The sequence below is a fragment of the Cedecea sp. AS113 genome, from assembly GCF_037152415.1.
Classification (GTDB): Bacteria; Pseudomonadota; Gammaproteobacteria; order Enterobacterales; family Enterobacteriaceae; genus Cedecea.
The window spans coordinates 284653-339699 of sequence record NZ_JBBCMI010000002.1 but is presented as its reverse complement, the minus strand read 5'-3'; the positions used below and the strand labels follow the sequence as shown (position 1 = coordinate 339699).

The window sequence follows — 55047 nt, the reverse complement described above, 5'->3', positions numbered from 1 at the left end:
CAGACACGGCATCTTTGGTGCGCAGCAGGCCATAAACGACCCAGGGCTGGCGGCCAACCTCCGTCGTAATCCACCCGGCGAGAATGGCAATCAGCCCCGAGGGCCCCATCCACAGCGCAAAGTGCAGGAACGGGCGGCTCTCAAACAGCCGGTCGCGGTAGCGAAGCCACAGGCTGGCGACGCCGAGCAGGATCATCAGCATGCCTAAGCCCGCCATCACGCGGAACGACCAAAAGACAATCGGCGAGTTAGGGCGGTCCTCTTTCGGGAACTCTTTCAGGGCAGGCACCTGTTTTTCCAGACTGTGGGTGAGGATCAGGCTGCCGAGCGCCGGGATTTCCAGGCCAAAGCGGGTGCGCTCCTGGTCCATATCCGGCAGTCCGAACAGCAGCAGCGGCGTCGGCTCGCCGGGACGGTTTTCCCAGTGTCCCTCAATGGCGGCGATTTTAGCCGGTTGATGCTGGAGCGTATTCAGGCCGTGCATGTCGCCGATCATTGCCTGAAGGGGGGCGACAATCACCGCCATCCACAGGCCCATTGAAAACATGGTGCGAATGGCTGGCGTGTTATTGCCGCGCAGCAGGTGCCAGGCGGCGGAGGCCCCAACAAAGAAGGCGCTGCTGAGGAACGCCGCCACGGACATATGCAGCAGGCGATAAGGGAATGACGGGTTAAAGACCACCGCCAGCCAGTCCACCGGGACGACCTGTCCGTTGTGGATCTCAAAGCCCTGAGGGGTTTGCATCCAGCTGTTTGAGGCGAGGATCCAGAAAGTGGAAATTATTGTCCCGAGCGCCACCATGCAGGTGGCGAAGAAGTGCAGACCCGGGCCAACGCGGTTCCAGCCGAACAGCATCACGCCCAGAAAACCGGCTTCAAGGAAGAAAGCGGTCAGCACTTCGTAGGTCAGCAGCGGGCCGGTGATGCTGCCGGCAAACTGCGAGAACCCGCTCCAGTTGGTGCCGAACTGGTAGGCCATGACCAGCCCGGAGACCACGCCCATGCCAAAGTTAACGGCAAAAATCTTCGACCAGAAGTGGTACAGCGAGCGGTAAACCGGGTTTTTAGACTTAAGCCAGAGCCCCTCAAGTACCGCGAGGTAGCTGGCAAGCCCGATGGTGATGGCCGGGAAAATAATGTGGAAGGAGACAGTGAAAGCAAACTGGATCCTCGCCAGGTGAAAAGCATCTAAACCGAACATGCAGAACTCCGCATAGCAAATTATTCGGCTCGATTGTAGGCCGCGCCACGTCTGGGTTGTATGAACAGAGCGACTGCAAAAATGGATAACAGTTTTTAGCCCTCAATAACGCTTCCCCAAATTCCTCCAAAACTATTCCCCAAAACTGGATAAAAATCAGACTGCAATATACGTCCAGCCAAAGAGCGCTGCTCATGAAACGAAACTTAATGAAAGAGGTATCGCTAGTTTATTCCCTTTCTTGCCCTGCGTTATATGCAAATAACTATCCCAAATATCCTTGAGCTGGGTTGATAACCGCGATGCTGATGGAAAACACCGCGCTGCGGGGGAAGAACTGCTGAGGAGGATACGATCTAAAAATCAAAGCAATTAACTTATATAAAATCATTCAGTACAGAGTACTGTTGAAACTAAATCTTTGTCACAGGCTAGTTATGAATTGCGAGTAGGTTATGGTGGAAGAGAAATTTGCGTTAGGGAGAATGGTTCAGTAGTGTTATGGTGAATGTGCTAAGCATTTCTCAGGTCTACGGGAAACAGAAAGATAGAGGGATCTATGAGTACTTACATCGATGTTGCACGACGAATAGCTAAAATAATCATCTCACCAGATTCAGTCAGTGGCTTTTTTCACGGTGTCATGTCAATACCCCAAGACTTGGGGTATCTTGCATATGGTTTTCTTGATACCGATTCCCGTTATATCAGGGGAAATGAACGTATCCGTATGGCTAAAGCACTTCAACATGGCATCTTGCAAAACTCAAACTTCATAAAAACGGTTGAAAATGTTCTGGGTGTATTTAATAAATATATACCGCAAGAAAAACAAAACAGTTTATACAGTAAGACACTTTTTTCAGTCACGGGTAGAGCTGTAGGAAATACTGTTGTTTCGGGCAGAATAGCCCAAGTTATTGCTCAGCGGGCCAGCTTCACTGTGGGGGTTAGAGGAAGTGCTTTGGGCAATGTTCTGCTTTCAGGTGGTATGATAGAAAGAAGCATCTACACATCTTTCAGGCTGCAAACATATGCACCTGAGGTATATAATAGCCTGAGGAGGTATGATTATGATTTGCTCTATTTTTTTCTGGAGCCTGCATTGCAACCTTTTCTGGAAGCCATCCATATAAGACACACTTTCGGACAATCGGCATTTAATAAAATCATTGATGAACTAGATAATGAACTTCAAAAAAAACGAATCTGAAAATAGTGCTAAAAATAAGTTGATAAGAATCTTAATACATTACTCTGGTGCGCTTTGGGGTGGTGTTATATTCTGGCTTTCTATATATTTTTTCTTTCATTTCGAAACATGGCTGGAGAGAGGAGTGTCAATTGGGATGGTTTTAGTAGTGACTTATTTGATTTCAAAGATAATTCCTGAGAAATGGCGATAATTATCCTGAGATTGAAAGTCCTGAGTTAGATGTTCAAGGGGACTCGGAACTATGTCCCTAAAGCTTATCAGTCCTGCCTTTTGCAGTCAGGGCAACCTGCTTCCTCCTTATGTTCAGCGGCATAAGGAGTCTTCTTATGGCTGTTGCGGAGATCAATATCTACTGCGATTTTAAAAATATCTTGCGGCTCTTAATGCTGTTGGTGTAAGTACACCCGTTTTAGTTCCACGCCCGGGATGTAGAAACAGAGGGGCAAGAAAAAGGGATAACAGTTTGACTGAGAACTAATTCGAAACTGTCCAGTCTATATCGCGAATGCTCTTTTAGGGGAACAAGATGCTGTCATCGAAGTTTGGCGTATTTTTACTGACTGGACTCTGCCTGGCATCCCAGGCTTTTGCCCTGGATCTTTTGTCCCCCGCCAAAAGAGAGATCGCCATGCAGCTGGTGTCCAGCGCGGAAAACTCCTCGCGGGACTGGCGAAAACAGTATGCCTATATAGAAGATATCGACGACGATCGCGGCTATACCGCTGGTCTGATCGGTTTTACTTCCGCCAATGGTGATATGCTCGACGTTGTGGAGCGCTACACGTCAAAGCGGGCGGCCAACCCGCTTGCGAAGTATCTGCCAGCCTTAAAAAGGCTCGCGGAAGAAGAAAGCAGCGCCCATACCGGACTTGATCCTGATTTTGTTGATGCCTGGAAACGGGCGGCAAAAGATCCCGCATTTCGGGCGGCGCAGGATGAAATTCTGACGGAGCAGTATCTGGAGCCCGCCGTCGAGCAAGCGAAAGAAGACGGGCTGAGCACGCTCGGGCAGTTTATCTACTATGATGCGCTGGTGATGCATGGGCCGGGTAACCAGCGAGAGGCGTTTGGGGGCATACACGCGGCGGCAAGTAATGTTGCCCAAACACCCGCACAGGGTGGCAGCGAGCAGGCCTGGTTGAACGCGTTTTTAGATGCCCGGGTGACGATTATGCGGGAAGAAAAAGCCCATGAGGATACCTCGCGAGTTGAGCTTGAACAGCGCCGTTTTCTCAGGGAAGGGAATTATAGCCTGTCGCCACCGCTGCGCTGGGGGACCAATGACGAAAACTTTGTGATTGGCCGCCAAGGAGAAGAACATTGACTCACATTAAGAGGCTGAGTATCGAAATATTCAACCTGTAATTTTTTAAAAATGGTTAGCACAAGCAATGCCAGTATCTTTAGAAATGCCAGATACTCACCTTCTCGCTATTGATAAAGTATGTGGCATTTCTGTGATTTTTATCTCAATGCACGACGGGTGGGAAGTATCATATGCTCAGAAGTAAAATATAACATTTTGTGAATCCCATCGATCATAACGTTTTTTCTTTTAGGTTGGAAACATTTCATCTTATTTTCATACCCCCCAAAAGTTCCTGCCGGTGAGTACTGTGTAGTATACGCTCTCACTGGTTTTTCGAGATGTGAAGCTAATACATTCGCAACTGAAAATATCCCGCCAAAGCCACCTGCGCAACAATATAATCGGATTTCATTAATCATCATCCAGTTAATATCATGTTGAATCGCACTTTTCTCTATTGATTTTTTAATCTTATTGGCGAGAGTTAAACCTGACATATGATTAGCATTGAATATCATGCCATGCATAGTAATCTCCAATGCTCTATCAACCCTATTATAAGTGAGGTTTCCATCAGTTCCTAAGAAAGATGCTTCAATAATAACATCAGCAGTTAAATGCTTTTTCATTTATATCATCCTTTGTTGTTTCACTAAACTATAAAATCGCTTCTCATATATCAGTGCTATTATCCGAGTACCCCAGTTGAGATAAACTCCATTACCCGAAAATACAAGAAATGTACCCACGTCGGCAAAACTAAGAGGGGCGTAATCGGCATCGCTGATAACAAATTTTCCATGTAAAGCCAAAAATGATCCATGTCCATATTTTGGGAATGGATAGGGTATATGCTGTTTATCACGCTTTCTATTTTTTTTTGTTTTTTTTAAGTCAATAAAAAATGATTTGACGCAATTTTTGTTTTCATCGGATGGTTAATTATTGATGGGGTTTATAGATTGAGTGTAATAAATATTATTAAATAATAACTGTCGGTATCATTTGAAATAAAACAATCAGGTCGCCACCGGAATTAAAGTGGCGACTATTAAATCCTTAATTAATCGACGGCCCCTTCCAGCAGCGCCAATAACCTTTCCTGCACGCTGGTGCAGCCGGCCAGTACCAGATTACCTTGCAACAGGCCGCCGTTGGCGAGAAATGCAGTGCTGCTGCCGCCCGCCTCGGTGATCAGCAGCAGCCCGGCCAGCGCGTCCCAGCTGTTCATATGCTCCTCGTAGTAGGCGTGGACCTGGCCCGCGGCAACGTGCGCCAGCATCAGCGCGCCTGCGCCAAAACGCCGATACTCCATGCCGTCGTTCAGCACATCTTCTATAGTGCGCGCATAAAGTGGAACCGGCGCGCGGCTGGAACGGCCCAGGCCGATGACCACGCCATCCGGGGACGGATCGTGAAGCTTGAGCGGTTTACCGTTCAGGAATGCGCCCGCGCCGTGGCGGGCAAAAAAGAACTCATCGCGGTCGGGAGCATAGATAATTCCCAGCTCAATCACGTTCTGCCTGACGTAAGCGAGGGAGACGCACCAATAGTCCATGCCAAGAATAAAGTTAGTGGTGCCATCAACCGGATCGAGCACCCAGACGCCGCGTTCGCCTTCCTCCAGGCCACTTTCTTCCCCCAGAAAGCCGTCCTGCGGGCAATGCGTCCGCAGCCAGCTTTTAATCTCTTGCTCAACCAGAATGTCCGCCTGTGAGACGAAATCCTGGCGACCTTTTTTTTCCACGCTTAAGCCTGCATCGCGCAGCGCCTGGGCGCGGGCGCCGGCTTCGCGGATTAACGTGCATAACGCCTGTAGCTGTTGTTCGGTCATGTTTTGCTCTTAAGTAAGGGAGATTGACGTGTGTCGGTGAATCAGGTTGACCTTCACCCAACTGGTGCGTGAAGGCTGTGCAGGCGTTCGGGCGCGCTCCAGCAGGTGAGCCAGCGCCAGCCGGGAGATTTCCGCCACATCCTGGTTGAGGGTGGTGAGTCGGTAGCTGTACTGCGCCGTTTGTGGCGTGTTGTCGAAGCCGATCAGCTGAAAATCCTGTGGCGCATATTTGCCGCGCTGGCGCATCCCGTCGAGAAAGCCACATGCCAGCTGAGCGTTGGCGCAGAAAATACCGTCGGGGATCTGCGTTACAGCCGCTGCAGCCTGCCAGCCGCCTTCATAGCCTTCCTCTTCACAAAGCAGCGAAGCAAGGTTTTGCTCAACGTTTACACCACGTTCGATCAGCGCCTGGCGGAACGCTTCGCCGCGCATTCTGCCGGCCCAGGTAGAAGAGTGATTATTGAGCCAGCCAAAATGTTTGCACCCGCTGTTGACCAGCTGTTCGGCGGCCAGCACCGCCCCGGCGGCGTTATCCGAACAGACGTAATCCACGCCGGGAATGTCGGGCTGGCGGTTGATGCCAACCACCGGAATATGCTGCTGCACGCACTCGTTCACCAGCGCTTCGGGAGGCTTGCCGGAGGTGACGATGACGCCGGAGACGCGAAACTGAGTGAAGTGGCGCAGCGTTTCCGCCAGCTCCTGCTCAGAGCGGATCTCTGTCACCAGAGCCTGAAAGCCGTTGCGCTGAATTTCGCCTAGAAGGCCGTCAAGCAGGCTGCTGCGAAACGGATCGTTGATGCGCGACACGATGACGCCAATCAGATGGCTGCGGCGGCGGTTAAGGCCCTGGGCAAGAAAATTGACCTGATAACCAAGCTCTTCGGCTACCTGCAGCACGCGTTCCCGTGTGGCAGGGGAAATACTGCCGTTGTTGCTCAGCGCCCTGGAAACCACGGCGCGCGAAACGCCCGCCCGACGGGCCACATCTTCGGCGGTCACGCTTTGTTTATGCATCGACGAACTCAAGGCAAATAATCCTCAGTGTAAAACCGCTGCTGATGGAAGTCGTACTGCAGCCCGTCCTGGCTGACGAACAGCCCGGCGTGGGGGCGGCAGGCCAGCTTTAGCGCGGGCAAAATGGCATCGTTACAGTGGTACAACCCCAGCGACGGCAGCCCCAGAGAAGTAAAAAGCTTCAGGCAACCGGGGAAGTCGCCGTGGGAAGCGTCCTCCGCCAGTTCAGACAGCGAGGCGCACTCCTGAAACGCCAGGTCCACGCCGGCCATCAGCCCGATAGACGCTTCGGTGGGCCGCCCGTCGCCGCTATAGAACAAAGCATATTCCCGGATATCCACGCGCAGCGCCAGGTTGGCCATTTCATGGCGCGTTGGGGCGGTGCGAATCCGCCAGTGATGCCAGTGAAAATCAGCTTCGCTGTCGCGCCATTCGATGGGGAAGCAGAGCGAAGGTTCTGGCCAGTTGGCGAGCGAGGCCAGCTGCATCAACACTTCGCGCTGTGCCGGCTGGCTGTAGATCACCAGCGGCTTTTGGCGGGCAAAACTCTTCCAGTGATTGAGCAGCGCCGTTAACCCGGTGCAGTGGTCGGGATGCACGTGGGTGAAAAACAGCACGTCGATGTCGTTGATGCCGCCGCCGCGCTGCCACAGCGCACGAGGAATGGTGGGGCCGCAGTCGATAAGCCATTGCCGGTTTTCGTCATCAACAATCCGCAGCGCGGAAGTATTTTGCCAGCGGGAGAAAGCGCTGCCGCAGCCAAGCACGTCGATTTTCATTGCCCCTCGCTAAAAATTTATCGCGGTTAATTAAAGTGTCACAAAGACACGCCACAGTAGGCTCACATCATCTCTGAGCGGCGTTTCATTTTTTTTACAGCGAAATGAACACGTGTTCATTCAGAGCAAAAAAGACGTAAACAAACATGTCGGATACCGTTATGAGCTACCTGGAAATGGCGCACCTGCAAATTAGTTACGGCGAAAAAGTGGTGCTAAAAGAAATTAATCTTGCCGTGAAGAAAGGCGAGATGATTGCATTGCTGGGCCCGTCCGGCTGCGGGAAAACAACGTTATTGAACGCGTTGTGTGGGTTTATTCCTGTTAAGCAGGGCCACATTGTTGTGGCCGGGAATAATATTACCCAAAGCCCGCCTGAGCAGCGAAATATCACCATGGTATTTCAAAGCTATGCGCTGTGGCCGCATTTAACGGTGGAACAAAATATTGGTTATGGCCTGAAGCTACGCAAGTGGCGGCGGGACGCGATTCAGGCCAGAGTGCTTGAGCTATTACAGATGGTGAATCTGACCGGCCTTGCCGGGGCTAAAATCACCGAACTTTCCGGCGGGCAGCGGCAGCGCGTGGCCCTGGCGCGCGCGCTGGCCATTGAGCCAGACGTACTGGTGCTGGATGAGCCGCTGTCGAATCTGGATGCCAAAGTCCGGCTGAACGTGCGCCACGAAATCAAGCAACTGCAGAAAAAGCTGGGTTTCACTTCGGTGATCGTCACCCACGACCAGCAGGAAGCGCTGGTGATGGCCGACCGCATTGTGGTGCTGAATAATGGCCAAATCGAGCAAATCGGCACCCCGGAAGAGATTTATCAAAAGCCCGCCACGCCCTTTGTGGCTGATTTTATGGGAGCCGATAACCGTATTACGGCGGAAGAAATAAATACCCTGGGCCTGGCCTCGCTAAATAATAGCGGTGACCAGGAAATCTATTTCAGAAGTTCGGATGCCGCGCTTTCATCATTAAATAAATCTTTCCCGGAGGGTGGGTTAACGCTTGAAGGGGTGGTTGAGCAAAATGCTTTTATTGGCCACAACTATCGTTACGCCATTCGCTATCGGCAGCGTCTTTTCCATGCCGACTCCGTTGATAATTTGCCGTTGAATACAAAAGTCAGGCTGCATGTGCCTGAGTCAGCCCTGCATATTTTTAGTTCGTCCCACACAGCTTGAACCAGTCTATTTTTCTGAGGGGTAATTATGTTTACTAAAACCAGACTTGCCGCCGTCACGGCGCTGTTTTTAAGTTATGGCGTACAGGCGGAAACAGTTTTAAACGTGGCCACCGCCGGTGACCAGAATATGGTGGATTACGTCAAAACCTGGCTGGGGCCAAAGTTTGAGGCCGCGCATCCGGGGGTGAAAGTGCGCGTGGTCGGCACCGGACCGGGGGACGCAGGCTCGAATAAAATCATCGAAAAACTGAGCGCTCAGCAGCAGAGCGGGGCCAAAACCTGGGATATCGACGTGGCGGTGGTTCACCAGAAAGCGGGCGGCGAACTGGTGGAAAAAGGGCTGCTGGAAAAATACCGCCAGCACATCAAAACGGGCGACATGGTCTCCGCGGATAACGCGAAAAATGCACTGGGCGTGAACGTGGACGGCTATGTGATGCCGATGTTCCTGAGCCAGACGGCTATCGCCTGGAACAGTGAAACCATGACAGCGCCACCGACCTCTTATGACGAGCTGGTTGAGTGGGCGGCGAAACACCCGCAGGCGTTCGGCTACAACGGCATTAAAAACGGTATGTCCGGCGTCAGTTTTGTCGTTGGCTGGATCTACGCCTACGGCACCGACGCCCAGCGTTTATCCGCCTTGCCTTACGATAAGAGCGTAGAGAAAAACTGGTCGCAGGCTTTTGAGAAGCTGAAAGCGTTTAATAAGAACGTGACCTTTACGCCGGGCAACGCCGGTACGCTGGATATGCTGACCCGAGGGGAAATCGCCATGGGACCGGTCTGGGTGGATATGTTCTACACCTGGAAAGATCAGGGCAAGCTGCCGCCGTCCATCAAGCTCGCTTTGCTTTCACCGGGCATGCCGGGGCAGCCGATGTATTACGTCACGCCGGCCAAAGCGGCACAGCCTGAACTGGCGCGCGAGTTCATTGCGCTGGCAACCAGCCCGGAAGTGCAGGCCGACGGGATCGTGAAGCAGTTCAACTGGTATCCGGGCATTGACGCTAAGTACGTCAAACCGAAGCTGGATGACGCAACCTGGAGCAAACTGTTTGCCGAGATTTCCCCGAAAGCGCTTGCCGATTACGGCAAAAGCTTCCCGATAGCGCCTTACTTTGACGACATCAAAGAAGGGTACGAAAGCCAGGTGTCTAACTAATCCTTTCCCGGCGCCCGGTTCAGGTCGGGCGCCACGCTCAAGTCCAAAGGTTTGCTATGCGCGTTTCGTTAAACTATCTGCTGCTGGTGAGCCCCGCCGCGCTGATGATTGTGGTGCTGTTTCTCTATCCGCTGGGATTTTCTCTGGTGGCTGCCTTTACTTCGGACGCCGGGGCGCTGACGTTACAGCACTTTGCCAAAGTCCTGGCGCTGTACTCCAACGATATCCTGTTCACGGTGTTTATCGTGCTGGTGTCGGTTGCGCTGCTGGCCGCGTTATCGATAACGATCTCGGCGGTGATCACGCTTTCTTCCTGCCGCCCCGTTGTACGGCTACTGGGCATGCTTTACCGCCTGCCGCTGTTTATTCCGTTCATCGTTGCCGCGCAGATGATGCGCACGTTTCTCGCCAAAAACGGCCTGATGAATAACCTGCTGGTTGCCAGCGATTTGGTGCAGCCACTGGACACGATCTCCTGGCTCGGCTGGAAAGGGATCATCATTACCTTTGTCTGGAAGCAGCTGGCGTTTGCCACCTTGCTGATTTGTGGGGCGATGGCGGCACTGGAGCCTGCGCAGGTGCTGGCTGCCAGAAACCTGGGGGCTTCGCGAGTTCGCATTTTGTTCGACATTATTTTACCGCAGGTGTTACCGGCTATTGGTGTCGCGCTGGTGCTTTCCACGGTGACCATGATGTCCGTGCTGTCCGTGCCGCTGATGATTGGCACCGGAACGCCAACGATGCTGACCGTCGACATGGCATTCCGCGTTAACTCCTACAGCGATTATGCGGTGGCTAACGCGCTGGGCGTGATCTCCCTGCTGATTTGCGGGGCGCTGTCATGGTTTTATCTGCGCCACAGCCTGCGCCAGAAAGGAGGGGAAGCATGAGCCTGATAAAAGGCCGATTCGGCCTGCCGCTGCAGGTACTGCTGCTGGCCTTTATGCTGTTTGCGATGTTCGGCCCGTTGCTAAACCTGCTTGTCTGGACGGTGGCGGAAAGCTGGTTTTATCCGCATATCTTGCCGAGCCAGTGGGGATTAAAGTACTGGTATCAGGTGTTTAGCCCGTACAGCGATGTGTCCGGCTCGCTGCTGACCAGCGTGTTTATTGCCGTGCTGTCGGTGCTGGTTTGCCTGCTGATTTCCGTTCCCGCCGGCTACGCGCTTTCCCGGCGCGCGATGCCGTTCCGGGTGGTGTTTATGCTACTGTTTTTGATCCCGCAGGCGTTTCCAAACCTGACGGTGTATATGAACATCGCGCGGCTTTTCTATCAGTGGGGGCTGAACGGCACGGTAGCTGGCGTGGTGCTGGTTCACAGCGTACATGGCCTGATGTATTCAGTCTGGATTTGCGTAGCCGCGTTTTCGGCTGTTGACCCGCTGCAGGCGCGGGCGTCCCGTAATTTAGGGGCAGGGCCGCTGTTTACCTTCTGGCACATTGTGCTGCCTCAAGCTTTACCGGGGATCATGGCCGCCGGGATTTTCGTGTTCCTGGAATCGCTGGATGAGTTTACCGGCACCTTTTTCGTCGGCGCGCCGGATATCACCACGCTGCCGCTGCTGCTTTACAACGCCAGCATGTCCGGGAATTACCAGGTATCGTCGATTACCGCGCTGATTTTGCTGGTACCGTCGCTGCTGTTTATGCTGGTCATCCATAAGTTTATGCGGCCTGAGATGCTGTCGAAGCTGGGCAAGTGATACAGGGCATTGGCTACAATACAGATAATTCCGGGCGGATAATGTTTTAGATTATCCGCCTGAGGGGAGTGAAAGCCCGTTATCCGTTTGTTTTCGAGGTGTCCATGAAGAAGCGATATGCTCTCGCCGCAATTCCGGTTTTACTGACGACCTTTAGCAGCCTGGCTTCCTCGGAAGCGGCCTGGCAGCAGTTGGACAAAGACGTGCAAAAAGGCTGTCTCGCCATCAGCGCCCTGCAGGAGAAAAAGATAGAAGGGAAGCGCACTGACTTCAGCGACGAGGTCGGTTACTCGGCGGTGGTGATTTCAGGCAGCTACAAATTTAAGAACAGCCAGCCGGTGCCTGGCAAAGAACTGTGTCTTTATAACCGCAAAACGAAAAAGGCCAGTCTGGAGCAGATGCAGTAGCATTTTTGCACGGTTAAAGAATATATCCCTGCAAAGACAATCTCTTTGAACGACAGGCAGTTATCCCTCAGCCGGGACGCTGCCTGTTTTATCTGGCGCAAAACTGCCATTTCCCCGTCACGTTTCTGCCATAAACCCCTCCCATACTGACTGACTTCTGACCCCTGACAGGTTTGCAGACAATGGCAAAACGTCCCTGGCTTCCGTGGCTGATCCTCACGCCATCTTTGATCTTTTTACTGCTCTTTACCTGGTTCCCGCTGATCCGCTCGGTGTACGACAGCCTGTTTGATACGCGTCTGGCGGGCGAGGCCGGCGCGTATGTGGGCGCAGGTAACTATGTTCGCCTTTTTGCCGACGCGGTTTTCTGGAAATCGCTGATGAATAATCTGTTCTATATCGTGCTGACCGTGATCCCCGGCGTGGCGCTCGCGCTGCTGCTGGCGGTTGCGCTGTGGGAAAATCATCGCGTTAACCGCTGGCTGCGGACGGCGTTTTTCTTCCCGATGATCATTCCCATGGTCAGCGCTGCGGCGCTGTGGTTGTTCATTTTTATGCCGGGAATGGGGATGCTGGATTACTACCTGGCGAAGCTGTTCGGGCCGATGAATAACAACTGGCTCGGCCGCAGCAACAGCGCGCTGTACGCCCTGGCGCTGATTGGTGTCTGGAAGTTCGCGGGCTATTACATGCTGTTCTTCCTCGCCGGCTTACAAAGCCTGCCAGCCTCGGCGCGTGAAGCGGCGATCATGGAAGGGGCAACCTCCACGCAGGTATTCTTCAAAGTCACTTTACCGCTGCTTCGCCCGACGCTGAGCTTTGTGGTAACCACGGCGCTTATCTACTCGATTACGCAGATTGACCACGTGGCGGTGATGACGCGCGGCGGGCCGGATAACGCCACCACCGTGCTGCTGTACTACATCCAGAGTCTCGCCTGGGACACCCATGATTTAGGCAAAGCTTCTGCCGCCACCTTCCTGACGCTGGCCGGACTGTTTGTCTTCTCGTTCGTTAACCTCAAACTGCTGGAAAGGGGCGCCCACCATGAGCGTTGAGTTTTCTGGGTCCGTTGTCAACGCGCGTAGCGTACCGCAGCCGCTGTGGTTGCGCCTGCGAAAATCAAAGGGCGTGACGCTCACCGTGCTGATGTGCTGCCTGGCGCTGCTGTGGGTTAGTCCGTTTATCTGGATGCTTTCATCGGCTTTTAGCGCCAGCACCTTCGGGGAAGGCATGGCCTCAATATTGCCGCGTTTTCCGCTCACGCTGGATAACTTCCGTGATGCGTGGCAGAGCGCCGACTGGCTCAGCTTGTACGCCAATACCCTGATTTTCAGCTTCGGTACTTTCTTCGTGCAGCTCATCACCATCACCACCGCCGGGTACGTTTTTGCCTGCCATGAGTTTCGCGGCAAACAGACGCTGTTCCTGCTGTTTCTGGTGCAGCTGATGATCATGCCCGTCGTGATGATGGTGCCAAACATGATGACGCTCAAAGCGCTGGGCCTGCTCAATACGCTGACCGGCGTGATGATGCCGTATTTCACCTCCGCGTTCGGCGTGTTCCTGATGCGTCAGGCGTTTCTCGCCATCCCGAAAGAGCTGGAGGAGGCCGCGCTGATGGAGGGCTGCCGCTGGTGGCAGGTGCTTTACCGCGTGCTACTGCCGATGTGCTGGCCGTCGGTGCTGGCTTTCGCCACCGTGAGTATTACCTACCACTGGAACGAGTACCTGTGGCCGCTAATGATGCTCAACGACCCGGACAAGCAGGTGCTGACGGTCGGGCTCGTTTCGTTTGCTATGGGCGCCGAATCCGGCGGCCAGTGGGGCACCATCAGCGCCGGGACCATTATGGTTTGCCTGCCGCTGATGCTCGCCTTTATCGCCTTCCAGAAGCAGTTTCTGCGAAGTTTTGGTTTTTCAGGTATCAAGTAAGGAGTTGAGTGATGTTATTGGCCCATATTTCCGACACCCATTTCCGCAGTCAGAACCAGAAACTGTACGGCTTTATCGACATCAACGCGGGCAATGCCGACGTGGCCTCGCAGCTGAACGCGCTGCGTGAGCGCCCGGATGCGGTCATCGTCAGCGGGGATATCGTCAACTGCGGGCGCCCTTCAGAGTACGAGGTCGCGCGCCAGGTGCTCGGCACCATCAAGTCGCCGCTTTATTTGATCCCCGGCAACCACGACGATAAATCGCATTTTCTGGAATACCTGCGCCCGCTTTGCCCGCCGTTGGGTGACGACCCGGAAAACATCCGCTATGCGGTGGACGACTTCGCTACCAGGCTGCTGTTTATCGACTCCAGCCTCGCCGGGCACTCTAAGGGCTGGTTGACCGACAATACCGTGTCCTGGCTTGAAGCGCAGTTAACCACGAGCAGCGACAAGCCCACGGCGGTCTTTATGCACCATCCGCCGCTGCCGCTGGGCAACGCGCAAATGGACAAAATCGCCTGCGAAAACGGGCACCTGCTGCTTGATTTGGTCGCCCGTTTCCCGGCGCTGGTGCGTATTTTCTGCGGCCACAACCACAGCCTGACGATGACCCAATACCGCCAGGCAACGATAGCGACGATTCCCGGCACGGTTCACCAGGTTCCGTATCACTTTGAGGACAGCCGCCCGTATTACGATCTGTCGCCGCCGTCTTGCCTGATGCACCGCCAGGTGGGCGACCAGTGGGTCAGCTATCAGCATTCTCTGGCGCATTATGCTGGCCCGTGGCTGTATGACGCGGCGATCAGTTGCCCGACGGATGAGTATTAATCGCCATGTTAAGACTGAATCAGGTAAGCAAGCAGTTTGAAGGCAAAGCGGCGCTGAACGCGCTGTCGCTCAGCATCGACGAAGGCGAGTTTGTGGTTCTGGTCGGGCCGTCCGGCTGCGGCAAAAGTACGCTGTTGCGGATGCTGGCGGGGCTGGAAGAGGTTAGCGGCGGCGAGATTTGGCTCGGCAGCGAGAACATTACTGCGATGTCGCCGCGTGAGCGCAACTTCGCGATGATCTTCCAGAACTATGCGCTGTTTCCGCACCTGACGGTACGGGACAACATCACCTTTGGCATGAAGATCCGTAAAGAAGATAAAGCCAGCTGGCAGCCGCGCCTCGAGCAGGTGGCCACGATGCTGCAGCTGGGTGAAATGCTCGACCGTAAACCGGCCAAACTGTCCGGCGGGCAGCGCCAGCGTGTGGCAATGGCGAGAGCCATTGTGCGCAATCCGCGTCTGTTCCTGATGGATGAACCGCTCTCTAACCTGGATGCCCGCCTGCGCACCGAGGTGCGCGACAGCATCATGGCGCTGCATCATCAGCTTAAAACCACCACCATCTACGTCACCCACGATCAGACGGAAGCCATGTCGATGGCGGATCGCATAGTGGTGATGAACGGCGGCGTGGTGCAGCAGGTGGGCGAGCCGGAGCACCTTTATGCCCATCCAGCCAACCTGTTTGTTGCTGGTTTTATTGGTTCCCCGGCCATGAATTTGGTTTCTCTGCCTTGTGAAAAGGGCCGCGTTTTGCCTGCCACGCTGAATTTGCCTCTGCCGCCTGCTGCGGAAAAAGCGCAAAGCGTCTGGTTCGGGATCCGCCCCGAGCACCTCACCGACAGGCCAGAAAACGGGCACCTGACGCTAACGGCGACGGTGCTGCAACGAGAACTGATGGGCGCAGATTATCTGCTCCATGTCAGTACCCCCCTGGGAACGTTACGCTACACCCGTCGCCACCGCGGCGAGGTACCAGAAAAAGGCGATACGCTTACCCTCGGTTTTTCTTCATCGGATATACACCTTTTCCACACAGACCTTCACCACAACTTACACCAGGAGATTGACCATGTTTAACCCCCTGATGCATAAATGGCGGGCGCTTGCCGTTTGCTGTTCGCTGGCCGTGAGCGGCGCAGCGCTGGCAAAAGAGAAAATTGATTTTATGTTCCCGGCGCCGGTCGACGGCAAGCTGACAATGGAGATGACCCGCGTCATCAAGGCGTTTAACGATTCGCAGCAGGACGTCGAAGTCCGCGGTATTTTTACCGGCAGCTACGACACCACCAAAATTAAAGCGGAATCCGCCCAGAAAGCCGGGCAGCCGCCGGCGCTGGTCATCATGTCAGCCAACTTCACCACCGACCTTGCGCTAAAAGACGAAATCCTGCCGATGGACGAGCTGTTTAAATACGGCAACCGCAAGGCGGGCGATTTCCTGATGAACGATTTCTGGCCAGCAATGCACAAGAATGCCCAGGTAATGGGCGTGACGTACGCGATTCCGTTCCATAACTCCACGCCAATCCTGTACTACAACAAAACCATGTTCGATCAGGCAGGCATCAAGCAGCCGCCGCAGACCTGGGCCGAAATGCTGGCCGATGCGAAGAAGCTGACCGACGCCAGCAAAGGGCAGTGGGGCATCATGCTGCCGTCCACCAACGACGATTACGGCGGCTGGATCTTCTCCTCGCTGGTTCGAGCCAATGGCGGTAACTACTTCAACGAAAACTATCCGGGCGAAGTGTATTACGACTCGCCGACCACCATTGGCGCGCTGCGCTTCTGGCAGAACATGGTTTACCGCGACAAAGTGATGCCGTCCGGCGTGCTTAACTCCAAGCAGATCAGCGCTGCGTTCTTCAGCGGTAAACTGGGCATGGCGATGCTGAGCACCGGCGCGCTGGGCTTTATGCGCGAAAACAGCAAAGATTTTGATATGGAAGTGGCGATGATGCCCGCCAAAGAACAGCGGGCGGTGCCTATCGGCGGCGCGAGCCTTGTCAGCTTCAAGGGCATTTCCGACGCGCAGAAAAAGGCGGCTTATCAGTTCCTGACGTATCTGGTTAGCCCGCAGGTTAACGGCGCGTGGAGCCGTTTCACCGGGTATTTCTCCCCGCTGAAGGCCTCCTACGACACGCCGGAAATGAAAGAATACCTGCAGAAAGATCCGCGGGCGCAAATCGCGCTGGATCAGCTGAAATATGCCCATCCCTGGTATTCGACTTATGAAACGGTTGCCGTTCGTCAGGCGATGGAAAACCAGCTGGCGGCGGTGGTGAACGATCAAAAGGTGACCCCGGAAGCGGCAGCGAAATCTGCCCAGCAAACGGCGGACAGCCTGATGAAGCCGTATGTTGAGAAAACCGCGCTGGCCGATGTGAAGTAAAATCCCCACGTTTACCTTTTCACGGGCGGTTTTACCGCCCACTATCTTCGTGTTAAAAAACTCACTTTCTGACTATAACAGTTGTACAAAACAGCGTATTTTTAGCGCTGTGATATAGACAGGGAGCAGCGCATGAAAAAGTACCAGCAGCTGGCACAGCAGATCCTCGACCAGATTGCCCTCGGTGTCTGGCAGCCGGGGGATCGTTTGCCGTCGCTGCGCGAGCAGGTCGGCCACAGTGGCATGAGCTTTATGACCGTCGGCCACGCCTATCAGATGCTGGAAAGCCAGGGGGCGATTGTGGCCAGGCCGCAGTCCGGCTACTACGTTGCGCCCCGACCGGTGGCACGCACCGCGCCGCCTGCGGTGCAGGTCACTCGCGCGGAAACCGTCGATATCAATACCTATATTTTTGATGTGCTGCAGGCAAGCACGGATGCTTCCGTGGTGCCGTTTGGCTCTGCGTTCCCGGATCCTCGCCTGTTTCCGCTCCAGGCGCTCCACCGTTCAATGGCTGCGGTCAGCAAAACGGCGACCGCCATCAGCGTGATTGAAAGCCTGCCGCCGGGCAACGAAGCGCTGCGCCACGCCATCGCCCAGCGCTACGCCCAGCAGGGGATGCATGTTTCACCGGACGAAATTGTTATCACCGCCGGCGCGCTTGAGGCGCTCAACCTCAGTCTGCAGGCGGTGACCGAGCCGGGTGACTGGGTAATTGTCGAAAACCCTTGCTTCTACGGCGCGCTGCAGGCGCTGGAGCGTCTGAGGCTGAAAGCGCTCTCGGTCGCCACTGACCCGGTAAGCGGGATCGATCTCGATGCCCTGGCGCAGGCTCTGGCCGAATACCCGGTCAAAGCCTGTTGGCTAATGACCAACAGCCAGAACCCGCTGGGCGTGACGCTGCCGCCGGAGAAAAAAGCGCGGCTGGTGCAACTGTTGCGGGCACATAACGTCACGCTGATTGAGGATGACGTGTACAGCGAGCTTTATTACGGGCGGGAAAGGCCGCTGCCTGCCCGGGCGTATGATGCCCACGATATGACTCTGCATTGCTCCTCGTTTTCAAAATGCCTGGTGGCCGGATTTCGCATCGGCTGGGTCGCCGCCGGGAAGCACGCCCGCCGCATTCAGCAGTTGCAGCTGATGAGCACCTTGTCCACCAGTTCGCCGATGCAGCTGGCGCTGGTCGATTTTCTGGCTACCCGCCGCTATGACACACACCTGCGCCGCCTCCGGCGGCAGCTGGCAGAACGCAAGCAGCAGGCCTGGCAAACGCTAAGTGAGCTTTTCCCTCCTGAAGTCAAAATCCACCGCAGCGAAAGCGGCTATTTCCTGTGGATTGAACTGCCGGAGGGGCTGGATACCAGCCTGCTTAACGAGCGGGCGCTGGCGCATAAGATAAGCATCGCCCCGGGGAAAATGTTCACCACCGGCAGGGTCTGGGATAACTATTTCCGCTTCAACGCCTCGTGGAACTGGGGCGAAAGAGAACGCCAGGCCGTGGTGACGTTGTCACGTTTAATCAAGGAATTGATTGAGGAACACCATGTACAAGACTGAAAGATTGCTGCTGAGAGCGTGGCGAGACGAGGACTTGGTTCCGTTTGCCGAAATGAACGCTGACCCGGAGGTGATGCGCTATTTCTTGCAGCCCCTGACGTCGGAAGAGAGCCAGCGTTACCTCGAGACATTCCGTCAGCGTATGGCTGAAAACGGCTTTGGCTTCTGGGCGGTGGAAGAGCAAAGCAGCAGTGAGCTGGTCGGGTTTGTGGGCCTGAATCGCCCCGGCTACTCGCTGCCGTTTGGCCCCTGTGTCGAGGTCGGCTGGCGGCTTCGAAAAGCGTTTTGGGGCAAAGGGTACGCGCCTGAGGCCGCGAGGGAAGCGCTGCGCATTGGTTTTGACGAATACGATCTGGACAGCATTGTGGCTTTTACCGCGCTGCCAAATTTGCCGTCTCAGCGGGTGATGGAGAAGCTGGGCATGCGCCGAAGCGGAGAGTTTGACCATCCCATGGTGCCGGAGCAGCATCCGCTGCTCCGGCATGTCTGGTATCAGATACACCGGCAGGAGGTTTAAAAGCCGGCGAACCGGCTGGTGTCACCGCTATTCTGTCGGTTGAAAAACGTAATGGTCGCCTTTAGCCACAATATGCCCGACGCCCGGGAACGGGAAGTGCGGGGCAAAAATCAGTTCACGATCGGCGGCCAGTCTGGCTAGCAGCGCTTTGCGGTTGGCTATGCCTTCCTGGCGATCGTTGTCATAGGCAATCGCCCATTCGGGCTTCGTCAGCGACACAATCGAGCTGTGCGCCGAGTCGCCAATGTCTAAAAGTCGCTGCTTGCCGGAGACAATCTGGTAGCCAACGTGCCCCGGCGTGTGGCCCGGCAGCGGCACAGAGGTGATCCCCGGCAGCACCTCGTCGCCTGGCTTAAAGGTTTTCACCTGCGGCTGGATGGCCTCAGCCAGCGCCTTCATCTTCGGCAGCGTTTGCAGCCATGCCCTGTCCGGGGCGGAGATTTGCACCGTGGCGTGGGGGAATGCCTGCTTGCCGTCCGCCGTCAGCAGCCCGCCAACATGGTCGCCGTGAACGTGGGTGATCAGCACATCGGTTACCTGCTCTGGCTTATAACCCGCCTTTGCGAGGCTCTCAACCAGCTGGCCCTGAGCGTTGGGGCCAAGCCCGGTATCCAGCAGAATGACTTTACTGCCGTCTTTCACCAGCAGGGCATCGACGCTGAGCTTAATCTTGTCCGTCGGCGCGCCCGCCGCAGACAGCACTTCGGCCACCGATTTTTCTCCCACGTCGACGCCAATCACTTTGCCATCATTGGGCAGGGTGTTGTTTTTATCGTGCAGCGCGGTTAGCTCAAGCTTGCCGAGCGGAAAAGTTTTAAACGCCGCGCCTGCGTTATCCGCCAGCGCGAAGGCGGAGTAGCTGGCCGCAAACAGAACTGAAACGAGCAGTTTTTTGATCATGACTGTTCCCTTTATGCATCAGGTTAATTACCGGAAACCCATTGTTACTACTGACATGTTACCGCAACAGATTTTAAGTAAAGCATCTACGCTGATTAGTGGTTAGCTGCTTGGGCGGGTTTACATTTTGCATTGGGGTTAAAGATGAAGCGTAAAACACTAAGTTACGGGCTGCCTGTCAGCCTTTTTTTGGCTGCGCTGAGCGGTAGCGCATGGGCCGAGAGCGGCCAGACCGCTCCGGGTGAAAACTACCCGGTGCTGACAAAGGACTATCTGCTGCAATCCTTTGATGGCAGTGAAAAACCGAATGAAGTGAAGATCACGTCGGGGCTGCATAACCGCTATTTCTACAGTAACTGCGGTGGGGACAAAAGCTGTGATTCTGCCATTCCGGCGGGGGCGATGGTGTTTAAAGCACCGTCCGGGTTTGGATCTACGCCGCACAGTGAATTTCCTCGCGTCGAGCTGAGAGCCACGCACAATTTTGTTAACGGCAGCGAGTTTGACAATGAGCAGCGCGGGTCGGTGTATATCGTCAAAAATCCGTCCACGCGCTCAATTATTTTTGCTCAAATTCACGGCGACAAACCCGGCGGCTCAGAGATGCTGAAACTGCGCTGGGAAGACGGCGCAATAGTGGCGGGCGTGAAAGAAAACTACGGCGACCCGGAAAAACGCACCACGCTGCTTTCGGGCGTCGGGCTGAAAGACAAAATTGATTACAGCATCAAAGCCAAAGGCACGGCGAGCGGCATGAAGGTGACGGTGGAGGCCAGCGCCGGAGGCAAAAAGGCCAGCCAAACGTTTGACTATCCGAAGCAGGGCTGGGAAGGGATCCAGCTGTACTTCAAGGCGGGCAACTACAACCAGGACAAAAACAAGGACGGTTCTGAATCGGTGGTGGCCTACAGCAAGCTTGACGTACGCTACAAGTAAGCGAGTTAAAACCGGCAGCCGGAGTGGCTGCCGGACGTTATGGCGTTATTTTTTTACCGCAATCAGCACGGATGAGGCTTTCACCAGTGCCAGCAGGCGAGACCCCACCTTCAGCGCCATTTCATCAGCGGCTTCGTTAGTCACCACGGCGGTTAATGCAAAACCTGCGTCGGTCTGAATATGCACGGTGGTGTTCACCGCGCCTTCCGCGATGGCTTTCACCGCGCCTGGGAACTGGTTCCGGGCGGAGAAGTGATAGCCGCAGTCTTCGCTGGCCAGCACCACCCACGGGGCTTTGATCAGGGCCAACGCTTCTTTGCCGTTAACCAGGCCTAAGGCTTCCTTGCTGCTGCGGGTCACCACAGCGACCAGCTTGCCGCCGCCGTTCAGGGTTAATTCTATTTCGTCGTTAACGGCGCCGGCCGTGACGTTGCTGATGGTGCCGGTTAACTGATTGCGGGCGGAAATACTCATGGTGCCTCCTGGCGGTGAACTAAGAAAAAGACTGCCTAAAGCATAGGGGGATCCCGCCTTCTTTTCATATTAATTTTCAATAGATACCTCATTTGCGCCGCGGCCTGTTATACCAAAGGGGAGCGCCGGGACAGGCTTACTGCGCAGTGCATCACAACCTGGTGAAAATCACCGCCGGCACCGCTGCCGCCGTCAAGCCGACGCTATGCTTTTTACTTCAGTCCTTTTAAGCCAGAACGCCGCTGGGGCCATGATTATCAGAACGGGAAAGGAGATAGGGATGCAAAGTCAGTTATTGATTAACGGCCTGCTTGTGGCTGGCCTTGGAGAGAAGCAGCCTGTCTACAACCCGGCCACGGGGCAGGTGCTGCTGGCGGTGGCGGAAGCCACGGCTCAGCAAGTTAACGATGCGGTCCTGGCGGCGGATAAAGCTTTTGCCGCATGGGGGCAGACGCCGCCGAAAGAACGTGCCGAACATCTTCTGGCGCTAGCGGACGCCATCGAGCAACACGCGGAAGCCTTCGCCAGGCTGGAGTCGCAGAACTGCGGCAAACCTTTCCACTGCGTGCTCAACGATGAGATCCCGGCAGTGGTGGATGTCTTTCGCTTCTTTGCCGGGGCGAGCCGTTGCCTGAGCGGCCTGGCCGCCGGAGAATATCTGAGCGGGCACACCTCGATGATCCGCCGCGATCCGGTCGGCGTGGTGGCGTCTATTGCTCCCTGGAACTATCCGCTGATGATGGCGGCCTGGAAACTGGCTCCGGCGCTGGCCGCCGGGAACTGCGTGGTAATCAAACCGTCCGAAATTACGCCGCTGACCGCGTTTAAGCTAGCCGAACTGGCGAAGGATATCTTCCCGGCGGGCGTGATTAACGTGCTGTTTGGGCGCGGGCAAACCGTCGGCGATGCGCTGACCGGGCATGAAAAAGTGCGCATGGTGTCGCTCACCGGATCTATCGCCACCGGGGAACACATTATTAGCCACACCGCCCCGTCAATTAAGCGCACGCACATGGAACTGGGCGGCAAAGCGCCGGTTATCGTGTTCGACGATGCGGATTTACAGGCGGTGGTCGAAGGCGTGCGCACCTTTGGCTATTACAACGCCGGGCAGGACTGCACCGCCGCCTGCCGGGTTTACGCTCAAAGCGGGATTTACGACCGGCTGGTTGAGCAGCTTGGGGAAGCCGTGGCCAGTCTCAAATATGGGCCTCCTGAGGACGAAAGCACCGAGCTGGGGCCGCTGAGTTCAGAGGCACATCTTGAGCGAGTCAGTAAAGCCGTGGAGGAAGCCAAAGTGCTGCCGCATATCAAAGTGATTACCGGCGGCAGTAAAGTCGCAGGCGAGGGCTATTACTACCAGCCTACGCTGCTGGCCGGGGCTAAGCAGGGCGATGCCATTGTGCAAAAAGAGGTGTTTGGCCCGGTCGTCAGCGTCACAAAATTTGACGATGAGCAGCAGGTGCTGGCGTGGGCCAACGACTCCAGCTACGGCCTGGCCTCTTCGGTATGGACGCAGGACGTGGGCCGGGCGCATCGCCTGAGTGCCCGATTGCAGTATGGCTGCACCTGGGTGAACACGCACTTTATGCTGGTGAGCGAGATGCCACACGGCGGGCAAAAACTGTCCGGCTACGGCAAAGATATGTCGCTTTACGGGCTGGAGGATTACACCGTTATTCGGCACGTGATGATTAAGCACTGAGCTTGCGACTGGCGGTTTTGGCTGCTTTTGCCAGGCTTACAGGGACCAGTAAACAGGAGAAAAGACTATGGGATTATTTGATTTTGTCAAAGATGCGGGCGCCAAACTGTGGGACTCGCTGAAGGGGAACGAAGGCGAGCAGGGCAGCAAGCTTGAGGAGCATTTGAAAAACAGCGGTATTCCGGGCGCTGACAAAGTGAATGTTACCGTAGAAAACGGCAAAGCGGTGATCTCCGGGGGAGACGGGCTGACTCAGGCGCTGAAAGAAAAAATTCAGGTGGCGGTAGGTAACGTGGCCGGTATCAGCAGCGTTGAAAATAATATTCAGGCGACGGATGCTGCGCAGGAAGCCACTTACTATACGGTGAAATCAGGCGACACGCTGAGCGCCATTTCTAAACATGTCTATGGCGATGCCAACAAGTACAACACCATCTTTGAAGCGAATAAACCGATGCTAAGCCACCCGGATAAAATTTACCCCGGACAGGTACTGATTATTCCTAAGCTGTAAGTGCCCTAAAAACCCACTTCGGTGGGTTTTGTTTGGTGGATCGCGTAAAGTGTCACGTTAAACCTCAGAATTAATCTGTTTATTTTCTGCTATTTGCCGACGAGGTGTTGGCCTGCTATCAAGGATGATGTATGACGTTGAAAAGAGCCATTCTGCTGGCAATCCCACTTGTTTTCTGTTCTTTCGCTTATGCCCAAACGGCAAGAAACCCGGTTATCGCCAACCTGGCGACAATGTTTGATTTCAATGCCCCGGCAGGCAACGTGCGCGAAATGCATACCGTCATGAAGCATCCGTCAGGGGAAGTCAACTATGAGAACCGACTAAAGATAGACCGTACCGGGTGTGTGACCAGCCTTGATATCAGAGACTCGGCGCAAAAAATGGTGCTACAGCTTCACCGCGAAGGCAACGCGCTAACGGGGACCCAAAACGGCAAACCGTTAACCCTCAAGCTTGATGAACAGTGTCTGGTGAAAAAGAGAAAAGATGAGCTGGGCGAAGTGAAATATGCCTACTGGCCTGGCGGGCTGCTGAAGGATATTTTTTTCATGCCGGGCGGGCAGCGCATCGCTCACCATGAATACGATGTTAACGGCCTCCCTCGTCAGATCGATTTTTACCTGAATGACAAAGTGGCTTCGCAAACCAAAGTCAGCTACGAGGATGCGGAGCGCCGTCCGTTTGACTACAAACTGGTGACTGAAACGATGAGAACGCCGTTCCTGACGATGGAAAGCCACTGCCGCTACGACGAGCACTTGTCGCCCATCGCCTGCGATATCACGCTGGTGACCGGCATCGGAAAAACGCAGCAGACCCAGCGGCAGCAGGTGACGACGGAAGTCAGCTATTACTGAGTAAATAAAGTTTCTAAACTTGATCTGCGTCATAAAAAAGAGCATATTCTGCAAAAAATTTTAACAAGTAGTAATGCCTTGTATGACGCTTTATCAACACATGCTGGTTTTTTACGCCGTAATGGCGTTAATCTGCGCCGGGATCACCTGGCTGCTCGCCAAAGACTCTAAACGCATTAAGCTGCTTTGTTCAGTGCTGATTGGCGCCACCTGGCCGATGAGTTTCCCGGTCGCGCTGCTGTTCTCTCTGTTCTAACCCGTTCTGAACTAACAGCCTGCCGCGATAAAGTCGCCGTTGGCGCTAACGGGAATCGTGGTGATAAATAGCACCGCGGCAAAAAGCACGATCAGCAAGCCGCCAAGCACTTTCAGCCCGGTGGTGATAATGCGAACCTGAGTAGGAGTGCGCGAAAGCCAGAGTTTGCTCACCGAGTCGCGGGTGCGGGTGACCAACACGGACAGCCCGAGAATCGACAGGGCTGTACCGAAAGCCATAGTCATCACCGCGGCAATGCCCCAGCTAATAAATCCCAACGCATTCGAAAACACCAAAATCATGATGGCCCCGCTGCAAGGCCGAGCGCCAATCGCCAGAATGACGCCCAGGTGCGTGAGCCAGTTGCCGCCCCGGGCATCGTAGCCAACGCCGTGGTTGTGCCCGCAGCCGCACCGATCATCGTGTGAATGATGATTCAGCGTTGGTGCATCACTGCTTATCGGCGTGAAGGATTTCATCCTGAGCGGCGCTTGCTGTCGCAGCGCTTTCAGCACAATAAAAATCCCGAAACAGCCAATCATCACCGCGCTTATTTTTTCCACATACCAGCGACTTTCGCTGAGATCGCCGCTGGACAAATTAAGCGCAATCGCCAGCACAAAGACAAATACGATGGCGCTCACGCCCTGCATCAGGCTACCGAGAAACGGCACCACTCGTCCGGCGAGAGGCGTTTCCTGGTTGGTACTGAGGTAGGTTGTGACGATAAATTTACCGTGCCCGGGGCCGATGGCATGGAGTACGCCGTAAAAGAAGCTGCCGACCAGCAGCCAGACGCCGCCGATGTACTGGTGGTTGTTGATTTGCAGTAAATAGAAGACCAGGTAGCGGTGCAGGCTGATCTGCATACTCAGGCACCATTGAATAAAAGCGCTCCAGTGATGGCTGATAAACACCAGCGCCAGGGTACTTAACAGCAAGGCCAATAAGCCCGCAGGCAGCACCCAACGGCGGGGAAAAGTTTGAGTTGTCATGGCGGCAATCACATCAGGTCAGCATGACTAAAGTATAAATAATGCCGGAGAGTAAGACCAAATGAATAAGCTATCAGCAAATCATCTTGTCGCACTGGGGCAGATATTATAGTCTCAAAAATCACGCTGTTAGCACCCGTCTGGAACCCGTATGACCGATCAAACCCCGCTGTTAACCGTTAATTCGCTTTGTATCAGTACGCTGGAAGGTAAACCTCTGGTGAAGGACGCTTCATTCAGCGTTGCACGCCGGGAGGTTGTTGCTCTGGTAGGCGAATCAGGCTCAGGGAAAACCTTAACCTCGCTGGCGGTGATGGGGCTACTTCCTGCTGGCGTGCGGCAAACGGACGGCAACGTGACGTTTAACGGGCAGGTTGTATCGGCTGTAGGGAAAAGCTATCCGCGTGAGCTTCGCGGGCAGCAAATCGCCACGATTTTTCAGGAGCCGATGAGCAGCATGAACCCGGTGCTGAAAGTGGGGGAGCAAATTGCGGAAGTGCTGGTGCGCCACCAAAAGCTCAGCTGGAAGCAGGCGCACCGTGAGGCGGTCGCATTGTTGGACAGGGTCGGAATTGTGAACCCTGAGCAGCGGGCAAAACAGTATATTCATCAGCTTTCCGGCGGCATGCGCCAGCGCGTGATGATTGCCAGCGCCATTAGCTGCAAACCTGCGCTTCTGATTGCCGACGAACCCACCACCGCGCTGGACGTCACCATTCAGGCGCAAATCCTGACTTTGCTACAGGAACTGCAGCAGGAAATGGCAATGGGCATTCTGTTCATCACCCACGATTTAAGCGTGGTGGCTCGCTATGCAGACCGTGCCTGCGTGCTGTATCAGGGCAATATTGTTGAGCAGGGCGATGTGCCAACGCTGCTGACCGCGCCGCAGGCCGACTACACCCGTCGACTGATTGCCGCTTCTCAGCCGGAGCCTCAGCCCGCCAGGCGCAAAAACGTTACCCGTTCGCCGCTGGTGCAGCTGTCGCAGCTCACCAAAAGCTACCCGCAGGCGCATACGCTGCCGTTTTTCCCGGACAGCCGCCAGACCGTGCTCAAGCCAACCAGTCTCGAAATCGAACGAGGCGAGATCGTCGGGCTGATCGGCGAGTCCGGTTCGGGTAAAACGACGCTCGGCAGGGCGGCTATAGGTTTAATTCCGGCCGACAGCGGCACCATTATTTTTGATGGTCTGGACGTTCGTCGCGCCAGCCGTGAGCAGCAGCGGGGGATGCGCCGCCGGGCGCAGATTATTTTCCAGGATCCCTACGCCAGCCTCGATCCCAAAATGCCGGTGGGGGAGCAAATTGCCGAACCGCTGCGCGTGCATAAATTGAGACCCGCGGGGGAAGTTCAAAGCCGCGTTCGCGAACTACTGGAGCTGGTCGGGCTGGATGCTGCGGCGGCGAATCGTCTGCCGTCGGCTTTCTCCGGTGGGCAGCGGCAGCGCATTGCCATTGCGCGGGCGCTGGCGCTTGAACCCGAACTGTTGGTGGCCGATGAAGCCGTTTCGGCGTTAGATCTTTCGGTGCGAGGGCAGATCCTCGCCTTGCTCGCCGATCTGCGTGACCGCCTGGGTTTGACCGTGCTGTTTATCAGCCACGACCTTGGCGCCGTACGTCAGGCGTGTGACAGAGTGGTGGTGCTGTATCGTGGTGAAATTGTGGAGACGGGGGCCACAAAGCAGGTGCTGGACAAGCCACAGCATGAATATACGCGGCAGCTGATTGCCGCCGCGCCGGATATTCAGCAGGCGCTGAAGCTGCGGAAGGTGGGGTGATTACTCCCCACTAAGCAGCGGTAATTCCTGGTGACTCGCCCATTCATGCCAGGAGCCGACGTAAACGGCCACGTCCTGGTAACCTGCAAGTTTGAGAGCCACCAGAACCGTGGCGGCGCGAGCGCCACGGTGGCACCAGGCAATCACTCTTTTTGACGGCGTAAATCCGGCTTCGGCGGCAAGGCTTGCCAGCGCTGCAGCGGATTTGAACCGGCCATGCTCGACTGCATCTTCCCAGAAAAGCAGTTTTGAGCCAGGAATACGTCCCGCTCGCGCGCAGCATTCATGCACAAAGCTGCCGTCATATTCCGTTGGCCTGCGGGCATCCAGCAGTAGGGTTGATGCCGGATCGGCGTCGATCGTTTCGGCGCGGGTGGCGGCCAACTGAGGCATGGCCGGTTGACATTCAGGGGCTCCGGCGTCAGAAACAATCGCAGCTGGGCCTTTCCCCGGCGTTAATTTCCCCCCGGCATCTGCCCAGGCTTCTACACCGCCGTCCAGAATCAGTCCTTCTGCACCCAGCGCAAACCACAAAAACCATAATCCACGCGGAGATCGCATGCCTACGGTTTGCTCGAAGAATACCGGAGTAGCCCCGCTCGCGATACCGAGCTGTTGCCAGGCATGAACAAATGCCCCGGCCATCGCGGCGTAACCTTTCGGGGTCGAGTCAGACACAAAATAGTCGTAGACGTTAAGATTCAGCGCGCCCGGTAGGGAGGCCGTTTGCCAGGCTTCTCGTTCACGGACATCGATCAGCGCGAATATCTCGCCGTTCTCGATTCGTTTTACCAGATCCGACGCGTTAATCAGCATCGGTGGTCTCCCAGCCAAAAGGCAGATTGCTGCCCTTGCCCTGTTCGGCAGCAGCGCTTAGAACGCGGGCGGCGAGGGCGATATCAAACACGTTGAGGCCGAAAGAAGAGAAATAAACCTTGTCCGTTTCCGCAGGCCGCCAGCCATCGACCAGTAAATTTGTTAAATCTGCAGAGACGTTTTGCTCATCAAAAAGCCCGGCCCGGTACATTTGAAACAGGCTTTTGGCGCTGGTCAGCTTGAAGTCTCCCCAAAGGTCGACCACGACCTTGTCGGCGGCGGCAATCGTCTCAAAGGCCACTTCGTGATAGCCGATTTGCAGCACCAGGGTGCCGGCCCGCCAGATGCCAGGGCGTAAAAACGGCTCGCTGGCGCTGGTGCAGGTAATCAGCGCGTCCCAGTGCTGGCGCAGGGCATCGTTTAGTGTTTCAAACTGGGTGACAGGCCAGGGGAGTTTGTCGGCATGGCTGAGCATGTCGGCGAAAGGCTCCGGCGTTTTGTTCCAGCAATAGACCATGTCCAGATCGGGAAAATGTGCAGCCAGCATCTCGAGATGAGCGCGGGCCTGCACGCCAGCGCCGAGTAATAAAACACGTGAAGGGCGGCGGGGAGCCGCCAGCTTCAAGGCGAGGGCCGACACGGCGGCGGTTCGGGTCGCGGTCAGGCTGCCACTTTCGACCAGGCCTATCGGCAAACCGTTGTCTGCGCGATTAACCAGCGTGGTGGCCATCGCCTGTGGATAGCCGTCGTTGGCGCGAGGTCGATGCGCCGTCCATTTTACGCCCGTCGCATTGAACCGCCCGCCGACCCTGGCCGGGAGGGCGTAAACCTTCCCCAGCGGCGTATCGAGGTTGACGTGGGTTTCGGCGGGCATCGCTGCCTCGCCGCGCCTCAGCAACCGCACGGTGTCCTCGATGTCCTGCAGAGCCTGTACCGGATCATTCCCCCCAAGGTCGGCCACCTGCTGACGGTTCACTATCTGCATGATCAGTGCTCCAGAAGTTTTTGAGCGAACGGGTAAAGCGCCGGAGAGCCCCCGCAGTGCATGAACACTACGCTGCTGCCGGCGGCAATACGGCCTTCTTTCGCGAGGGTGATTAAACCGTGCATCGCTTTACCAGTGTAAACCGGATCCAGCAGCACGCCTTCCTGCTGCGCGACCTGATAAATCGCTTCAATGCCGCCGTCAGAAGGCACGCCGTAGGCGCTGCCAACAAATCCGTCTTCGATCAGGATATCCTGCGGCTGCCAGGTTTGATCCCAGTCGAGCAGGCGAGCGCAGTCCTCGGCCATGGCGGAGATTCGGGGCTGGAACCAGTCGGCTTTGGCGCTGACGCTGACGCCGATAATCTGCGTTTTCGGCCAGTAACGGCGAGCGCCGACATACAGCCCGGCCAGCGTGCCGCCGGAGCCGGTGGGGGCGATAATCACGTCCGGGGCAGATTCGCCCGCGGCGCGAAGCTGGGCATCCATCTCTTCAACGGCGCGAACATAGCCCAGCGCACCTAGCGCCGTGGCCCCCCCCAGCGGAATGATCATTGGCTTTTCGCCGCGAGCCGTGGCCGCATCGGCATGGGCCTGCATCGCGCCTTCAATCTGGGTGAAATAGCCTTCCGGGTCGAGGAACTCCAGCTCTGCCCCAAACAGTTTATCCAGCAGGAGATTTCCCTGATAAGTCTGTGGCTCATCGCCGCGTAAAACCAGTACCGGCTTCATGCCAAATTTACGGGCGGCTGCCGCGACCATGCGCGCGTGGTTAGACTGGTGACCGCCGGTGGTTATCACCACTTTTACCCCTTCGCGGCAGGCTTCGGCCATCAGGTACTCCAGCTTGCGGACTTTGTTGCCACCGCCGCCAAAACCGCTGTAGTCGTCGCGCTTAATTTTTATGTTAACGCCTAGCGTTTCGCTCAGACGAGGTAAAGATTCCAGCGGCGTGGGGAAGAATCCGAGCGTAACACGTTCAAAATCATTGACGTTTTTCATGCATTATCCTGTCTGGTTCCCGGGTGCTGGCCGTATTTAAAAGGCAAGTAGCCAGTCATTAAGCGATTGTTGGTAGCGTTGTAAGCCCCTGAGCGTGACGAATTCGTTCACGCCGTGGGCGTTGCCGCCGTAGCCCAGGCCGCCGATCAGGAAGGCTGGTGCCACAGGGGCGAAGGCGTAGGCCGGGGCGCAGCCTGGCGCCCAGGGCCAGATTTGCGGTTTTGCCTGCTGCTGGTGATAGCTCGCCATCAGCTCAAGCACGCCGACGTCATCAATGCTGAAGCGGTAGCCGGGGTAGCTGTCCCCCGGTTCGAGCACCGCTCCGGCAAGTGCCGGGCTGGCAAGCTGTTCTTTTATGCGCCGCATCAGGCGTTCGCCATCGACGACGGGCGGTGTTCTTAACACCACATCGGCGAAGGCTTCCGGAGGGATCACGCCCTGAGCACCGCGCGGCAGGCTGGCTATCTCCGACACGCTTAGCACCGCGCTGCCCAGCAGGTATGCCAGGTTGCTGAAACTGTCGCCAGTGATGGCGTATTTTTCGCTGCGGCGGAAGGTCAGTTCGTCCGCCAAATTAAATTCCCGCGCGAGGTCGTCCAGAATGGAGCTGGCTTCTTCGTCCAGCTCGCCCGTTTCGAGCACGCCGTTGGCGTGAGGCGGGGCAAGAGTGCTTAACGCCTGCACCAGTCGCCAGACCGGGCTATCGATCCATGCGGCGTTGCTGGCGTGAATTGCCGCTTTCGGGCCGCCCCAGCTGCCGCCTTTGACTACCAGGCGGCCACCGCTGCGGCCGGTGAAGCCGAGGTATATGCGAGGTGCGCCGCCACCGTATTCGCACAGGGAAGGGAAAAGCACTGCTTCTGCCGGGGCAACCGGGCAAGGCTGCCGGGCGAGGTAGCGGCGCAGGTTGCCGCTGCCAATCTCTTCTTCGCCTTCCAGCAGGATTTCAACGTTGGTATGCAGGCGGCCCGAGTGATAGAGATCGCGCACCACCCTCAGCATGCCTGCCAGCGGGCCTTTGTTGTTCTCCGCCCCGCGAGAAATAAACACATCGCCTTTATCCGACCAGTGTTTGAGGCCGCCCACGAACGGGTCGACCTCCCAGCCGTCTTCTTCGGCGGGCATCACGTCGTACATGTTGTACAGCACGAGGGTTCGTGGCGAGCCGATATTAATTCGCACGTGTACCAGCGGCGGTGCGTCGTCCTGAAGCTGCTGGCTGACCGGGTAAAGCACTTCAGCGTCAGTTTCTTCAGTTAACCAACGCTCAAGCCACTGCGCCAGGTCGCGCTGCTGGTCGATATTGCCCGACACGCTTCGGAAAGGCGTCAGCTGGTGCAGGAGATCCAGCGTTGCATCGAGTGACTTCATAGCCGGATCCTCGGGTTCAGTACCACGTACAGCAAATCAATGATTAGGTTCACCACCACAAACACCAGCGCGGCCAGCAGGACAATCGCCTGCACCAGCGGGAAGTCACGGTTTTGAATGGCCTGCACCGCAAGGCGGCCAATGCCGGGCCAGGCAAAAATAATTTCGGTGACCAGCGCGCCGCCCAGCAGGGAAGCGAAATACATTCCCTGCACGGTGACGACCGGGATCAGCGCATTGCGCAGGCCGTGGCGAATCAGGATCCGCCACGAACTTAGCCCCTTGGCCTGCGCCGTGCGGATGTAATCCTGAGCCAGTACGTCGATCAGGCTGGCACGTACCAGGCGCGCAATGGCGCTCATGTAATAGGCCCCAAGACTGATGGCGGGCATGATCAGATGGCTGAAGGTGCCGTAGCCGCTGGAGGGCAGCCAGCGCAGATGCAGGCTGAACCAGATAATCATCAATAGACCCAGCCAGAATACCGGCACGGCCTGGCCGCTGAAGGCAAACAGGCGGGCGAGTAAGTCCCAAACGCTGTTGCGCCAGACCGCACTCACCAGGCCAAGCAGCAGGCCAACCAGGGTGCTCCACGCCAGGGCAGAAACGGCCAGCAGCAGCGTGGCAGGCACGCGCTGGGCGATAAGTTCGGTCACTGGCTGATCATAGCGGAGCGACAGGCCAAGGTCGCCGTGCAGCAGGCCGGTCAGGTAATGGCCGTATTGCCAGAGCAGCGGACGGTCAAAACCCATTGCGTGGCGGAAGTTGTCTATTTCTTGCTGGGAAGAGCCGGGCGGCATCATCACCGCGGCAGGATCGCCGGTCAGGTGCAGGCTGTAAAAGATCAGCAGTGAGACGCCAAACATCACCAGCACGGCCTGCGCTAAGCGGGAAAGAATATAGCGCAGCATCAGTCGAGCCTCGTGTGGGTTTTACGCAGCAGGCTGTCGCCGAGCAGGTTACAGCCGACCACCAGCGCCGCGATAATCAGCCCCGGCCACAGCACCAGCCATTCCGCCAGCAGCATGTAGGAACGGCCCTCACCAATCAGGTTGCCGAGCGTAGGCGTTGGCGGCTGGATCCCCATCCCGAGAAAGCCAATGGAGGCTTCGAGGACAATCAGCCTTGGAATATCCAGCGTCAGCAGAACAACCAGCGGCGTGGCGAGGTTAGGCAGAATATGTCGCAGCAGAATACGCGGCGTGGAAAAGCCCATGGCGCGAACGGCTTCGATGTATTCCAGTTCGCGTAACTCGAGCGTTTTGGCGCGCGCCACGCGGGCGTAAATCGCCCAACTGGTCACGCCCATGATCAGAATAATGTTTTCCAGTGAAGTGCCGAACAGCGCCATCACCAGCAAAATTAGCAGAATAAACGGCACCGCCAGCTGGATGTCCATCAGGCGCATGATAACGGCATCCAGCCAGCCGCCAACATAGCCTGCCAGCATGCCCAGCAGGGTGCCGATAACGGCGGCAATTGCCGCCGCCAGTAACACCACCGTCAGGGATAGGCGGGTACCCGCCAGGATCCTTGCCAGCAAATCGCGCCCGAGCTGATCGGTGCCGAGCCAGTGCATCCCGCTTGCCGTTTCGCTGCCCGGCGGCAGGAAGGTATCCGCCAGGTTGTTGGTTAACGGGTCGGGCAAGGGCAGCCACGGGGCCACCAGTGCCAGCAGGATCACGATGCCAAGCAATAAGCCCCCCAGCGCCCCGTCACCTGAGATCAGGCGGCGAGTGCGACGGGTCAGGGCGCGTCCGGGAAAAATCATTTCAGCCTCAAATCATACAGCGGGATGCGGGCGTCGGCGCGACCGGTAAAGTTCAGGCTGTCGCTGTTGGCATACAGAGAATCCTCGCGGTACAGCGGGATCAGCGGCTGCTCTTTGGCGACAACTTTCTGGATATCCTGCAGGATAACTTCACGCTTCTTCGCATCTACCGTTGAGCGGCTGGCGTTCAGCAGTTTATCCAGTTCAGGGTTGCTGACCGTGGAGTAAGGCTCGCCGGAGTGCAGGATAGGGTACAGCGCGGCATCGGCATCCAGGGTTTGGGTTGAGCCCCACGCCAGCATGTACATTTCCGCCTGTTTACCGGAAGCCACCTGCTGGGTATAGACGGACCACTCAGGCACCTCAAGCTGCGCCTTCACGCCGATGGCAGCCAAGTCCTGCACAATCGCCTGAGCCACTTCGGCGCTGGCGATATAGCGACGCGGCGCCTGGAATTTCAGCGTGAAGCCGTCCGGGTAACCCGCTTCCTTAAGCAAGGCTTTAGCTTTGGCGATGTCCTGCTCAGGGGCCGGAACATTGAGGTAACCAAAGTCCTTGGCGCCAGCCATGGTACCGGTTGGCGTACCAAAACCGTGCAGCAGCTGGGTGGTATAGGCTTGACGATTCAGCGCCAGCGACAGCGCCTGGCGAACCCGCGCATCACTTAAAGGTTTCTCACCATTCTTCAGGCCGAGATAAATAGTCAATCCGCCGCCTTTCACCTGCTCAAGATGAATGCCCGGTTTATTTTTCAACGTAGAAACGAGGTCAGCAGGGACGCTGTCAACCAGCTGTACTTCTCCTGTTAACAGGGCGGTAATGCGGGCAGTCGCTTCCGGGATTGGGCGCCATGTCACCTGGTCAATTGTAGGTTTTCCACGCCAATAATGTGGATTAGCCTGCATAATGACACGTTCATCTGGTATAAATTCTTTTAATGTATATGCTCCACTACCAATAGGTTTTCGTGCAAATTCCGCAGCACCGACTTTACTTACATAGGCAGGCGGCACGATGTAGGTCGGATAACGGCTCATACGGGTTGGCAGCAGCGGATCAGGGCCGTCAGTGTGAATGCGAACCTGATAGTCGCCGGTCACTTCTACCGACTTGATGGTGCGGATGTAAGAGATGGTTGGCGCGTGGTTGGCCGGGTCCAGAATGCGGTCAATAGAGAATTTCACTGCCGCCGCGTTAACGGGTTCACCGTTGGTGAAAGTAACGCCGGGGCGCAGGTCGAATTGCCAGGTCGTGTCATCCAGCGCTTTCCAGGAGGTGGCAAGACCTGGCTGGAGCTGCATGTTTTTATCGCGCAGGACCAGCGTATCGAAAATATTGTCCACCAGGGTGGCGGCTTCTTTAAGAAAACCGGGATCCATCGCGGTGGCGGAAGCCGGTTGGGCTATAACTAATTCACTTGCGTAGCTAAAGGGGGTTACCAGGCTAATTAATACAGCCAGAGTTGCGAGCTTACGGCCAGATGCTTTCATTGTAGTCAATCCCTATACGTTACCGTCTAAATTATTGACGGATATCGAATGTTTCGTCAGGTTAATTCGCATGGTGGTATAAATTTGTGGTAAGAGTACATGATATATCCTATATACTCCATTGATGACAAGCCAGTTATTAAACTGCAAATACAAAGTAGTTATTTTGCTATAGGAAATAAACATGCTTGACTTAGAAAAAGCGCAAAGAATGAGTTTAACCATGCAAGTCGAGGGCAGGTTAAAGAGTGCGTTGATCGTGGGAACCTTAAAACCCGGCGCAAGATTAGTGACCAAAGAGATTGCAGAGCAGCTTGGCACCAGCATTACGCCGGTGCGTGAAGCGCTGTTGCGTCTTGTTTCTTCTGGCGCACTGGACGCGACGCCGGCGCAGGCTTTTTTGGTGCCTGAAATTTCTCTGGGGCGCTACCACGAAATTACAACCATCCGTAAAAATCTGGAGGGTATGGCGGTAGAGCAGGCGGCGCGTTACATGGATAAAACCAAACTCGCCCGTTTGCAGCAGCTTTGCGATGCGTTTCTTGAAGCGAAACATATCAGCGTTGAGGCGGCGCTGCAGGCCAATCGGGAGTTTCGTTTCCAGCTGTTTGAGTACGCCGAGATGCCAACGCTTACCGTATTAATTGAGCAGCTTTGGGTGCGCATTGGACCATGTTTTAATTATCTGTACCCGCAGTCGGAAGAAATGACTCAGGGGCATCATAATTACGACGATCTGCTGGAAGCCCTGGCCGAAAAAGATGAAAAGCGCAGCGTGAAAGCAATTCATAAAGCGATAGACGACGGGGCAGATATTTTACGCCGACAGTACTTTGGTTAAAGACTAAACGTCTTTAATTTATTAACGCACAGCAAATAAATGGCCTTTTGTATTACTCTGGATGTGCTCAGAGCCAGCAAAAGGCCATCATTTATATTTATGGCAGCATTAATTGGCGTTCGGCTAACTCAGCGCCTGCGCGAGATCGGCCTGCAAGTCTCCGGCATCTTCAATCCCCACTGACAATCTAATTAGCTGCGGCACAATGCCGTTACTTAAACGCTGTTCGAGCGGGATAGAAGCATGGGTCATGCCGAAGGGCTGGCTGACCAGGCTTTCCACGCCGCCCAGGCTTTCGGCGAGCGTAAACAGCTTCAGCTTACGGATCACTTCCTCGGCCCGCTTTTCATTCCCGCGAACCACAATAGAAATCATGCCGCCAGGCTGCGACATTTGCTGGCGTGCAAGCTGATGCTGCGGGTGAGTCTCCAGCCATGGGAAATAGACTTTTTCTACCTCAGGATGCGTCTGAAGCCACTCTGCCAGCTGGAGCGCGTTGCTGCTGTGGCGTTCCATGCGCAGCGCCAGAGTACGAATGCCCCGCAGCGTCAGGAAACTGCTGAACGGGTCGAGCACGCCGCCGACCGCATTTTGCAAATAACCCAGCTGCTGCGCCAGGTCGTCATTAGCGCCGACCACCGCCAGCCCGGCGACAACATCAGAATGGCCGTTCAGGTATTTGGTGGCCGAGTGCACCACGATATCGAACCCGGACTCCAGCGGGCGCTGAAGCGCAGGCGAAGCGAAGGTGTTGTCGGCCACGCTTATCAGGCGATGGCGTTTGGCGATATCCGCAATCGCCGCCAGGTCTGCCAGCTTAAGCAGCGGATTGGTGGGGGTTTCCACCCAAATCATGCGTGTTTCAGGCCGAATGGCCGCCTGCAGCCCGTCGAGATCGTCAGGCTTTACCCAGCTTACCTGGAGCGCGGCGCTGCGTTTGCGCACGTTTTCAACCAGTCGCCAGGTGCCGCCGTACACGTCGTCAACGGCGATAATATGGCTGCCGCTGTCCAATAGCTCGAGCACGGTTGAGATAGCCGCGAGGCCAGAAGCAAACGCGTAACCCCGCTGGCCGCCTTCGAGTTCGGCAATCGCCGTTTCCAGCGCCTGGCGGGTGGGGTTGCCGCTGCGCGAGTATTCAAAACCGGTATGCTGGCCAGGTGCCGGTTGGGCAAAAGTCGATGTGGCATAAATCGGTGGCATCACCGCGCCGTGTGCATCCTCGAAAGTACCGCTGTGCACGCTCTGGGTAGCAAATTTATTCATGAATTTTCCTTAATAGTTACGCCAGGTTTTGCTGGCTGAGCCATTGATCGTTAAACATTTTTGATAAATATTTGTTACCGCTATCGCAGGCGAAGGTGACCACGCGTTTCGGCGTGTTCTGTGCCTGGCAATAGCGCAAGGCGGCGGCGAGCAGGGTGCCCGTTGAAGAACCCGCCAGGATGCCTTCGTGGGTTAGCAATTCACGGGCCGTGGAAAACGCTTCGCGGTCGCTGATCCGGTATGCGTGCTGGACGCGCTCAAAGTCGGCAAGCGATGGCACAAAGTCTTCACCGATGCCTTCCACCAGCCAACTGCCCACTTCGCCATATCTACCGTGCTCAACCACATCGGCAAGAATGGAGCCGCAGGGATCGGCCAGCACAAACTCGGTTTGCGGGGAATGCTGGTGGAAAAACTGCTGCAGGCCGCCCAGCGTGCCGCCGGAGCCGACGCCTACGACGATGGCGTCAATGTGGCCCCCGGTTTGCTCCCAAAGCTCAACGGCCGTGCCGCTGGTGTGGGCCAGCGGGTTTGCTGCGTTAGAAAATTGATCGATGTAATAGCTGCCCGGGATATCTGCCGCCAGCCGCAGGGCGTAATCCTGGTAATATTCAGGGTGGCCTTTAGTGACGTCCGAGCGGGTCAGGCGCACGTCCACGCCCAGCGCTCGCAGGTGGAAAATCTTTTCCTGGCTCATTTTGTCCGGCACCACCAGAATCAGCGGGTAGCCTTTTTGCGTGGCAATCAGCGCCAGCCCCAGCCCGGTGTTGCCCGCTGTGGCTTCAATAATCGTGCCCCCCGGCTGCAGCTTACCGCTGCGCTCGGCATGTTCGATCATCGACAGGGCAACGCGGTCTTTAATTGAACCGCCGGGGTTTTGGTTTTCCAGCTTAAGCAGCAGCTCGCAGCGGCCGGTATCAAGGTGATTGAGCCGCAGCAGCGGGGTGTGGCCTATCAGGTCCAGGACGGAATCCGCAATCATCGTTCTCTCAACATGAAAAGTGTTCATGTATGGAATGATAGGGCGGCGAATTGACGCTTCTAAAGAACATAAACCCGTGGTTTAGATCGGAAAGTAATATAATGTGCTGCTCTGGCGGTAGGGAAGGAAAGCCGTTCGGATGTCCGGAATGGGGGATGGCTAAACGAGCCGTCTTTTGCCGGTTTAAGCCTGTTTTTTACACAAAAAAGCCAGCGGCTTATGCGCTGGCTGGCTTTGAATCTGCGAAATTGTACTAAGCGAAAGGCTAATTGCTCCGCCGGTCGCGGATCCAGTCCTGGACTTCGATAACAAATTCATCCGGTGCCTTGCGGTACATGCGGCGGGCCAGATCCAGTACGGTATGCTGGGCTAGCGCTTCTTCCATACGCTGCTGGGCAATGTTCATTACCGCGCGCACGCCGCAAATCCCTTCGCAGGCCCATTCGGGCGGCGTTGCTTCAAAGACGGCCAGTCGCTGTCGAATCTCTTTGCAGTCGAAAATACTTTTCTCACCGTCGATGGCTGCCACAATGTCCAGCACGCTGATTTGGTCCGGCGGGCGAGAAAGGATAAACCCCCCGCCTTTACCTTCGCTGCTGATGACCAGCCCCGCCCTGGAAAGTTTGGTGAAAATTTTACCGAGGTAGTCGTAGGGCACGCCCTGCAGTTCGGCGATTTCGCGCACGTTCATTTCGCGGCCTTCGCCTTTGCCATCCACCATGCATATCAGGCTATGAATGCCGTACTCCACGCCCGAACTGTAAAACGCCATGCTGCCTCCGACTCATTTAATCCAGGTAATGTAGGGATTTTACTCACGCGATGCAATCTGTAACCCCGAAAACAGAGGATTAAAAATAAACTCCGAAAGATCTTGTCGTAGTTAACTGCGACAAGTATAGTCGCAGTCGTTGGCCACTGAGGGCCTTTACCGGAGTAGAACCATGCAACAGAAGATCCTGATCCTTGGCGCCGGCTTTGCCGGTATGTGGGCGGCCCTGAGCGCGGCCAGACTGGTGGCGATGCATAACCGTGACGACATTGAGATCGCCGTGCTGGCTCCCCAGCCTGAGCTGCGCGTTCGCCCACGTTTTTACGAAACCGAGGTGGCTTCGCTGGTCGCTCCTCTTCAGCCGCTGTTCGACGTTACCAGCGTGACCTTTGTGAAAGGCGAGGCGCAGCGTATCGACAGCGTCAATCAGTGCGTCTGGTACCGTGACGAACAGGGCAACAGCACACCGCGACAGTACGATCGGCTTGTTCTGGCTACCGGCAGCAACCTCAAACGCGACCTGATCGACGGCGCGGCAGAGCATGCTTTCGACCTCGACCAGCTCGAGAGCGCCCTGCGCCTGGAGCAGCACATTTCAGACTTAGCGCAGCAGCCGGAAAGCGAAGCCCGCAACACGGTCATTGTCTGTGGCGGCGGCTTTACAGGCATTGAAATGGCGACCGAACTGCCGGGCAGATTGCGCGCGGTACTGGGCAAAGAAACAAATGCTCGCGTTATTGTGGTGGAACGGGGCGATAAAATCGGCGGTCGCTACAGCCGCGAACTGCGGGATGTGATTGCTACCGCCAGCGAAGAGCTGGGCGTGGAGTGGCGACTGAATACCGACGTCCGCGAAATTGATGCGAACGGCATTGTACTGGCCGACGGCGAACGCATCGCCTCCAGCACGGTAATTCTGACCGCAGGCGTGCAGGCCAGCCCGCTAACCGCGCAGATTAATGCCCCACGTGATAAGCAAGGCCGTCTGCACGTGGATGCTTTTTTGCGGGTGGAAGGGCAGCCAGCTATTTTTGCGACGGGGGATGTGGCGCGTGCCGAGACGGATGAACAGGGCAACCTCGCGCTAATGACCTGCCAGCACGCCATCATGCTAGGCCGCTTTGTGGGCTATAACGTGGCGGCAAGTCTGCTGGACGTCGCGCCACTGCCGTACCGCCAGATTAACTATGTCACCTGTCTCGATCTCGGCGGCTGGGGCGCGGTGTTTACCGAAGGCTGGGAGCAAAAAGTGACGCACGTGCGCGAGGAAGCGAAGAAAATTAAGTTGTCGATTACTCAGGAACTCATTTACCCGCCGGTGGCAGACAGAAAAATCGCCTTTGAAACGGCGGATCCGTTAGCGCCGTTCGTCTAAGGGATTTATCATGCTGCCGAATGTTTATCAGGAGGTAGCATGGCTAACGATATCACTTTTTTCCGCCGCTTTGAGCACGACATTATCGCCGGGCTAAAAACGATTACGCTGCGCGACAGCAGCGAATCTCATTTTCAGCCCGGCCAGCGTTTGCGCGTGGGCCGCTACGAAGATGACGTCTATTTCTGTACGATCGACGTGATCGGCGTGACGCCGGTGCTGCTTGATGATTTGGACGAGGAGCACGCCCGCCAGGAGAACATGACGCTGGCAGAGCTTAAACAGGTGATTGGTGAAATCTATCCAGGATTGAATGCGTTGTACGAGATTTCGTTCCGGCTGGTGAAGTGAACCTTCGCCCGAGATTAGCATGATGGAAGAGGGGTAATCGTCCGTTTGCTTGTATTGGTGACTGGTAGTATCAGCGATACTTCTTGCGCGAATACAACAAGACATTATGCAAAATCACTTTTTAAAACAGCTCCAGCATTTTCTGAGGGACATAGAAAACGCTGAGCAGGCGGCTCAGGTTCCTCAGAGGCTCGCCGATTATCTTTTCTCAAACCAGGCGTGCCTGGATGAAAGCAATATTACGCTCGATTTGATTAATGCCCTGAGTGACTGCCTGGAAGGTAAACAGCAAAACCTGAATCAACTCTACCTGTCACTCTATCTTTTCTGGCTGAGCGCGTTGGCGCGCAACGGTATCGATATTTTTTATTTTGGCGAGCTGAACAAGCTGCAAATGCTCGGATCGCGCTTCAGAGATTCGGCCATCAATAACCTCTATTACCTCAGTTATGAAGAGACAAATCAGCAGGAAATCACCGCTTTTCATAACAAAATTACCGCCAGCACGGCCCCTTTTATTCTCTACGATCCGCAGGGATTAAAGCTGGCCTTTGCGGTTGAACATCCTCAGGCCATAGGCTGCATTTCGTTGTACGATTTGCTGATTGATAATTTCATTCCCTTAAGCACAACAGCTACTCAGTACGCGCATTTGCTGGCGCAGCAATATACCGCGCTGGCTAATCCAAACGTCAGAACAGTCATTATAGGTAACTCCTACAGTTTTTATGGCTTCCCTGACGCGCTGTTTGAACACAGCATAAATCTTTCTACCCACAGCCTGGGGCTGAAGCAGGCCCAGCAATTAACGGCGCATATTATTGAGCGTTATCCGCACGTGCAAAACTTTGTGTATTGCCTGGGCTTCTTTGATCTGTACAGCGACCTGTTAAAAACAAAAGATGACTTTAACCAGCAAATCATCCACGCCTGGAGCCAGCTCAATAGCCATTACAGGATAAAGCCGGAAGAAGGGATAACCGCCGACGGCATGCAGGCGTTTAGCCGGCTGGTGATGCCGACGCCGGTGCAAGGGCAAGCGATAAATGGACTCGAGGATAATAATGCCAGGACGCAAATTTGTGCGTCCGCACGCCTTGTTTTTGCCCGCAGCGACTCACTCCCTGCCATGCAGCAGAAAGAGGAAGCCCAGAAGCGGGGGATCTCTCACTCGAAATCAGTGAAGCACCAGACAACGCTTGCAGAGAATAAACCCCGCGTGGCTGAGATGAGCGTTCTGTTGGCGACAAAAGGCAAAAAGGTTATCTGGCTAACGCCGTCTTTCCCGTCAGACTACGTGGACAATCTTGATGCTGAGATGAAACAGACGCATCGCCAATATTTTGCAGACCTTGAAGGGGCGCATTCGCGTTTTATCGATCTCTCAGAACATCCCGCTTTTGCACGCGAAGATTTCCGCGACGGCGATCACCTGAACTATTTGGGGGCTGGGAAAATGATTGGCATACTGCGGGCGCTGGGTGTGGCGCTGTAACCTCTGGAGACAACAAGGGAAGGGCAAACCCTTCCCCGGTTTCAATGCTATCAGGCCGGTTGACTCGCCTGTTTCAACATCTGGTAAAGCTCTTGTTTTACCCTCAGTTTTTCTTTCTTCATCTGCACAACTTCATCGTTGTATCCCGTCCCTTGCGGCCCCTCCTTGCGCAAAATCTCGCTATCAAGACGGTTGTGTTTGTTAAACAGGCTGAGAAAGCGGGGGTTTTCGGACTTCAGGTGGGTAATCAAATCACGATACTCAGGAAACATGTCAGGCCTCCCTGGTCAGTAGGTTGGTGAGTGGATTAACAACTGGCTGATGCCAACTTCAGTTTAGAACCGAATTTGCGATAAGGGAAAGTACAAAAAAGCATCGTTTTGTCAATTTGCGATCCCGGCAGCACCTTGCCGGAATGGATGTGATTCTCATTGTTTAAACCTGGTGATAACGCCGCAAAATGATAAAGACAGCCGCTGTGTCGTGCTCTAAGATATGTCTATGATATATCTTACACGCCTAAAAGGTACGCTATGACAACGCAAAATAACGCTAAAAAAGTGCCGGTTCGGGTTCGTAACGAACTGAAGTTTCGTGAATTAACGGTTAAAACGAAAACGCTGATTGCCAATACGTTTTACCGTCTGGTCTTCACCAGCCCGCAGCTGGCGGATTTCTCTTCCCAGGGATTTGACGACCACATCAAAGTCTTCTTCCCGGCTGAAAATGGCGAATTCACTCCGCCGCAGGTCACCAGCGAGGGCATTGTCTGGGGAGAGGGGGCTCGCCCACAGTCGCGTGACTATACGCCGCTGGATTTCAATGCCGATCGCGGTGAATTAACCCTGGATTTCTATTTGCACGACGGCGGCGTAGCCAGCAGTTGGGCGAAAGATGCGCAGCCGGGTGACAAGCTGTTCATCGGTGGCCCACGGGGCTCTCTGGTCACCCCAACGGATTATCACTGGCAGCTGTACGTGACCGATGAAAGCGGGCTGCCAGCAGTGCGCCGCCGTCTGCAGTCGCTGAGTCAGGATGTTCAGGTCGAAGTCCTGGTTAACTGCCACCATTCCGACAGCCTGGGCTATCTGAACGAATTCCCTGCGGTAAATGTGCGGGCGTTAACTCACGCGGAGATCGCCGGGTACCTGAAGCAGATTGAGATCCCTGCCGACGACTATTACATCTGGATTGTTGGCGAAGGCAAAGAGGCTAAAGCGCTGGGAGATTACCTGCTGGAAGTCCGCGCCCTGGACGCCGACCTGGTACGCGCCGTCGCCTACTGGCATGACAAATAAGGTCCCAAACTATGCGTATTCATCATCTGAGACAGCACAAATGCGAGCGCCACGAACAGCATCGCGGCAGGGGCGGTCATGGCCGCCATGAGCAAAGCCACCCGGAGGGGCGCGCTCGCCATCGCCGCGAACGTCTGTTTGACGCCAACGATATCCGCCTGCTGATCCTGCATCTGCTGGCAAATGGCCCGGCCCACGGCTACGAACTGATCAAATCCATCGAAGAGATGGCGAAAGGGGAATATGTGCCGAGCCCCGGTATTATTTACCCGAACCTGACGCTGATGGAGGAGATGGGCTTTATTACGGTGGGCGAAGGGCAAAGTGGGAAAAAATCCTTCACGCTGACGGCGGAAGGACAAACCTCGCTTGAAGAGCAGCAGCTCGAACTGGAAGCGGTGACCACTCGACTCGCTACCCTTGGCGTTCTCGGCGACAACCGCCGTTTGCCCGAAGTGCAGCGGGCTATTCATAATTTTAAAACGGCGCTGCACGCCAAACTGGGCAGCGCCGAGCTGTCGAAAGAGACGCTGTATAAGATTATCGACACGCTGGATCAGGCGGCAAAAGACATCGAACGCAGCTAGAGCCTGCCCTGGCGCGGGGGAAGAAACATTCACTCGCGCCGGGATTCTATCGGCCTTGCTTAGCTGGAAAACGTTTAGACATTGGCTGTTTTACCGGCGATAACGAGATCGGCATAAAGCGCCTTAATCGCCTGCCTGAGCCAGATAATTTTCGGGTTATGGCGGTTACGTTTGTGCCAGATCATCATATAGGGTGCCCGGAATTTTTGCAGAAGCCCGGCATCAAACGGCAGGGGACGGGAGACCAGCGGCAGGTGGTGAAGCTGGCCGTAATGCCGGCAGTAGCCCGGAGCGGTCGTCAGCAGAGAGTGCCCGGGCTGAGCGGCCATAAACAGAGACTGCTCGAATCCCGGCAGGCTCAACGCAATATCCCGCTTGCGCCCCATTTCTCTCAGGATATCATCCAGCGCCCAGGTATCGCTTTGTTCCCAATAAATGCTGATATGGGGATAGCGCAAAAAAGTGTCCAGGTTCCACTCTTCCTGGAGAGCCGGATGATCTTCCCTCAGCCAGACACAGGGAGAGTCATAAAAGAGCACTTCACAGTCGATAGACAACGGCAGACTCAGCTGTCCTTGAGAACGCGGATAGCTCTCACGACCGGTGAAACCAACATCCACACTTCCACTCGTAATGGCGTCCAGCGCGTCGTAATCCCAGTGATGCAGCCTGATAGTCGCCTGAGGATAGCGCTGATAAATCTGCTGCGACAGGGCATTGAACATGATCATCATCAGCGGTAATTCAACCACAAGCTCAAACTTCAGTCCGCTCGGCGTCTCATGGTGAGCGTTATCCAGCAGCTGATGGCTCATCTGCATCCAGTCCGCCAGTTCCTGAGCCATGCTTACCATCAGTGGCGTAGGGACGAGTCCCTGAGGAGTATTGACAAATAATGAATCATCAAACCACGCCCGCAGTTTTGCCAGCGATTTGCTGATCGCCGAAGGCGTGACGCTCAGCCGTTTTGCCGTGCGGGTGACGCTGCGCTCCTGCATCAGCAACTGCAGGCAGAGCAGCAAATTAAGATCGAGGCTGTTGATTGTTTTCTTCATACTCAACTACGGCTCTGGGAGAGGCGACAAGGAAAATCAGTAAAAGGCTGACAATGCTACAGCCAATCAGAATTCCGATCAGCATATTCAGCGCATCGATACGCAAAATGGCGGCCAGCCATATCCACAACGATGAACCACACACCTGTGCCACTCCGAGCGTTGAGCTGGCTACTCCTGCCCGAAGTGAAAATGGCCCCAGCGCCTGGCTCATGGCCACGCCAAATCCGACGGAGAAACCTGCGCAAACAAGCGTGAGTCCGACCAGCGTGAGCAAGTTTGAATCGGCCATGCTCAGGAGCACACCCGCCGCCAGAAACAGCGTCTGAGACGTTATCATCATTGTGCGGGGCTGAAATATGCTCAGGGCAAACGGAGTAGAGAATGAAACGCTCATGCTGACGACGGCCGTTAACGCCATTGTGGTGGCGTATTCCCCGCGAGCTAAACCCAGCCCCTCCATCAATAACACGGGGGAGGTGTTAACGAAGGTGAGGATGACCGTTACGCTAAGGGTTGTTATGGCCAGCCGACTGAGGAAGAAACGGTTAATCAACGACTCGGCTTTCGGCAAAGAAACCAATGAGCTGGCACCGTTGGCTGCTGGCCTCGTCTCTTTCAGTACCAGCAGGGAAAGCAGCAATACCGCGAGCCCCATTCCGGTCAGGGTATAGAACAAACTTTGCCACGGGAAAATAAGCATAATCAGATGCCCCAGCACCGGCGCCATCACCGGCACGATGCAGGTGATTCCGTTCATTAACGAGAGCACTTTGGTTCTGCGTCGCTCATCCAGGGCATCCCGCAGAATTGCAAAAGCGACCACGTAGCAGGCTCCCGCCCCGATCCCCTGACCCAGCCGGCCCGCCAGAAACAGCGTGCTGTGCTGCGCCGAGGCGCATATCAGGGAGGCGGCAATAAAAATTACCGAACCGAATATTGCCACCGGCTTACGCCCCGAGCGGTCCGCCACGCGGCCGGCAAAAAGCATGGAACAGGCCATTCCGGCAAGATAAACGGAGAAGGCAATATGCAGCTGCGCCTCGCTGGCGTTAAGATCGGCCGCAATACGCGGTAAACCGACCAGATACATATCAATGCCCGCAGGGTAGAGCAAAATCAGGGCAAAACTGCAGATTAGAAAGCGTGTCATGGCGTCCTCAGTGTAATAGCGACGCTTAGCATAAGGGGAGAATCCTGCAGATACGAATTGCCATCTGGACAACACTCTTTTCCTGTGAGGAAATCAACACGCGATACGGTCGGGGAGAGCGCTGGCCGATGAGGAACAGCGCTACATGGTGGGTATTTTATAACGCTGGCAGACGGCACAGACGGCGGGGCAAAAACCTTAACGCTATTTCTTGTGGCTCAGCGCATAATTTGCCAGGCCGCAAATCCACTCCTGATGTGCGTTTAGCATAGGGTTAGGCAACGTCCTCGCCAGGTCACGCGCGGGCTGCCCGTTTTGCGTTTCCTGAGTCAAGATGCGTACCCGGCCAGACGAGAGATTCTCAATCAGCCAGGCGTGATGCACGTCCAGCTCTGGGGACGCTTCGCTGCCAACCCAGCCGTGCCAGGCGAGACGGCCTGGGATTTCCCCCTGCGGGGCGACAAACTCCACCACTTCGGCTTCAACCGGGAAACTAAAGGTCGTAAAGCGGAAGCGCGACCCTGCCGTTAACGTCGGCCCGCTGGCATCATGAAACACAATATCGGACACGTTGCTGTAATAGCGTTCCCAGGCCGAGGTTTGCGTCAGCCAGCGCCAGACTTCGCTGGCGTCCAGCCCGATCATAATGATTTCGTTAGAAGCGAAGTTATCGCTAAAACCGGGGATAAAGCCCTGCGGCCAATGAATTGAATGCATCTTGGATTCCTCACGTTTCGTTGCTGTGAGGCGAGAATATCGACACGCTGGATATAAAACCAATCGTCAAATTTAATCTCAGATATAATGTAATTTTATATCTGGAGGCAGGCGATGCGCGATTTACGCAGTCTGGATCTTAACTTACTGAAAACCTTCGATGCTTTGCTGCAGGAGCGCAGCGTAACTCGCGCCGCCTCGCGCCTGTCTCTGACGCAGCCTGCCGTCAGCGGGATGTTGACGCGGCTGCGCGAAAGCTTCGACGATCCGCTGTTTATCCGCAGCCAGCGGGGCATCGTGCCAACGGAGCGAGCGTTACAGCTCGAGCAGCAAGTGAAACGCATCCTGCACGAAGTTGAACTGCTGCTGCGCCCGGCTGAGTTCGATCCTAAAACGTCTACGCTGACGTTTACCCTCGCGGCCACGGACTATGCGCTGCAGGCCATCGTGCTACCTTTTATTAATGCACTCCGGCGTGAAGCGCCGAATATGCGCGTCTCGGTGCGCCCGCCGGTTGACGGCCAGCTTCAGCCGATGCTGGAAAGCGGCGAGCTGGACCTTTCCATCATGACGACTTTTTCGCTGTCGGCTGACCTCCAAGTTCACACGCTGTATGAGGAGCATTACGTTTGTGCGATGGGGCAGCAGCATAGCCTGGCCCGGCAGCGGGCGATCACCCTGGATCAGTTTTGCGCCTGCGATCATGCGCTGGTGTCGTGGAGCGGTGGGGAGTTTAGCGGCGTGACCGACAGCGCTTTGCAAAAAATAAAGCGTTCGAGGCGGGTTAGCCTGTCGGTGCAGAGCTTCTTATTTTTAACCGAGATTTTAAAAACCAGCGATCTGATAGCCGTGGTACCCGCGAGGCTTATTGCCGGACAAGCGAGTATCGTCAGCCATCAGCCGCCGCTGGCGATCCCTGGTTTTACCAAAGTCGCCGCCTGGCATGAGCGCACGCATCACGACAGCGCGCACCGATGGGTAAGGGAGTTGTTATTTCGCAGCTGCAGGGCGTGATTTTTCGAAGCGAATATCTTCCCCACCTTGCTCACCCACAGCCAGCCAGCCGTGGCGCTGATAAAACGCAGCGGCGCGGCTGGCTGCCGCCGTTTCAAGCCAGATAGTGGGCTGCTGAGCAAAGAGAAACGCCTCGGCCTTTTCCAGCAGCAGTCTGCCGACGCCCAGGCCTTCAAACTGAGGCAGAACGAACATGGCAAACAGGCAGGCTTCTTCGGCAATCGCCATCGAGAAACCGGCCGGCTCACCCTCCACGTCTGCCAGCCAGATACACGGCGATTCGGCAATAATATCGGCAATAGTCTGCGGTGTGATGCCCATTTCGGCCATTTCTTCGCGCGACAGATGATTCTCTTTGACGCTGGTACGGATGGTGAAAATAGTCTCGATGTCCGCCAGGGTAGCATCCCGAAGGGTGAGATTAGGTGACATAAAATTCCTTTTTAATCTCCCCCGACAAAAGCCGGAGGGGAAAAAGCTTACTGGAAGCTGTAGCTGACGTTGATGCCCACACCATAGTTACGCCCTGGCGCTGGCTCGAAATAGCGGCCATTGCCTTCATTGACAATCACCGACCCGACGTAATCGCGGTCGAACAGATTATCAACTCGTCCCCAGATGTCCAGCAGCCAGTTTTGCCGCACGTGAAGCTTGTAGCCGGTATTCAATCCCACGGTGGTCCAGGTCGGGGCTTTGGCGCTATTCTGGTCATTCGCCTGGATATCGCTCATGTAATGAACATCCGCGCCCGCATACCAGCCATCTTCAGGCGCGTAGCCAAACGACGCGTAACCCATGTTGCGGGCGATGCCCGGCATTCGGTTACCGCGGCAGTCATTTGCCCCGCATACGTTGGTGCGGTAGGTCGCCTCCAGGTACGTCCAGGCCATTTTCAGTCGCCAGTCGGCGGCAAACTGCTGATCGAGGGAAAGTTCCAGCCCACGGCGGCGAGTTTCGCCGGCATTTTTATAGGTGGTACGCCCGCCGCCGCTTTGATCAACCACGATCTCATTATCGGTGTCGGTCTGGAACAGGGCGGCGGTAAACAGGCCATTGCCAACGCGGTTTTTGCTGCCTACTTCTACCGTTGTGCTGGTGGACGGCTGCAGAGCAAAGTTAAGCCCGGCCGCGCCGTTGTCGCGGTAAGAAAGCTCGTTAATGGTCGGCGTTTCAAACCCGCGGCCAGCGGAAGTGTAAATATTCCAGCCGTCGGTGACGGCATATTTCAGCGAGGCCGCAGGCAGCCACTTGTGATAGCTGGCGCTGCCGCTGTCATCGCCGTTTTTCCCGACGATGTAATAATCGTTGGAATCAAAATAGACCGAGCTGTAGCGCACGCCCGCATCCAGACTGAGTTTATCGGTGAGTTGCCACGTGGTTTGCAGGTACGGGTCGAGGTTCCACATCAGATTGCGTTCGTTGCGGCGCAGATTGCCCTGTTCGCCGAGCAGCGTCGCGCCATTGACCGTCACAAAGTTCTCGTAACCTTTGCGCTTCTCAGTCATCGTCTCGTAGTCCAGCCCGGTGGTGAAGCTGACCGGCACGCTGCCGAGTTCGCCGTTGTGCGTCCAGCGGGTATCGATGCCCTGGTAATGCCTTGCCAGTTGGATCACGCCCCCCGGATGCGTTGGGTTTTTCTGCGCTGACACAGGAATGGACTGAAACTGCGTAGTTTCGCGCACGCCCGCGTACATCATCACGCTCAGGTCATCGTGCTCGCTGAGCTGCCGGTCGTAGCGCAGGCCGCCCTGAGTTTGCTTCGTTGTTTTTCGCGTATTGTACTGATCGGCGCGGGGGGCCTGCGTTGGGTTATCGCGCCACTCCTGCTCGGTCAGGCCGCCGGGATCGTTGGCGTCAATATCCACGCTGTTGAACAGCAATGTCAGCTTGCTGACGTCATTCAGACGAACGCCGAGCTTCGCATTCCCAAGATTCTTCTGCGCGCTGCTGTGGTCACGGTAGCCGTGCGTGGTAAAGCGCGAGGCAGAAATTGCATAGTCCACATCTCCGGCCTGCGTGCCGTCGCCGGTGGAGCCGGTGGCCTTCACGCTGTTGCGCCAGCTGCCAAAGCTACCGTAGTAACTACTGGCCTCAACGGTTGGCGGCTGTCGGCCTGTTTCCGTTTTGACGTTAACCACACCGCCGGACGAGTTGCCGTAGAGCGCTGAGAACGGGCCGCGAAGCACTTCCACGCTGTCCACGCTGTTCAAATCGATATTGGACGTTTGCCCCTGGCCATCCGGCATGGTGGCCGGGATGCCGTCCACATACATGCGCACGCCACGCACGCCGTACGTCGAGCGTGAACCAAAACCGCGCACGGAAAGCTGTAAATCCTGAGCATAGTTTTGGCGGTTTTGAATTTGCAGGCCCGGCACGCTGCCGAGGTTTTCCGACAGGTTTATCCGTGGGGCGGCCTGGCGCAAATCATCGCCATACACCACGCTGACCGCAGCTGGCGTATCGAGCTCAGAAACGGTTGTCGGTTTAGCGGTGACCAGCAGCGTAGATTCGTCTTTGGGCTGTGTGTCAGCGGCTTGTGTAAAACCGGGAGTGAAAGCCGGGATCAGGAGAAGGGAAAGGGCGGTTTTATGCGTGTGGAGCGTTTTTTTCTGGGGTTTCTTCATCGGGGAGTGTTTTACGGTATGCGCAATTGTCAGGATTGTGAACTGTATATGTTAGTTCCTGTGTGTAAGTTTTGAAAATTATTAGCGCACGTAACGTTAACAATAAGTTATGACTGATGAAATTAACGGCGAAATATTTTTAATTTTTTCTGCATCCAGCGGCGCCCCCTCAATCGTATATCAGACTGTGAGCAACTCTCTTGCTCCCTACAATTGAGGAATTGAACATGAACAAGTACTTTACCTCCGCCGTGTGCGCCTCCGTTTTTTTCAGTTCTCTATGCATTGCCGCGATGAATCACGACGCTGTTATGGTCGGCGGCGCGGCGATGTACCCGTCGAAAAATATCATTGAAAATGCGGTGAATTCTAAAGATCACACCACGCTGGTTGCGGCGGTGAAGGCCGCAGGTTTAGTGGATACGCTGGAGAGCAAAGGGCCGTTTACCGTCTTTGCCCCAACCGATGCCGCGTTTGCCAAACTGCCGGCGGGCACGGTCAGCAACCTGGTGAAACCAGAAAATAAAGCCACGTTGACCAGCATCCTGACGTACCACGTGGTGGCAGGGAAATACGACATGAAAGCGCTGGAGAAAAAAATCCAGCAGGGTGGCGGCAGCGCAGAATTAAAAACGGTGAACGGCCAGCCGCTGTGGATCATGAACAATGGCCCGCACAATATTCAGATTAAAGACGGGAAAGGCAACATCGCCAATATCAGCACCTATGACGTGAACCAGAAAAATGGCGTGATAGACGTGATTGATACCGTACTGATGCCGAAGTGAGTGTCTATACTCGATCCAGGCCCGTCGCCTGGTCGAGAAAATTATGGATAAAACTCTGGTAGAACAGCAGGTAAAACTGATGCGGGCGGTTGCTGAAGGCGACCGCCGCGCATTTGAACAACTCTATCGCCTGACGTCCCCCCATTTGTTTGCCGTGGCGCTGCGTACCGCGCAGCGCCGGGCGTGGGCCGAAGAGATTCTGCACGATGCTTTTCTCACGGTATGGAATAAAGCCTCAGGCTACGATCCGGCCATCAGCGCCCCCGTGACCTGGCTGACCCACATCGTTCGCAACCGCTGTATCGACTGGCTGCGCAGCGGCCAGTCCCGCGCGGCAAATCAGGAAGACGAACTCGGCGACAACGCGGCCGACATTGAAAATGAAGGGGACAACGGCTGGGGCGATGAACAGCAGGCAGGCCGCCTGCGCGGATGCCTTGACAATTTGACCAGCGAGCAGCGGCAGAGCGTGGTGCTGGCCTACTATCAGGGGATGTCCCACGGCGATATTGCCGACTGGCTACAGCAGCCGCTCGGCACGGTGAAAAGTTGGATCCGCCGGGCGCTGGATCACCTTAAGGATTGCGTCGGACTATGAACAGCAGCCAAGAAATAGATAACGCCCTGGCCTCTGAATACGCGCTGGGCACGCTGCGCGGGAGTGCCCGGTTGCGCTTCGAAAAACGTCTCCATGCCGAGCCGGATCTCGCCGCGCTCGTGGGCCGCTGGCAAACCCTGCTTGGTGGCCTGGACAGCCAGACCCAGCCGCAGCTTCCGCCGGAAACGGTGTGGAAGAAAATTCAGCTTAGCCTGCCGCCCGAGCGGAATGCCGTCGTGCGCTCGCGTTGGAACTGGAACTATCTTGGCTGGGCGCTCGCCGCCGGGCTTGCTGCAGTTGCGCTGGTGCCATACTTCAGTAGCAAAGCACCGGAGCTGGCACCGCTCATGGTGCTTAACGGTGCCAGCCAGCAGGGGCAGTGGCTGGTGAGCGCCGACAGCGACCGTAAAACGCTGCGCCTGACGCCGCTGCAGCTGGCCTCCGTCTCCGCCAGCAATAGCCTGCAGCTGTGGGCTATCCCGGTTGGCGCGAAGCCCGTCTCGCTTGGGCTTTTGGACAGTAAATCGGTGACCCAGGTGAGTAACGGAAACGTGACATTGTCACGAGGTGTGACAATCGCCATCAGCCTGGAGCCGCAGGGCGGTTCGCCAACCGGGCAGCCGACGGGGCCGGTAGTGTATAGCGGGGTGTTGTGAATAAGTTTACTGCGAATGTGATGGCGATGAAGTTCTGTTCACCGAAAGTGGGGGCCGCTGGGAAAACGGAAAATATAGCCGGCTCTCCACTCTGGGTCAGACCGCGGAAAACCCGCGGTGTGCAATTTAAGAAGCGTTTTTTTGATTTTTTTTGTCTGGGCGCAAAATATTGCAGGGCAAGCAATTAATCGTGTTATTAGAATCTTAATTAATGCTCTTTAATGTCTCAATCAACATAGTTCGAAATTATTAAGCTAGTTCTTGTTGAACTTATGCTTGCTGGCATTTAATTTATATTTGATATTTACTCCTGATTGCTGTGAGGTTTTTTTAAAAATAGAAGCGTAAAAATGATCTAATACTAAATAAATGACAATTTTAACGGAGTAAAGGATGTATCCTAAAAATGCACATTACATTTGGATTGGCAATCAACCATTACCACAATACGCAGTAAGTAATATCATACACTTCAAATCAAATAATCCACATTACACAGTCTATCTTTGGACCACCAATCCACACAGAATAATCAATGATGTCATTAACTTTGGTTACAGTTCTCGATTTATAAGCCTGATAAATTGCCGTGGTTTACCTGATATGACAGGATATGTTCAATCCGCTATTGAGCGGGAAATGTCTGATAGTACTTACCATAATTATGCAGCAGCCTCTGATATTTTACGATTGGTCATTTTAGAAAAATTCGGCGGTATTTATATGGATGTTGATGTTATGGTGTCCGGTAGCCTTGGGCTAATATCTCCAGAAAGAATAAGCAGTACTGGCGCGTCTGATATATTAATACATCAGGAGGTGCTGGATAATAAAACACGATTATCCAATGCAGTTATTGTCAGCCAACCAAATACTAATACCCTGAAAAAAATGATTAACTATGCAATTGCGCCCTATACGAAAAATCACCTTTATGAAATGGGATTTGGTCGAACTGCGGGTAAGGATTTATTAAGAAAGGCATTAAGCGATTTGAAAGAAATCCCATTAAGGGAAATAATGTGGGTAGGAAAGAGAGCAGTACCTTCTCTTCGCCATCAAATAACTATATATCTGACGGGGCCAGGGTTAATGGATGCATACCTTCAAGCCAGTGGTTTAAGCCAACGTTTTAAGACAACAAAAATACTCAAAGAACCTGCTCGATTTGGACAACGGGAAAACAACTTTACCGGAACCTGGATGCGGGGCATGAACGGTAAAGGTGCATGGGTAGTTCCTGCCAGAAAATTTAACAGTACCATTTAACTGATAATCCTACATCGTAGGGGTGGACTGACCCCATAGAGGTAAAGAGATACTGGTTTATCCCCTCTCCCCGGTGGGGAGAGGGTTAGGTTGAGGGGCACTACTCGTGGTGATCGTGGACCTGCTGAGCCACTTCATGCACGCGCTTACGAGCGCTAAACCAGCCCAGCGTCAGCAGAATCGCCAGCACCGGAATAGAAGCAATCGTGAACGTCCCGTTCGGGTAATCCATCGCCATCAAGACCAGCACGCCAAGCAGGAACAGCAGCGTCAGCCAGGAAGTAAACGGCGCGCCCGGCAGCTTGAAGCTCACGTCGTCCGCTTTCCCTTCTTTAATCGCCTTGCGCAGGCGAATCTGGCACAGCACGATAAACGCCCAGGAGGTGATGATGCCCAGAGACGCCATATTCAGCACGATCTCAAATACCTGCGAAGGCACCAGATAGTTGAGGAACACGCCAAGCACGTACACGCCGCTGGTGACCAGAATCCCGGCATACGGCACCTGATTCTTGCTCATTTTCGACATGAACTGTGGCGCGGAACCGCCCATCGACATCGAACGCAGAATACGCCCGGTGCAGTACAGGCCGGAGTTCAGGCTGGAGAGCGCGGCGGTTAACACCACGATATTCATCACGTCGCCGATGTAAGGCACGCCGAGCTTCGAGAAGAAGGTCACGAACGGGCTTTGTCCCGCCTGATAGGCGTTCCACGGCAGCAGCAGAACCAGCAGCACCACGGAGCCAACATAGAACAGGCCGATACGCCAGATAACGCTGTTAATGGCCTTCGGCACCATGGTTTTCGGGTCTTTACATTCCCCGGCGGCGGTACCCACCAATTCGATAGAGGCGAAGGCGAACACTACGCCCTGAATCAGTACCAGCGCAGGCAGCAGACCGTGGGGGAAGAGACCGCCGTTATCGGTTATCAGATGGAACCCGGTGCTGTTACCGTCAATTGGTTTCCCGGTGCCGAGGAAAATGGTGCCGACGATCAGGAAGGCGACGATAGCCAACACTTTGACCAGCGCAAACCAGAACTCCATCTCGGCGAACCATTTCACGCCAATCATGTTCATCGCCGCAACCACGGCGAGCGCGCCGAGGGCGAAGACCCACTGCGGCACATCACCGAACGCACCCCAGTAATGCATGTAGAGCGCCACGGCGGTGATATCCACGATACCGGTCATCGCCCAGTTGACGAAATACATCCAGCCGCAAACGTAGGCGGCTTTTTCACCTAGGAATTCACGGGTGTAGGAGACGAAACTGCCGCTGGA

At 55.4% G+C, this 55047-nt stretch carries 55 protein-coding genes and 2 pseudogenes (2 of these 57 cut by a window edge); 31 read left to right on the top strand and 26 right to left on the bottom strand.

All coding sequences use genetic code 11. The annotated features are described in order from the left end of the window. On the bottom strand, nucleotides 1-1201 hold the 5' portion of the coding sequence (locus WFN87_RS03770; protein WP_336981308.1) for a cytochrome ubiquinol oxidase subunit I. The gene continues 194 nt to the left of window position 1, outside the view; only the first 1201 of its 1395 coding nucleotides appear in the window; it begins with the start codon at nucleotides 1199-1201; its stop codon lies beyond the left edge, outside the window. Between the two features lie 559 nt (nucleotides 1202-1760). On the opposite strand from WFN87_RS03770, the gene WFN87_RS03765 reads away from it, so the two are divergent. Then, the gene (locus WFN87_RS03765) at nucleotides 1761-2414 is read left to right on the top strand and encodes a hypothetical protein (RefSeq protein ID WP_336707219.1); all 654 of its coding nucleotides are present in this window, start codon (nucleotides 1761-1763) and stop codon (nucleotides 2412-2414) included. 529 nt (nucleotides 2415-2943) lie between these two features. Continuing rightward, nucleotides 2944-3741: a chitosanase gene (locus tag WFN87_RS03760; RefSeq protein WP_336981306.1), complete on the top strand. Its 798-nt coding sequence runs from the start codon at nucleotides 2944-2946 to the stop codon at nucleotides 3739-3741. Nucleotides 3742-3881: 140 nt separating this feature from the next. Here WFN87_RS03760 and WFN87_RS03755 read toward each other — a convergent pair whose 3' ends face one another. The 5 genes and pseudogenes from WFN87_RS03755 to WFN87_RS03735 form a co-directional block, all read right to left on the bottom strand. Next, on the bottom strand, nucleotides 3882-4355 hold the full coding sequence (locus tag WFN87_RS03755; protein WP_336981304.1) for a hypothetical protein: 474 nt from the start codon (nucleotides 4353-4355) through the stop codon (nucleotides 3882-3884). A 69-nt stretch (nucleotides 4356-4424) separates the two neighbouring features. Next, nucleotides 4425-4538 (bottom strand): annotated as a pseudogene (locus tag WFN87_RS03750) (DUF2778 domain-containing protein); the annotation flags it as partial. Nucleotides 4539-4789: 251 nt separating this feature from the next. After that, nucleotides 4790-5560 carry an inositol monophosphatase family protein gene (locus WFN87_RS03745; RefSeq protein WP_336981302.1) on the bottom strand — a complete coding sequence of 257 codons (771 nt, stop codon included), beginning with the start codon at nucleotides 5558-5560 and terminating at the stop codon, nucleotides 4790-4792. Between the two features lie 9 nt (nucleotides 5561-5569). Next, on the bottom strand, nucleotides 5570-6577 hold the full coding sequence (locus WFN87_RS03740) for a LacI family DNA-binding transcriptional regulator (protein WP_336707213.1): 1008 nt from the start codon (nucleotides 6575-6577) through the stop codon (nucleotides 5570-5572). 8 nt (nucleotides 6578-6585) lie between these two features. Continuing rightward, nucleotides 6586-7356, bottom strand: coding sequence for an MBL fold metallo-hydrolase (locus WFN87_RS03735; RefSeq protein WP_336707212.1), 771 nt, complete (start codon nucleotides 7354-7356; stop codon nucleotides 6586-6588). A 161-nt stretch (nucleotides 7357-7517) separates the two neighbouring features. Between WFN87_RS03735 and WFN87_RS03730 the strand changes: the two genes are divergently transcribed. The 12 genes from WFN87_RS03730 (at nucleotide 7518) to WFN87_RS03675 (ending at nucleotide 19061) form a co-directional block, all read left to right on the top strand. After that, nucleotides 7518-8543, top strand: a complete 1026-nt coding sequence (locus tag WFN87_RS03730) for an ABC transporter ATP-binding protein (protein WP_336981384.1) — start codon at nucleotides 7518-7520, stop codon at nucleotides 8541-8543. Nucleotides 8544-8570: 27 nt separating this feature from the next. After that, nucleotides 8571-9710 carry an ABC transporter substrate-binding protein gene (locus WFN87_RS03725; RefSeq protein ID WP_166992256.1) on the top strand — a complete coding sequence of 380 codons (1140 nt, stop codon included), beginning with the start codon at nucleotides 8571-8573 and terminating at the stop codon, nucleotides 9708-9710. A 56-nt stretch (nucleotides 9711-9766) separates the two neighbouring features. Then, nucleotides 9767-10600 (top strand): ABC transporter permease, encoded by an 834-nt coding sequence (locus WFN87_RS03720; RefSeq protein WP_336981299.1) that lies wholly within the window; start codon nucleotides 9767-9769, stop codon nucleotides 10598-10600. Further along, nucleotides 10597-11412, top strand: coding sequence for an ABC transporter permease (locus WFN87_RS03715; RefSeq protein ID WP_336981297.1), 816 nt, complete (start codon nucleotides 10597-10599; stop codon nucleotides 11410-11412). Before WFN87_RS03720 ends, WFN87_RS03715 begins: the two co-directional genes overlap by 4 nt. A gap of 104 nt (nucleotides 11413-11516) precedes the next feature. Further along, nucleotides 11517-11819, top strand: a complete 303-nt coding sequence (locus tag WFN87_RS03710) for a hypothetical protein (RefSeq protein WP_336981295.1) — start codon at nucleotides 11517-11519, stop codon at nucleotides 11817-11819. Between the two features lie 182 nt (nucleotides 11820-12001). Beyond that, nucleotides 12002-12877, top strand: coding sequence for a carbohydrate ABC transporter permease (locus tag WFN87_RS03705; RefSeq protein WP_442892178.1), 876 nt, complete (start codon nucleotides 12002-12004; stop codon nucleotides 12875-12877). After that, nucleotides 12867-13754, top strand: a complete 888-nt coding sequence (locus WFN87_RS03700; protein ID WP_166863751.1) for a carbohydrate ABC transporter permease — start codon at nucleotides 12867-12869, stop codon at nucleotides 13752-13754. Before WFN87_RS03705 ends, WFN87_RS03700 begins: the two co-directional genes overlap by 11 nt. 11 nt (nucleotides 13755-13765) lie before the next feature. Then, nucleotides 13766-14590 (top strand): phosphodiesterase, encoded by an 825-nt coding sequence (locus tag WFN87_RS03695; RefSeq protein ID WP_336981382.1) that lies wholly within the window; start codon nucleotides 13766-13768, stop codon nucleotides 14588-14590. 5 nt (nucleotides 14591-14595) lie between these two features. Next, entirely contained in the window at nucleotides 14596-15669 is a 1074-nt protein-coding gene (locus tag WFN87_RS03690) for an ABC transporter ATP-binding protein (RefSeq protein ID WP_336981291.1), read from the top strand. Between the two features lie 7 nt (nucleotides 15670-15676). After that, nucleotides 15677-16984 carry an ABC transporter substrate-binding protein gene (locus WFN87_RS03685; RefSeq protein ID WP_166874469.1) on the top strand — a complete coding sequence of 436 codons (1308 nt, stop codon included), beginning with the start codon at nucleotides 15677-15679 and terminating at the stop codon, nucleotides 16982-16984. Nucleotides 16985-17116: 132 nt separating this feature from the next. Further along, the gene (locus WFN87_RS03680; RefSeq protein WP_336981289.1) at nucleotides 17117-18544 is read left to right on the top strand and encodes an aminotransferase-like domain-containing protein; all 1428 of its coding nucleotides are present in this window, start codon (nucleotides 17117-17119) and stop codon (nucleotides 18542-18544) included. Next, complete coding sequence (locus tag WFN87_RS03675; RefSeq protein WP_336981287.1) at nucleotides 18531-19061, top strand: GNAT family N-acetyltransferase; 531 nt, start codon at nucleotides 18531-18533, stop codon at nucleotides 19059-19061. Before WFN87_RS03680 ends, WFN87_RS03675 begins: the two co-directional genes overlap by 14 nt. Nucleotides 19062-19088: 27 nt before the next feature. Here the strand turns inward: WFN87_RS03675 and WFN87_RS03670 are convergent, their stop codons facing one another. Continuing rightward, nucleotides 19089-19961 (bottom strand): MBL fold metallo-hydrolase, encoded by an 873-nt coding sequence (locus WFN87_RS03670; protein WP_336981285.1) that lies wholly within the window; start codon nucleotides 19959-19961, stop codon nucleotides 19089-19091. Between the two features lie 144 nt (nucleotides 19962-20105). Here WFN87_RS03670 and WFN87_RS03665 point away from each other — a divergent pair, with 144 nt between their 5' ends. Next, nucleotides 20106-20897 carry a polysaccharide lyase family 7 protein gene (locus tag WFN87_RS03665; RefSeq protein WP_166992285.1) on the top strand — a complete coding sequence of 264 codons (792 nt, stop codon included), beginning with the start codon at nucleotides 20106-20108 and terminating at the stop codon, nucleotides 20895-20897. A gap of 45 nt (nucleotides 20898-20942) precedes the next feature. On the opposite strand, the gene WFN87_RS03660 is transcribed toward WFN87_RS03665, so the two are convergent. Beyond that, nucleotides 20943-21371, bottom strand: a complete 429-nt coding sequence (locus WFN87_RS03660; RefSeq protein ID WP_008461486.1) for a TOBE domain-containing protein — start codon at nucleotides 21369-21371, stop codon at nucleotides 20943-20945. 280 nt (nucleotides 21372-21651) lie between these two features. Between WFN87_RS03660 and patD the strand changes: the two genes are divergently transcribed. From patD to WFN87_RS03640, 4 genes are all read left to right on the top strand, one after another. Further along, complete coding sequence (gene patD / locus WFN87_RS03655; RefSeq protein WP_336981282.1) at nucleotides 21652-23076, top strand: aminobutyraldehyde dehydrogenase; 1425 nt, start codon at nucleotides 21652-21654, stop codon at nucleotides 23074-23076. Between the two features lie 67 nt (nucleotides 23077-23143). Continuing rightward, entirely contained in the window at nucleotides 23144-23590 is a 447-nt protein-coding gene (gene lysM / locus WFN87_RS03650; RefSeq protein WP_008461492.1) for a peptidoglycan-binding protein LysM, read from the top strand. Between the two features lie 131 nt (nucleotides 23591-23721). Beyond that, complete coding sequence (locus WFN87_RS03645) at nucleotides 23722-24450, top strand: YnfC family lipoprotein (RefSeq protein WP_336981280.1); 729 nt, start codon at nucleotides 23722-23724, stop codon at nucleotides 24448-24450. An 82-nt stretch (nucleotides 24451-24532) separates the two neighbouring features. Further along, on the top strand, nucleotides 24533-24706 hold the full coding sequence (locus WFN87_RS03640) for a GhoT/OrtT family toxin (RefSeq protein WP_008461495.1): 174 nt from the start codon (nucleotides 24533-24535) through the stop codon (nucleotides 24704-24706). Between the two features lie 11 nt (nucleotides 24707-24717). Here the strand turns inward: WFN87_RS03640 and WFN87_RS03635 are convergent, their stop codons facing one another. Next, entirely contained in the window at nucleotides 24718-25701 is a 984-nt protein-coding gene (locus WFN87_RS03635) for a nickel/cobalt transporter (RefSeq protein WP_336981278.1), read from the bottom strand. Between the two features lie 151 nt (nucleotides 25702-25852). Between WFN87_RS03635 and WFN87_RS03630 the strand changes: the two genes are divergently transcribed. Next, on the top strand, nucleotides 25853-27481 hold the full coding sequence (locus tag WFN87_RS03630) for an ABC transporter ATP-binding protein (RefSeq protein WP_336981276.1): 1629 nt from the start codon (nucleotides 25853-25855) through the stop codon (nucleotides 27479-27481). Here the strand turns inward: WFN87_RS03630 and WFN87_RS03625 are convergent, their stop codons facing one another. Genes WFN87_RS03625 through WFN87_RS03595 form a run of 7 tightly spaced genes read right to left on the bottom strand, consistent with a single transcriptional unit; the run spans nucleotide 27482 to nucleotide 34915 of the window. Beyond that, nucleotides 27482-28297 carry a sulfurtransferase gene (locus WFN87_RS03625; protein WP_336981274.1) on the bottom strand — a complete coding sequence of 272 codons (816 nt, stop codon included), beginning with the start codon at nucleotides 28295-28297 and terminating at the stop codon, nucleotides 27482-27484. It lies immediately after the preceding gene. Further along, nucleotides 28287-29282 carry an ornithine cyclodeaminase gene (locus WFN87_RS03620; RefSeq protein WP_336981272.1) on the bottom strand — a complete coding sequence of 332 codons (996 nt, stop codon included), beginning with the start codon at nucleotides 29280-29282 and terminating at the stop codon, nucleotides 28287-28289. The genes WFN87_RS03625 and WFN87_RS03620 overlap by 11 nt, the downstream gene beginning before the upstream one ends. Nucleotides 29283-29284: 2 nt before the next feature. Further along, a complete protein-coding gene (locus WFN87_RS03615) occupies nucleotides 29285-30283 on the bottom strand; it encodes a 1-aminocyclopropane-1-carboxylate deaminase/D-cysteine desulfhydrase (protein ID WP_336981270.1) in 999 nt (332 codons plus the stop codon). 36 nt (nucleotides 30284-30319) lie between these two features. Then, nucleotides 30320-31654, bottom strand: coding sequence for a M20 family metallopeptidase (locus WFN87_RS03610; RefSeq protein WP_336981268.1), 1335 nt, complete (start codon nucleotides 31652-31654; stop codon nucleotides 30320-30322). Then, nucleotides 31651-32565: an ABC transporter permease gene (locus WFN87_RS03605; RefSeq protein WP_336981266.1), complete on the bottom strand. Its 915-nt coding sequence runs from the start codon at nucleotides 32563-32565 to the stop codon at nucleotides 31651-31653. The genes WFN87_RS03610 and WFN87_RS03605 overlap by 4 nt, the downstream gene beginning before the upstream one ends. Next, nucleotides 32565-33425, bottom strand: a complete 861-nt coding sequence (locus WFN87_RS03600) for an ABC transporter permease (protein ID WP_336981264.1) — start codon at nucleotides 33423-33425, stop codon at nucleotides 32565-32567. The genes WFN87_RS03605 and WFN87_RS03600 overlap by 1 nt, the downstream gene beginning before the upstream one ends. Beyond that, nucleotides 33422-34915 (bottom strand): ABC transporter substrate-binding protein, encoded by a 1494-nt coding sequence (locus WFN87_RS03595; protein WP_336981262.1) that lies wholly within the window; start codon nucleotides 34913-34915, stop codon nucleotides 33422-33424. Before WFN87_RS03595 ends, WFN87_RS03600 begins: the two co-directional genes overlap by 4 nt. Before the next feature lie 184 nt (nucleotides 34916-35099). Between WFN87_RS03595 and WFN87_RS03590 the strand changes: the two genes are divergently transcribed. Next, nucleotides 35100-35756 (top strand): GntR family transcriptional regulator, encoded by a 657-nt coding sequence (locus WFN87_RS03590; protein ID WP_166863791.1) that lies wholly within the window; start codon nucleotides 35100-35102, stop codon nucleotides 35754-35756. Between the two features lie 123 nt (nucleotides 35757-35879). Here the strand turns inward: WFN87_RS03590 and WFN87_RS03585 are convergent, their stop codons facing one another. From WFN87_RS03585 to WFN87_RS03575, 3 genes and pseudogenes are all read right to left on the bottom strand, one after another. After that, complete coding sequence (locus WFN87_RS03585) at nucleotides 35880-37022, bottom strand: trans-sulfuration enzyme family protein (RefSeq protein WP_336981259.1); 1143 nt, start codon at nucleotides 37020-37022, stop codon at nucleotides 35880-35882. Between the two features lie 22 nt (nucleotides 37023-37044). Continuing rightward, nucleotides 37045-38004 (bottom strand): annotated as a pseudogene (locus tag WFN87_RS03580) (PLP-dependent cysteine synthase family protein); the annotation flags it as partial. Between the two features lie 265 nt (nucleotides 38005-38269). Next, nucleotides 38270-38776 carry an RrF2 family transcriptional regulator gene (locus WFN87_RS03575; RefSeq protein ID WP_008458799.1) on the bottom strand — a complete coding sequence of 169 codons (507 nt, stop codon included), beginning with the start codon at nucleotides 38774-38776 and terminating at the stop codon, nucleotides 38270-38272. 172 nt (nucleotides 38777-38948) lie between these two features. Between WFN87_RS03575 and WFN87_RS03570 the strand changes: the two genes are divergently transcribed. From WFN87_RS03570 to WFN87_RS03560, 3 genes are all read left to right on the top strand, one after another. Next, nucleotides 38949-40151 carry an NAD(P)/FAD-dependent oxidoreductase gene (locus WFN87_RS03570; protein ID WP_336981258.1) on the top strand — a complete coding sequence of 401 codons (1203 nt, stop codon included), beginning with the start codon at nucleotides 38949-38951 and terminating at the stop codon, nucleotides 40149-40151. Nucleotides 40152-40190: 39 nt separating this feature from the next. After that, nucleotides 40191-40502, top strand: coding sequence for a N(4)-acetylcytidine aminohydrolase (gene yqfB / locus WFN87_RS03565; protein WP_008458801.1), 312 nt, complete (start codon nucleotides 40191-40193; stop codon nucleotides 40500-40502). 106 nt (nucleotides 40503-40608) lie between these two features. After that, on the top strand, nucleotides 40609-41997 hold the full coding sequence (locus WFN87_RS03560; protein ID WP_336981257.1) for a hypothetical protein: 1389 nt from the start codon (nucleotides 40609-40611) through the stop codon (nucleotides 41995-41997). Between the two features lie 50 nt (nucleotides 41998-42047). Here WFN87_RS03560 and WFN87_RS03555 read toward each other — a convergent pair whose 3' ends face one another. Beyond that, nucleotides 42048-42269, bottom strand: a complete 222-nt coding sequence (locus tag WFN87_RS03555) for a YdcH family protein (RefSeq protein WP_008458803.1) — start codon at nucleotides 42267-42269, stop codon at nucleotides 42048-42050. A gap of 261 nt (nucleotides 42270-42530) precedes the next feature. Between WFN87_RS03555 and WFN87_RS03550 the strand changes: the two genes are divergently transcribed. After that, the gene (locus WFN87_RS03550) at nucleotides 42531-43295 is read left to right on the top strand and encodes a siderophore-interacting protein (RefSeq protein WP_336981256.1); all 765 of its coding nucleotides are present in this window, start codon (nucleotides 42531-42533) and stop codon (nucleotides 43293-43295) included. 11 nt (nucleotides 43296-43306) lie between these two features. Continuing rightward, complete coding sequence (locus WFN87_RS03545) at nucleotides 43307-43882, top strand: PadR family transcriptional regulator (RefSeq protein ID WP_336981254.1); 576 nt, start codon at nucleotides 43307-43309, stop codon at nucleotides 43880-43882. Nucleotides 43883-43956: 74 nt separating this feature from the next. Here WFN87_RS03545 and yidZ read toward each other — a convergent pair whose 3' ends face one another. The 3 genes from yidZ to WFN87_RS03530 form a co-directional block, all read right to left on the bottom strand. Continuing rightward, nucleotides 43957-44937, bottom strand: coding sequence for an HTH-type transcriptional regulator YidZ (gene yidZ / locus WFN87_RS03540; RefSeq protein WP_166992333.1), 981 nt, complete (start codon nucleotides 44935-44937; stop codon nucleotides 43957-43959). Next, a complete protein-coding gene (locus tag WFN87_RS03535; RefSeq protein ID WP_166992336.1) occupies nucleotides 44906-46090 on the bottom strand; it encodes an MdtL family multidrug efflux MFS transporter in 1185 nt (394 codons plus the stop codon). Before WFN87_RS03535 ends, yidZ begins: the two co-directional genes overlap by 32 nt. A gap of 204 nt (nucleotides 46091-46294) precedes the next feature. After that, nucleotides 46295-46807 carry an SRPBCC domain-containing protein gene (locus WFN87_RS03530; protein WP_336981251.1) on the bottom strand — a complete coding sequence of 171 codons (513 nt, stop codon included), beginning with the start codon at nucleotides 46805-46807 and terminating at the stop codon, nucleotides 46295-46297. 114 nt (nucleotides 46808-46921) lie between these two features. On the opposite strand from WFN87_RS03530, the gene WFN87_RS03525 reads away from it, so the two are divergent. Next, nucleotides 46922-47821: a LysR family transcriptional regulator gene (locus WFN87_RS03525; protein ID WP_336981249.1), complete on the top strand. Its 900-nt coding sequence runs from the start codon at nucleotides 46922-46924 to the stop codon at nucleotides 47819-47821. On the opposite strand, the gene WFN87_RS03520 is transcribed toward WFN87_RS03525, so the two are convergent. Together WFN87_RS03520 and pqqU are read right to left on the bottom strand one after the other, a co-directional pair. Further along, nucleotides 47798-48253, bottom strand: coding sequence for a GNAT family N-acetyltransferase (locus WFN87_RS03520; protein WP_336707194.1), 456 nt, complete (start codon nucleotides 48251-48253; stop codon nucleotides 47798-47800). The genes WFN87_RS03525 and WFN87_RS03520 overlap by 24 nt on opposite strands. A gap of 47 nt (nucleotides 48254-48300) precedes the next feature. After that, nucleotides 48301-50448, bottom strand: coding sequence for a TonB-dependent receptor PqqU (gene pqqU / locus WFN87_RS03515; RefSeq protein ID WP_336981247.1), 2148 nt, complete (start codon nucleotides 50446-50448; stop codon nucleotides 48301-48303). 227 nt (nucleotides 50449-50675) lie between these two features. Between pqqU and WFN87_RS03510 the strand changes: the two genes are divergently transcribed. From WFN87_RS03510 to WFN87_RS03495, 4 genes are all read left to right on the top strand, one after another. After that, nucleotides 50676-51236, top strand: coding sequence for a fasciclin domain-containing protein (locus tag WFN87_RS03510; protein ID WP_166992351.1), 561 nt, complete (start codon nucleotides 50676-50678; stop codon nucleotides 51234-51236). A gap of 43 nt (nucleotides 51237-51279) precedes the next feature. Next, nucleotides 51280-51834: an RNA polymerase sigma factor gene (locus WFN87_RS03505; protein WP_336981245.1), complete on the top strand. Its 555-nt coding sequence runs from the start codon at nucleotides 51280-51282 to the stop codon at nucleotides 51832-51834. Further along, nucleotides 51831-52490 (top strand): anti-sigma factor domain-containing protein, encoded by a 660-nt coding sequence (locus WFN87_RS03500; RefSeq protein WP_166992357.1) that lies wholly within the window; start codon nucleotides 51831-51833, stop codon nucleotides 52488-52490. The genes WFN87_RS03505 and WFN87_RS03500 overlap by 4 nt, the downstream gene beginning before the upstream one ends. A 393-nt stretch (nucleotides 52491-52883) precedes the next feature. Further along, nucleotides 52884-53759, top strand: coding sequence for a glycosyltransferase family 32 protein (locus WFN87_RS03495; RefSeq protein WP_166992360.1), 876 nt, complete (start codon nucleotides 52884-52886; stop codon nucleotides 53757-53759). 100 nt (nucleotides 53760-53859) lie between these two features. Here the strand turns inward: WFN87_RS03495 and ansP are convergent, their stop codons facing one another. Continuing rightward, on the bottom strand, nucleotides 53860-55047 hold the 3' portion of the coding sequence (ansP, locus tag WFN87_RS03490) for an L-asparagine permease (RefSeq protein WP_336981242.1). It continues 261 nt past the right edge of the window; the window shows 1188 of its 1449 coding nt (coding positions 262-1449); its start codon lies off the right edge, out of view; it ends in the stop codon at nucleotides 53860-53862.

What these genes read in the sequence shown, in the direction of transcription:
- WFN87_RS03745 (WP_336981302.1), bottom strand. Translation starts at nt 5,560, where the DNA reads ATGACCGAACAACAGCTACAGGCGTTATGCACGTTAATCCGCGAAGCC.
- WFN87_RS03535 (WP_166992336.1), bottom strand. Translation starts at nt 46,090, where the DNA reads ATGACACGCTTTCTAATCTGCAGTTTTGCCCTGATTTTGCTCTACCCT.
- WFN87_RS03505 (WP_336981245.1), top strand. Translation starts at nt 51,280, where the DNA reads ATGGATAAAACTCTGGTAGAACAGCAGGTAAAACTGATGCGGGCGGTT.
- WFN87_RS03570 (WP_336981258.1), top strand. Translation starts at nt 38,949, where the DNA reads ATGCAACAGAAGATCCTGATCCTTGGCGCCGGCTTTGCCGGTATGTGG.
- WFN87_RS03705 (WP_442892178.1), top strand. Translation starts at nt 12,002, where the DNA reads ATGGCAAAACGTCCCTGGCTTCCGTGGCTGATCCTCACGCCATCTTTG.
- WFN87_RS03545 (WP_336981254.1), top strand. Translation starts at nt 43,307, where the DNA reads ATGCGTATTCATCATCTGAGACAGCACAAATGCGAGCGCCACGAACAG.
- WFN87_RS03495 (WP_166992360.1), top strand. Translation starts at nt 52,884, where the DNA reads ATGTATCCTAAAAATGCACATTACATTTGGATTGGCAATCAACCATTA.
- WFN87_RS03530 (WP_336981251.1), bottom strand. Translation starts at nt 46,807, where the DNA reads ATGCATTCAATTCATTGGCCGCAGGGCTTTATCCCCGGTTTTAGCGAT.
- WFN87_RS03620 (WP_336981272.1), bottom strand. Translation starts at nt 29,282, where the DNA reads ATGCAGATAGTGAACCGTCAGCAGGTGGCCGACCTTGGGGGGAATGAT.
- WFN87_RS03730 (WP_336981384.1), top strand. Translation starts at nt 7,518, where the DNA reads ATGAGCTACCTGGAAATGGCGCACCTGCAAATTAGTTACGGCGAAAAA.
- WFN87_RS03615 (WP_336981270.1), bottom strand. Translation starts at nt 30,283, where the DNA reads ATGAAAAACGTCAATGATTTTGAACGTGTTACGCTCGGATTCTTCCCC.
- WFN87_RS03595 (WP_336981262.1), bottom strand. Translation starts at nt 34,915, where the DNA reads ATGAAAGCATCTGGCCGTAAGCTCGCAACTCTGGCTGTATTAATTAGC.
- WFN87_RS03645 (WP_336981280.1), top strand. Translation starts at nt 23,722, where the DNA reads ATGACGTTGAAAAGAGCCATTCTGCTGGCAATCCCACTTGTTTTCTGT.
- WFN87_RS03550 (WP_336981256.1), top strand. Translation starts at nt 42,531, where the DNA reads ATGACAACGCAAAATAACGCTAAAAAAGTGCCGGTTCGGGTTCGTAAC.
- WFN87_RS03500 (WP_166992357.1), top strand. Translation starts at nt 51,831, where the DNA reads ATGAACAGCAGCCAAGAAATAGATAACGCCCTGGCCTCTGAATACGCG.
- WFN87_RS03605 (WP_336981266.1), bottom strand. Translation starts at nt 32,565, where the DNA reads ATGCTGCGCTATATTCTTTCCCGCTTAGCGCAGGCCGTGCTGGTGATG.
- WFN87_RS03755 (WP_336981304.1), bottom strand. Translation starts at nt 4,355, where the DNA reads ATGAAAAAGCATTTAACTGCTGATGTTATTATTGAAGCATCTTTCTTA.
- WFN87_RS03630 (WP_336981276.1), top strand. Translation starts at nt 25,853, where the DNA reads ATGACCGATCAAACCCCGCTGTTAACCGTTAATTCGCTTTGTATCAGT.
- patD (WP_336981282.1), top strand. Translation starts at nt 21,652, where the DNA reads ATGCAAAGTCAGTTATTGATTAACGGCCTGCTTGTGGCTGGCCTTGGA.
- WFN87_RS03760 (WP_336981306.1), top strand. Translation starts at nt 2,944, where the DNA reads ATGCTGTCATCGAAGTTTGGCGTATTTTTACTGACTGGACTCTGCCTG.
- WFN87_RS03680 (WP_336981289.1), top strand. Translation starts at nt 17,117, where the DNA reads ATGAAAAAGTACCAGCAGCTGGCACAGCAGATCCTCGACCAGATTGCC.
- WFN87_RS03625 (WP_336981274.1), bottom strand. Translation starts at nt 28,297, where the DNA reads ATGCTGATTAACGCGTCGGATCTGGTAAAACGAATCGAGAACGGCGAG.
- WFN87_RS03590 (WP_166863791.1), top strand. Translation starts at nt 35,100, where the DNA reads ATGCTTGACTTAGAAAAAGCGCAAAGAATGAGTTTAACCATGCAAGTC.
- WFN87_RS03520 (WP_336707194.1), bottom strand. Translation starts at nt 48,253, where the DNA reads ATGTCACCTAATCTCACCCTTCGGGATGCTACCCTGGCGGACATCGAG.
- WFN87_RS03675 (WP_336981287.1), top strand. Translation starts at nt 18,531, where the DNA reads ATGTACAAGACTGAAAGATTGCTGCTGAGAGCGTGGCGAGACGAGGAC.
- WFN87_RS03690 (WP_336981291.1), top strand. Translation starts at nt 14,596, where the DNA reads ATGTTAAGACTGAATCAGGTAAGCAAGCAGTTTGAAGGCAAAGCGGCG.
- WFN87_RS03635 (WP_336981278.1), bottom strand. Translation starts at nt 25,701, where the DNA reads ATGACAACTCAAACTTTTCCCCGCCGTTGGGTGCTGCCTGCGGGCTTA.
- WFN87_RS03710 (WP_336981295.1), top strand. Translation starts at nt 11,517, where the DNA reads ATGAAGAAGCGATATGCTCTCGCCGCAATTCCGGTTTTACTGACGACC.
- WFN87_RS03720 (WP_336981299.1), top strand. Translation starts at nt 9,767, where the DNA reads ATGCGCGTTTCGTTAAACTATCTGCTGCTGGTGAGCCCCGCCGCGCTG.
- WFN87_RS03735 (WP_336707212.1), bottom strand. Translation starts at nt 7,356, where the DNA reads ATGAAAATCGACGTGCTTGGCTGCGGCAGCGCTTTCTCCCGCTGGCAA.
- WFN87_RS03610 (WP_336981268.1), bottom strand. Translation starts at nt 31,654, where the DNA reads ATGAAGTCACTCGATGCAACGCTGGATCTCCTGCACCAGCTGACGCCT.
- WFN87_RS03640 (WP_008461495.1), top strand. Translation starts at nt 24,533, where the DNA reads ATGACGCTTTATCAACACATGCTGGTTTTTTACGCCGTAATGGCGTTA.
- WFN87_RS03740 (WP_336707213.1), bottom strand. Translation starts at nt 6,577, where the DNA reads ATGCATAAACAAAGCGTGACCGCCGAAGATGTGGCCCGTCGGGCGGGC.
- WFN87_RS03585 (WP_336981259.1), bottom strand. Translation starts at nt 37,022, where the DNA reads ATGAATAAATTTGCTACCCAGAGCGTGCACAGCGGTACTTTCGAGGAT.
- WFN87_RS03670 (WP_336981285.1), bottom strand. Translation starts at nt 19,961, where the DNA reads ATGATCAAAAAACTGCTCGTTTCAGTTCTGTTTGCGGCCAGCTACTCC.
- WFN87_RS03510 (WP_166992351.1), top strand. Translation starts at nt 50,676, where the DNA reads ATGAACAAGTACTTTACCTCCGCCGTGTGCGCCTCCGTTTTTTTCAGT.
- WFN87_RS03695 (WP_336981382.1), top strand. Translation starts at nt 13,766, where the DNA reads ATGTTATTGGCCCATATTTCCGACACCCATTTCCGCAGTCAGAACCAG.
- WFN87_RS03555 (WP_008458803.1), bottom strand. Translation starts at nt 42,269, where the DNA reads ATGTTTCCTGAGTATCGTGATTTGATTACCCACCTGAAGTCCGAAAAC.
- WFN87_RS03685 (WP_166874469.1), top strand. Translation starts at nt 15,677, where the DNA reads ATGCATAAATGGCGGGCGCTTGCCGTTTGCTGTTCGCTGGCCGTGAGC.
- pqqU (WP_336981247.1), bottom strand. Translation starts at nt 50,448, where the DNA reads ATGAAGAAACCCCAGAAAAAAACGCTCCACACGCATAAAACCGCCCTT.
- WFN87_RS03575 (WP_008458799.1), bottom strand. Translation starts at nt 38,776, where the DNA reads ATGGCGTTTTACAGTTCGGGCGTGGAGTACGGCATTCATAGCCTGATA.
- WFN87_RS03715 (WP_336981297.1), top strand. Translation starts at nt 10,597, where the DNA reads ATGAGCCTGATAAAAGGCCGATTCGGCCTGCCGCTGCAGGTACTGCTG.
- WFN87_RS03560 (WP_336981257.1), top strand. Translation starts at nt 40,609, where the DNA reads ATGCAAAATCACTTTTTAAAACAGCTCCAGCATTTTCTGAGGGACATA.
- lysM (WP_008461492.1), top strand. Translation starts at nt 23,144, where the DNA reads ATGGGATTATTTGATTTTGTCAAAGATGCGGGCGCCAAACTGTGGGAC.
- WFN87_RS03525 (WP_336981249.1), top strand. Translation starts at nt 46,922, where the DNA reads ATGCGCGATTTACGCAGTCTGGATCTTAACTTACTGAAAACCTTCGAT.
- WFN87_RS03665 (WP_166992285.1), top strand. Translation starts at nt 20,106, where the DNA reads ATGAAGCGTAAAACACTAAGTTACGGGCTGCCTGTCAGCCTTTTTTTG.
- yidZ (WP_166992333.1), bottom strand. Translation starts at nt 44,937, where the DNA reads ATGAAGAAAACAATCAACAGCCTCGATCTTAATTTGCTGCTCTGCCTG.
- yqfB (WP_008458801.1), top strand. Translation starts at nt 40,191, where the DNA reads ATGGCTAACGATATCACTTTTTTCCGCCGCTTTGAGCACGACATTATC.
- WFN87_RS03700 (WP_166863751.1), top strand. Translation starts at nt 12,867, where the DNA reads ATGAGCGTTGAGTTTTCTGGGTCCGTTGTCAACGCGCGTAGCGTACCG.
- WFN87_RS03600 (WP_336981264.1), bottom strand. Translation starts at nt 33,425, where the DNA reads ATGATTTTTCCCGGACGCGCCCTGACCCGTCGCACTCGCCGCCTGATC.
- WFN87_RS03725 (WP_166992256.1), top strand. Translation starts at nt 8,571, where the DNA reads ATGTTTACTAAAACCAGACTTGCCGCCGTCACGGCGCTGTTTTTAAGT.
- WFN87_RS03660 (WP_008461486.1), bottom strand. Translation starts at nt 21,371, where the DNA reads ATGAGTATTTCCGCCCGCAATCAGTTAACCGGCACCATCAGCAACGTC.
- WFN87_RS03765 (WP_336707219.1), top strand. Translation starts at nt 1,761, where the DNA reads ATGAGTACTTACATCGATGTTGCACGACGAATAGCTAAAATAATCATC.